Raw genomic sequence first — 56093 nt, forward strand, 5'->3', positions numbered from 1 at the left:
ATCGCTGGCAAGCCAGCTCCCACAAGGTTCTGTTGTGTAATCAAAATTTGTGTTCAACACAGATACCTGTGGGAGCTGGCTTGCCAGCGATGGCGGCCGACAAGACAACACCGAAACCGGCTCGTACAATGCCCGCTGCCCCGCAGGAGACTTCCATGACGCGACCCGCCCCCGTCCGCAAACCCCGTGCCCGTAGCCAGGCGCGCATCGACTCGATACTCGACGCCGCACGCACACTGCTGGCTGCCGAGGGTGTGGCCAGTCTGTCGATCTACAGCGTCGCCGAGCGCGCGCAGATTCCGCCCTCCTCCGTGTATCACTTCTTCGCCAGCGTCCCGGCGCTGCTCGAAGCACTGACAGCGGATGTGCACGCCGCATTTCGTGCTTGCCTGCAGGCACCGATCGATCACGAAGCGCTGCGCGACTGGCGTGATCTGTCGCGACTGGTCGAGCAGCGCATGTTGGAGATCTACGACGAAGACGCGGCGGCGCGTCAGTTGATCCTTGCTCAGCATGGTTTGACGGAAGTCACACAGGCTGACCGTCAGCACGACATCGAACTGGGTGACCTGATGCACAAGCTGTTCGATCATCACTTCGAGTTGCCGAGGCTGCCGGAGGATGTCGATGTGTTTGCCCTGGCGATGGAGTTGGGTGACCGGGTATATGCGCGCTCGGTGCAGCAGCACGGGCAGATCACTCCGCGCATGGCCGAGGAAGGGATGCGCGTGTTTGATGCCTATATCGGCCTGTATCTGCCACCTTACCTGCCCAAAAGAATTCTCTAGCGTCTTTACCGGCCTCTTCGCGAGCAGGCTCGCTCCCACATTTGGAATGCGATCCCATGTGGGAGCGAGCTTGCTCGCGAAGGCCGCACCGCAGTTCTCAGATCAGACACAAAAAACCCCGCAGGGCTCACGCCCTCCGGGGTTGTTTTTTACTCACTGGCTTACAACTTGGCGATCGACACCTCGGTGGATTTCACAAAGGCGATCACTTCGCTGCCCACGACCAGTTCCAGCTCCTTGACCGAGCGGGTGGTGATCACCGAAGTGACGATGCCCGAAGCGGTCTGCACGTCGATTTCCGACAGCACGTCGCCGAGGACGATTTCCTTGATCGAGCCTTTGAACTGGTTACGGACGTTGATGGCTTTGATAGTCATGATATTTCTCCTGAGGTCGAAATAAGCGGCAAGTGGCAAGCTTCAAGCGGCAAGCAAAAGCACAGCGCTTCTACTTGTAGCTTGTAGCCTGAAGCTCGCAGCTGCTTCATTGCGCCCAACGCAGTTGCGTAGGCAATGGTGAAACAGGTTCCGGCTCTGGCGGTTCGCCAGGCAGGGACAAAACACGGTTGAGCACTTCGGTTTCCAGCGCTGCCAGCCGATGCGAACCACGTACCCGAGGGCGCGGCAATTCCAAATGCAGATCGAGGCCGACTTCGCCGTCCTCGATCAGAATCACCCGGTCGGCAATCGCCACCGCTTCGCTGACGTCGTGGGTCACCAGCAGCACCGTGAAACCGTGCTGCTGCCAGAGACGTTCGATCAATTGCTGCATTTCAATGCGGGTCAGCGCGTCCAGTGCGCCGAGCGGTTCGTCGAGCAACAGCAGACGCGGTTGGTGGATCAGCGCGCGGGCTAGTGCAACCCGCTGCTTCTGCCCACCGGACAACGCCGCCGGCCACTCATTGGCACGATCCGCCAGACCCACCGCGTCCAGTGCTTCGAGAGCCTTCGGACGCCAGTTGCCTTTAAGGCCGAGGCCGACGTTGTCGATGATCTTTTTCCACGGCAGCAGACGCGCTTCCTGGAACATCAGTCGGGTGTCTTCCCGCGCATCGCTGAGCGGCGCAGAACCGGCGAGCAAGTCGCCGCGAGTCGGTTGATCGAGGCCGGCGAGCAGGCGCAACAAAGTACTTTTGCCGCAACCGCTGCGCCCGACCACAGCGACGAATTGCCCTGCCGGAATGTGCAAATCGATGTCACGCAGCACCTGCCGCGCGCCGAAGGTTTTCTGCAGATTGCGCACTGCCAGCGGAATCCCGCGCAGCAGGCGTGGAGGTTGTTGAGCGGTCATGCTGCACCTCCTTTGGCAACCTGATAGGCCGGGTGCCAACGCAACCACACACGTTCAAGTCCACGGGCCGCGAGGTCGGCGAGCTTGCCGAGCACCGCGTAAAGCAGGATCGCCAGTACCACCACGTCGGTCTGCAAAAACTCGCGGGCGTTCATCGCCAGATAACCTATGCCGGAGCTGGCGGAAATGGTTTCCGCCACAATCAGCGTCAGCCACATAAAGCCCAGGGCGAAACGCACACCGACCAGAATCGAAGGCAGCGCTCCCGGCAGAATCACCTGCCAGAACAGGCTGAAACCGGAGAGGCCATAACTGCGCGCCATCTCCACCAGCGCCGGGTCGACGTTGCGGATGCCGTGATAAGTGTTGAGGTAGATCGGGAACAACGTGCCCAACGCCACCAGAAAAATCTTCGCCGACTCGTCGATGCCAAACCACAGGATCACCAGCGGAATCAGCGCCAGGTGCGGCACGTTGCGGATCATCTGCACCGAGCTATCGAGCAGGCGTTCGCCCCATTTCGACAGACCGGTGATAAAACCCAGGACCAGACCGATGCTGCCGCCAATGGTGAAACCGAGTGCCGCGCGCCAGCCACTGATCGCCAGATGCGTCCAGATTTCGCCGCTGCGCACCAGGCTCACGCCGGCCTCGATCACCGCCACCGGTGCCGGCAGAATCCGTGTCGACAACCAACCCGCCGACACCGACAACTGCCACACCGCCAGCAACAACACCGGCAACGCCCAGGGCGCGAGGCTGTGGATGATTTTCTTCATGGCGCGCCTCAGCTCTGCGACGCGGCTTTGGGAAGAATGTCGTTGGCGACCATCTCGCCGAACGGGCTGACATAACCGGCGCTTTTCGGCAGTTCCGGACGTTCGATGTCGAGGTGCGGGAACAGCAGTTCGGCGACGCGATACGACTCTTCGAGGTGTGGATAACCGGAGAAGATAAAGGTGTCGATGCCCAGATCCGCGTATTCCTTCACCCGTGCCGCGACAGTCGGGCCATCACCGACCAGCGCCGTACCGGCACCGCCGCGTACCAGACCGACGCCGGCCCAAAGGTTCGGGCTGACTTCGAGGTTGTCGCGACTGCCGCCGTGCAGCGCGGCCATGCGTTGTTGGCCAACCGAATCGAAACGCGCCAGCGAAGCCTGAGCGCGAGCGATGGTGTCGTCGTCCAGGTGCGAGATCAGCCGATCCGCCGCTTGCCAGGCTTCAGCGTTGGTTTCACGGACGATCACGTGCAGACGAATGCCGAAGCGTACGGTGCGGCCGAGCTTGGCCGCTTTCGCGCGGACTTGTGCAATCTTCTCCGCCACTGCTGCTGGCGGCTCGCCCCAGGTCAGGACCATTTCCACTTGTTCGGCGGCCAGATCCTGCGCGGCTTCCGAAGAGCCACCGAAGTACAACGGCGGACGCGGTTGCTGAATCGGCGGATAGAGCAATTTCGCACCCTTCACGCTGATGTGCTGACCGTCGTAATCGACGGTTTCACCTTCCAGTACACGACGCCAGATGCGGGTGAATTCCACCGAAGCCTGATAGCGCTCTTCGTGGCTGAGGAACAGACCATCGCCAGCCAATTCTTCCGGGTCACCACCGGTCACCAGATTGAACAGCGCACGGCCGCCGGACAGACGATCCAGCGTGGCGGCCTGCCGCGCCGCGACCGTCGGGGAAATGATCCCGGGGCGCAGAGCCACGAGGAACTTCAGACGCTGGGTCACCGGGATCAGCGACGCCGCCACCAGCCACGAGTCTTCGCAGGAGCGGCCGGTAGGAATCAACACGCCGCCGAAACCCAGACGATCCGCCGCTTGCGCGACCTGTTGCAGATAACCGTGGTCAACGGCGCGAGCGCCTTCGGCGGTGCCAAGGTAATGGCCGTCGCCGTGGGTGGGCAGGAACCAGAAGATATTGAGGCTCATGGAGTGGTCTCCTTGGGGATTCGAATTACTGCGCTTTAGCCACAGCGGCCGGTGGTGTCCAGATCACATCCTTGATGCTCAGCGGCTTGGGAATCAGCTTGAGCTGGAAGAACGTGTCAGCGATTTTCTGCTGCGCGGCGACCACTTCCGGGGTCAGGAACAGCGCGCCGTAGCCTTGGCGTTTCACCGAGGTCAGGGTGATGTCCGCCGGCAGGCCGAGCAGTGGCGCGACTTGTTGGGTCACGTCTTCGGGGTTGGCCTTCGACCATTCACCGACCGCGCGCACTTCCTCAACGAGGGTTTTGATCACCTGAGGATTTTTCTCGGCGTAAGGCTTGGTCGCGAGGTAGAACTGGTGGTTGTCGACGATGCCTTTGCCGTCGCGCAGGGTGTGCGCTTGCAGTTGTTTCTCGGCGGCAGCCTGGTACGGATCCCAGATGACCCAGGCGTCGACGCTGCCACGTTCGAACGCGGCGCGGGCATCGGCTGGCGGCAGGAATACGGTTTGAATGTCGGTGTATTTGAGACCGGCGTCTTCCAGTGCGCGCACCAGCAGGTAGTGGACGTTGGAGCCTTTGTTCAGCGCGACTTTCTTGCCCTTGAGATCGGCCACCGATTTGATCGGCGAGTCTTTCGGCACAAGGATCGCTTCGCTGTTCGGCGCTGGTGGTTCGTAGGCAACGTAGAGCAGATCAGCGCCAGCAGCCTGAGCGAACACTGGTGGAGTTTCGCCAGTGACGCCGAAGTCGATCGAGCCGACGTTCAGGCCTTCAAGCAATTGCGGGCCACCGGGGAATTCAGTCCATTGCACGTCGACGCCTTGGGTGGCCAGACGCTTCTCCAAAGTCCCTTTGGCTTTGAGCAGCACCAGCGTGCCGTACTTCTGATAACCGATCCGAAGGGTCTCGGCTTGAGCTTGAGTGATGGCGCCGAAGGTGACAGCCGCAGCAAACAGAGCGACCAGACCACGACGCAAAAATACAGTGCGCATAGCGCTCTCCTTTTTTGCTGTTGGGTTTTGGCTGCACCTGCTTGGCCGTTGGCGGCTGAGTAAGGTGAAGTACATCAAATGCGGGTGTGGCTTAAATGCTCCAGCGAGCACTCAACAAACGTTCGTTCAACAGGCCCGGTTCCAGCGGTTTCGGCCGGCGGGCCATAGCGCCGACAAACTGATCCAGCGCTTCATGCAGACGCTGCTCCAGCGCTGGAGCCAGTTGCGCCGCAGCACTGCCTTCGCCGTAAGCGATCTGGCTGTCCTCGGCGAAAATCCCCTGGAGCATTTCCTGGGCTTTCAGCGCCGACAAAACGGGCTTGAGCGCGTAGTCGACCACCAGCATGTGGGCGATGCTGCCGCCGGTGGCCATCGGCAAGACAATCTTGTGGTTCAAGGCGCGCTCCGGGAGCAGGTCCAACAGAGTTTTCAGAGCGCCGGAGAACGACGCTTTGTAAACCGGTGTGGCGATCAGCAGGCCGTCGGCGTTTTCAATCTGTTGTAGCAAGTCGAGCACCTTCGGGCTGTCGAAGCGGGCGTGAAGCAGGTCTTCGGCCGGGAAATCCCGCACCTGATAACTCACCACTTCCACCCCTTGCTGCTGCAACCAGCGTTGCGAGCGCTCCAGCAGCACCCCGGAACGGGAGCGCAGGCTGGGACTGCCACCGAGTGAGACGACCAGCATTGAGACAATTCCTTAAGCGTTACTGGCGATTCGCGGGTTGCGATCTCGCTTCGATGGAGTGACCTTACCAGCTGATTTATATATCCATAAATCATATTTATTCATTTGGTTATGCGTTTTGGAGATATGCATTTCAACAAACTGCGGGCGAAAAAAAAGGCCGTCGAAACGGCCTGAAATCCCCTGCTCAGTAGCTACCACTGATCGTTCCCACGCTCTGCGTGGGAATGAATCCATGGACGCTCCGCGTCCACTGTGGCGCGGAGCGTCACGGGCGGCATTCCCACGCAGAGCGTGGGAACGATCTGCCCAAGAAGATCACTTGTTCGGCTGTGGCGTCAGGCGCAGGTACGGTTTCACCGCGCGATAGCCTTTCGGAAAGCGCTTTTTGATTTCGTCTTCATCCTTGAGCGAAGGCACGATCACCACTTCTTCACCGTCCTGCCAGTTGGCCGGGGTGGCTACCTTGTAGTTGTCGGTGAGCTGCAGCGAATCGATCACCCGCAGAATCTCGTGGAAGTTGCGCCCGGTGCTCGCTGGATAGGTGATGGTCAAACGAACCTTCTTGTTCGGATCGATCACGAACAGCGAGCGCACGGTCAGCGTGTCGTTGGCGTTCGGGTGGATCAGATCATAGAGATCGGAGACCTTGCGATCGGCATCGGCCAGGATCGGAAAGTTGACGACAGTGTTCTGGGTTTCGTTGATGTCTTCGATCCACTTGTGGTGCGAATCCACCGGGTCGACCGACAGCGCGATGGCTTTGACGCCGCGTTTGCTGAACTCATCCTTGAGCTTGGCGGTGAAGCCCAGCTCAGTGGTGCACACCGGGGTGAAGTCCGCCGGGTGGGAGAACAGCACGCCCCAGCTATCGCCCAGCCATTCGTGGAAACGAATCTTGCCGGCGCTGGAATCCTGTTCGAAATCGGGGGCGATGTCGCCGAGTCTGAGGCTCATGATGCTGCTCCTGATGAGTTGTTCGAGACCTCAACTGTAGCCCGGGATTTGCCATCGTGAAAAAGAATAAATAATGAGATATCTAGATCATAAATGAATATTAAACATCTGTTCACTGGACGCTCGGCGGCATCCCGACGAACATCAGCCGCAAGGTTCGAGAAGGCCTTGAGTTGCTGTAAAGAGGGGAATTTCGAGGCAGGCTTACGGGGGTGAGCCTGACTCGAAAATGCAAAAGCCCCGTCCGGCGCGATGCCGGACGGGGCTTTTTTTACATCAACGAATCGAGACGCGCTATTACAGCAGCGGGATCGAGTAGCTGACGATCAGGCGGTTTTCATCCTGGTCACGCTGACCTGGGATGTCGTTGCGCCAGGTAGCGTTTTTCCACATCAGGCCCAGGTTTTTCAGCGGGCCCTCTGGTACGACGTAACCGACGGTCAGGTCGCGTTCCCACTCGGAACGGCCATTGCCGTTTTCACGACCGTTGGTGCCCACGGTGTCGATGTTGTCGCCACGCAGGTAAACCATACCGGCAGTCAGACCAGGTACACCGATTTTGGCGAAGTCATACGAGTAGCGTGCTTGCCAGGTTTTCTCGCCGGCACGACCGAATTTCTGGATCTGCATGTCGGTGATGGTGTAGTTCGACGAGCCGTCGCCCTGGTTCAGCCAAGGGAAGTCGCTGCTGCCGTTGGAAACCTGGTAACCGCCACCGAAGGTGTGACCTTCAACGGTGTAGAGGAACAGGCCGCTGTACAGGTTGTTGTCGACTTCGCCACGACCGTTACGGAAACCGGTGTAGTTACCCGAGCTGTAGTAAGCCGAATCGTTGCCGTTCTTGCCGTCGTTGGAGCTGTTGAAGTAACGGAAGTCGGACTTCAAAACGCCCGGGCCGATTGCCCAGTTGTGAACCAGACCCAGGAAGTGCTGCTTGTAGAAGTCTTCCAGGTTGCCGTAGTAGTACTGGGCAGTCAGGTCTTTGGTGATCTTGTAGTCACCACCGGCGTAGATGAACTTGTTGCTGTCACGGAATGCAGTGCCACGGGAGTTGGCGCCACCAATCGAAAGGTTTTCGTTGTTGCTGGAGTTACGCCCCTTCACGGCTTCGATCTGACCACCGACCAGGGTCAGGTCCTTGATGTCGCCGGAAGTGATCTGGCCACCCTGCCAGGTTTGTGGCAGCAGACGACCGTCGTTGGTCACGATGACCGGGTTCTTCGGCTGCAGAGTACCCAGCTTCAACTCAGTCTGGGAGATCTTGGCTTTGGCGGTCAGGCCCAGGCTCGAGAAGTTATCAACCGCTTCGCCGTTGGACTTGCTCGGGAACACAGTGCCGCCGTAAGAGGAAGCAGTGGCGCCGTTGGTGCCGCCGCCCGAATCCAGACGCACGCCCAGCAGGCCGATGGCGTCGATACCGAAGCCGACGGTGCCCTGGGTGTAACCGGAAATGAAGCGCAGGTCGAAGCCTTGGCCCCACTCTTCCTGCTTGTTCTGAGCGCCAGCAGCTTTGGTGCCCGAATCGCGGTTATCGGTGTTGATGTAGAAGTTACGCAGCCCCAAAGTAGCTTTGCTGTCTTCGATGAAACCGGCGGCGCCTGCCTGCTGCGCCATAACCCCTACGGCCACAGCCAGGGCCAAGGTGGACTTGTTCATGTAAAGCTCCTCTCGTTTCTAATTCTTGTGTTCCTGGCCCTGGGTCTGATGCCCCGGGTCCTAAGATGCGCGATTAGCGCCAGACCGTGACTGACAAGTCAATCGTAACCTTGTATGTCTACGACCAAGGTCTAATCGCAGTGATTTGGTCCGTGCAGAGTAAAGATTTCCTGATAAACCCAAAAAGAATTTATTCATTCTTTTTCATATCATTTCGGAATATGGCCAGTATCTTGCCACCTCCGCCGGGAAACAGCGTATCGGCGACTAAGCTCATTCCTAAATGGTATTTGTTAGCCTTTTTTTATATCGATTAGCTTTGGCGCAACCGCAATTCGTCAAACCCTATCGAAAAGGCGACGCCATGATGGCCAAACGCGCACTATCTAGTCAATTTGTTACAGTTTGTGTGTCAGCACTGATTTCTTTTTCTGCCCATGCCGCCAACCTCACGGTCGGCTATCAAACCGGTATCGACCCGAGCAAAGTCCCCCAGGCCGACGGTGTTTACGAGAAAACCATCGGCGAGAAAATCGACTGGCGCCGCTTCAACAGTGGCCCGGAAGTTGTGACAGCCATTGCTTCGGGTGACGTGCAGATCGGCAACCTCGGCTCCAGCCCGTTGGCGGCCGCCGCTTCGCGCAATCTGCCGATTGTGGCATTCATCGTTTCAGCGCAGATCAATGCCGCCGAAGCCTTTGTGGTGCGCAATGGCAGCGGTATCAACACACCCCAGGACCTGATTGGCAAAACCATCGCCACACCCTTCGTTTCCACCTCCCACTACAGCCTGCTCGGCGCACTCAAGCACTGGGGCCTGGACGCCTCGAAAGTCAAAGTGGTGAACCTGCAACCCGCAGAGATCGCCGCCGCGTGGAAGCGCGGAGATATTGATGGTGCGTTTGTCTGGTCGCCAGCGCTGGGTGAAATCCGCAAGACCGGCAAGACCCTCACCGATGCTGCCCAAGTCGGTCAGTGGGGCGCGCCAACCTTCGAAGTCTGGGTCGCCCGTAAAGACTTCGCCGAAAAGCATCCTGAGGTCGTGGCCAAATTTGCCAAAGTCACTCTAGACGCGTTTGCCGATTACGCCAGCCATAAAGACAGCTGGACGGCTGAGTCCGAACCTGTGCAAAAAATCGCCAAATTGACCGGTGCCAACGCCGCCGATGTGCCGGAATTGCTTGCGGGTTCGGCGTTCCCGGATGCCAAGGCACAGCAAACCACCGCGCTGCTGGATGGCGGCACGGCGAAAGCGATTGGCGAGACGGCGAAGTTTTTGAAGGAACAGGGCAAGGTTGAAACGGTGCTGCCGGATTATTCGGCGTATGTCAGCGCGAAATTCATCACCGAGTAATTGATCGTTCCCACACAGCGCGTGGGAACCATCGGGCGCAGTCAGAGGGGCTTTTCGAAGATTTTCGAATTGCGCTGGAAGTTGTACAGCGAAGCCCGTGCTGCTGGCAGGCGTTCAACGCTGCTCGGTTCGAATCCACGCTCACGGAACCAGTGCGCGGTGCGGGTGGTGAGGACAAATAGCGTCTTCAAACCCTGCGCCCGCGCGCGGGTCTCAATGCGCTCCAGCAGTTCATCACCGCGGCCGCCATGGCGATACTCCGGGTTCACTGCCAGACACGCCAGTTCACCGGCGTCGGAATCGGCAATCTGATACAGCGCCGCGCAGGCGATGATCATGCCTTCACGCTCGACCACGCTGAACTGCTCGATCTCACGCTCCAGCACTTCGCGCGAACGACGTACAAGAATCCCCTGCTCTTCCAGCGGACTGATCAAGTCGAGCAAGCCGCCGACGTCTTCAATCGCCGCCTCGCGGACCAGTTCGAATTGTTCCTGCGCGACCAGCGTACCGCCACCGTCACGGGTAAACAGCTCGGTCAGCAGTGCGCCGTCTTCGGCGTAACTGACAATATGGCTGCGCGCGACACCGCCACGGCAAGCCTCGGCGGCAGCATCGAGCAGTTCTGCCTGATAGTTGCTGCCCAGACGCTGCAAATGCGCCGGCACTTGCTGTGGACGCAGCTCGCGCACCAGTTTGCCGTTCTCGTCGATCAGACCGAGGTCAGCACCGAACAGCAGCAGTTTGTCGGCGCCCAGGTCGATGGCGGCGCGGGTGGCGACGTCTTCGCAGGCGAGGTTGAAAATTTCACCGGTTGGCGAGTAACCCAACGGTGACAGCAGCACAATCGAGCGCTCATCGAGCAGACGATTGATGCCCTTGCGGTCAACCCGGCGCACTTCGCCGGTGTGGTGATAGTCGACACCTTCGAGCACGCCGATCGGCCGCGCGGTAACGAGGTTGCCGCTGGCCACGCGCAGACGCGAGCCTTGCATCGGCGACGACGCCATGTCCATCGACAGGCGCGCTTCGATGGCGATGCGCAGCTGTCCGACCGCATCGATCACGCACTCCAGCGTCGCTGCATCGGTGATGCGCATGCCGTGGTGATAATGCGGGGTCAGGCCGCGCGCGGCGAGGCGGGTTTCAATCTGCGGGCGCGAACCGTGCACCAGCACCAGGCGCACGCCGAGGCTGTGCAGCAGGACGATGTCGTGGACGATGTTGCCGAAATTCGGATGCTCCACGCCGTCGCCAGGCAGCATGACGACGAAGGTGCAGTCGCGGTGGGCATTGATGTAAGGGGACGCGTGACGAAGCCAATTAACGTATTCGGGCATGAACCTGGGCCTGTAATAAATAGCAGCCGAAAAAGGGGCGAAACGGAAAACGCACAGCGGGCTGATGGTTATCGTCGGAACAGGCTTGGCGACACGCGCGCTCTCCTCATGAAAACGGGTTGGATTCCCACTAATTTACCGACCTCCCCTGTAGGAGCTGCCGCAGGCTGCGATTTTTTGATCTTCTGAAACAAAAGCAAAAGATCGCAGCCTGCGGCAGCTCCTACAAGGGAGCCGTTCAATTCTTCAGGCAGTAATGTTCAATCAGTTGCCGTAATAGATGCACGGTAGGCTGCAAACGTGACATTTCAAGGTACTCGCCGGGCTGATGCGCACAGGCAATGTCGCCGGGGCCGAGCACGATGGTTTCGCAGCCAAGGCGCTGAAGATAAGGCGCTTCGGTACCAAACGCTACTGCTTCGGCGCTATGACCGGTGAGCTTTTCGGCGATGCGCACCAGTTCGGCGTCTTCATCCTGCTCGAACGGCGGCACTTCCGGGAACAACGGTTTGTAATCGATCTTGACCTGATGCCGCTCAGCCACCGGGTTGAGCTTGCGCAGAATCTCCGCACGCAGGACTTTCGGGTCCATGCCCGGCAATGGCCGCAGGTCGAATTCCAGCGAACACTGGCCGCAGATACGGTTGGGATTATCGCCGCCATGGATACAGCCGAAGTTCATCGTCGGTTGCGGCACGCTGAACTGCGGATTGTTGAATTCGCGCTGCCACAGCAGGCGCAGGCCGCGCAGTTCGCCGATGGCATCGTGCATCGCTTCGAGGGCGCTGTGGCCCAGACGCGGATCCGACGAATGGCCGCTCTGCCCGAGAATGTCGATGCGCTCCATCATGATGCCCTTGTGCATGCGGATCGGCTTGAGCCCGGTCGGCTCGCCGATTACCGCCGCACGACCCAGCGGACGCCCGGCCTCGGCGAGTGCGCGGGCGCCGGACATCGAGCTTTCTTCATCGCAGGTAGCAAGGATCAGCAACGGTTGCTTGAACGGTTGATCAAGCAGCGGCTGCACGGCTTCGATGATCAGGGCGAAAAAACCCTTCATGTCGCAACTGCCCAACCCGACCCAGCGGCCATCGACTTCGGTGAGCTTCAGTGGATCGGTCTGCCACAACGCATCGTCGTACGGCACCGTGTCGCTGTGGCCGGCCAGCACCAGCCCGCCGGGGCCGCTGCCGAAACTGGCGAGCAGGTTGAATTTGCCCGGGCTAACCTGCTGAATGTCGCAGCTGAAACCCAGATCCCCCAGCCAGCCGGCGAGCAGATCGATCACCGCCCGATTGGATTGATCGAGGTTCGGTTGGGTACAGCTGACCGATGGCGCGGCGATCAGCGCAGCGAACTGGTCTTGCATGGACGGCAAAGGCATCGCTGACTCCAACTCCCGATTTGAAGTCCATCATAGAACCATCCGGCGTCAGGAATAAACCGCCGCAGGGCGTAGGACGAATCAGTCCTGTACACTGCACGGCCTTGGCAGCCACATATTCCCCGGCTGCGCTCCCGATCCTGGATTTTCCGGCCATGCAGAAAGAAACCGAAATCAAACTCCGCGTCAGCCGCGAAACCCTCGCTGCACTGCGCGAGCACCCGTTACTGAAAAAACGCAACAAAAGTGGCTGGGAACGCCGTGAGTTGATGAACCAGTACTTCGACACCCCCGAGCGCGATCTGGCTCAGGCCAAAGTCGCCCTGCGCCTGCGCAAGGACGGTGACGAAGTGATTCAGACCCTCAAGACCCGTGGCCAGAGCGTCGCCGGTCTGTCCGAGCGTAATGAATACGACTGGAAGTTGCCGAAAGCCAAGCTCGACGTGAAGAAACTCGACGGCGAATGCTGGCCCGAGTCGCTGGCCGAACTGGACAAGAAGACCCTCAAGCCGATCTTCACCACCGATTTCGTCCGCGAACGCGCCGAAATCGCTTGGGGCCGTGGCAAATCCAAAGTGGTTATCGAAGCCGCGCTGGACCTCGGTCACGTTGTGGTCGGCAAGCAGAAGGAAGAAATCTGCGAGCTGGAGCTGGAATTGCGCGAAGGCGAGCCTGCCGCGCTGCTGGAACTGGCTGCCGAACTGGCCGAAACCCTGGCGCTGATGCCGTGCGACATCAGCAAGGCTGAGCGCGGCTACCGTTTGTACGACGCCAACAGCTACTCGCTGAGCCTGCCGGCGCCGGAACTGACCCCGGAAACCCAACTCGACGACGCCTTTGCCGCACTGAGCTGGCATTTGCTCGGCAGCAGCCAGCGTCTGGCTGAACAGTATCGCTTCAACGGCCACTGGCGCCTGTTGCTCGACTGGGTTGAAAACCTCGCCGAAATGCGTGCTCTGCTCAGCAGCCTCGGCCAGGCCGCACCGCGTCAGTCGACCCACGATTTGCGTGTGGCGCTGGATGCATTGCTGGAAGACTGGCGCCCACTGGTGCAGGCCGGTATCGAAGACGAAGACGTGCGCAAAGCCGCGCCGGAGCAGTTCCTCGAAGAACTCGAAGATCCGCGCTGGGGCCTGTTCTCGCTGACCACGTCGCGCTGGTTGCTGGCTCGCACCTGGACCGCCGAGCGCAACGTGCGTGGTAACCGTCAGGGTGGCGCGCAGTTGCACAGCTGGTTGCCGCGCCTGTTGGGCGAAGAAGCCACGGCCCTGCAATTGCAGCGTTATCAGCAGCAGCCGCAAGATCTGGCTGAACAGCTGCCGCGTATCGAGCGTATTCAGGTCTGGCTGCACCACGCCCGTAACGTGCTGGAGATCCCGGAAATGGATCGCTTGTACGGCGAGCTGAACAAGCTGGCGCAACTGGCCAACGAGCCGACGATCACTGACGAACTGCTCGATGCGCGCAAGCAGCAGGCGATTGCGGTTTACCAGAATCGCGCGTGGAAAATGCTCCTGCGTATGTAACACCGCTAAAAGATCGCAGCCTTCGGCAGCTCCTACCTTTGGAATGCATTTCCCCTGTAGGAGCTGCCGAAGGCTGCGATCTTTTGCTTTATCGCAAGACAGGCAAACTGGTTGTGGACTTGATCTCCGACAACGCCACGATCGAATTCACTTCCTGAATCCCCGGCACCAGCGACAGCTTCTCGAAAAAAAACCGCTCATACGCCTCAATATCGGCCGCGACGATGCGCAACAGAAAATCCACCGCGCCCATCAGCACATAACACTCCAGCACCTCCGGAAAGCCGCGAATCGCCTCGGTGAACTCGGTGAAGTTCGAACGCCCGTGGGCGTTGAGTTTGATCTCGGCAAAGATCTGCGTATTCAGGCCAATCTTCTTGCGGTCGAGCAAGGTCACCTGGCCGCGAATGATCCCCTCCTCCTTCATCCGCTGAATCCGCCGCCAGCACGGCGATTGCGACAGGCCGACCTGTTCGGCGATCTGCGCGCTCGACAGCGAAGCGTCCTCTTGCAGCAAGGCGAGAATCTTTCGGTCGTAGCTGTCCAGTTCACTATGCATAAAAAAACCTCAAAGGCTTGTTTCCGAGAATTGATCATTTCGATCAATCGCCAATAACGCCGATCATAGCCAAGAAATACCCCGCGTCGAATGTAAAAATTCCTCCAGAGATTTTGGAGACTCGTCATGCCTCACCTTGAAGCCGTCACCACCCCGCCAACCCACGCCGATGTCTGGAACGTCAGCAACAGCCATTGCCTGGCGCAGTATCAGATCCTCGCCGAGGCCGAGCCGGATTTGCTGGTGCGGGTGCTCAACCTGTTCGCGCTACAGTTCCTCACGCCCGAGCAGGTCAACGTGCAGCGCATGGACGATCTGCTGTCGATCGACCTGGTTATGGGCGGGTTGAGCTGGCACCGTGCGCAAGTGATCGCGGAAAAACTTCGTAACCTGATCAGCGTCTGTTCGGTCAATCTGCAAAACGCCGACAGCGCTTGGGATTCCCCCGCGCAAGCCGCTGGCTGACAAATCCGGCAACGCCTTCGTCGGGTAGTGGCCCAACGGTCTGCGGGGCCGCGACTATTCTTTTGCGCACTGTCGCTCAAAAGGAAGCCCGCATGTCCGTTCAACTCGCCACTCAGGACCGCTGGCTGGAACTCAATGATGTACTGCGTGAACTGGTCGCCCAAGGCTTTATCGGCCAGGACGCGGCGGAGCAGGCGCTGAACGCCCGTCGCCGTCACGCCGCCCACGGCCAGATGCATCCACTGGAGTTCATCGCCAGTCAGCAACTCGACGACCTTAGCCGTCCAGGCAAACACCTCGACCTGGAAAGCCTGACCCTGTGGCTGGCGCAACAGGCCGGTCAGCCGTATCTGCGTATCGACCCGCTGAAAATCAACGTCGCCGCGATCACACCGTTGATGTCCTACGCCTTCGCACAACGGCACAAGATTCTCGCCGTGGCGGTCGACCGCGACTCGGTCACCGTTGCCAGCGCCCAGCCATATGTCATCGGCTGGGAGGCCGATCTCACCCACGTATTGAAGCTGCCGATCAAACGGGTGGTGGCCAACCCGGCAGATATCCAGCGCTTCAGCGTCGAGTTCTTCCGCCTGGCCAAATCGGTCAGCGGCGCCAGCAATGCCGATCAGCAGAGCGGCAATCTCGGCAACTTCGAACAACTGCTCAACCTCGGCGCCAGCGATCAGGAGCCGGACGCCAACGACGCGCACATCGTCAACATCGTCGACTGGCTGTTCCAGTACGCCTTCCAGCAGCGCGCCAGTGATATCCATATCGAACCGCGCCGCGAGCAAGGCACCGTGCGTTTTCGCATCGACGGCGTGCTGCACAACGTCTACCAATTTCCGCCGCAGGTGACCATGGCGATTGTCAGTCGCCTGAAAAGCCTCGGACGGATGAACGTCGCCGAAAAGCGCAAACCCCAGGACGGCCGGGTCAAGACCAAGACCCCGGACGGCGGCGAAGTGGAGCTGCGGCTTTCGACCCTGCCTACAGCGTTCGGCGAAAAAATGGTCATGCGGATTTTCGACCCGGAAGTGCTGCTCAAGGATTTCGACCAGTTGGGTTTCAGCGCCGACGACCTGCGCCGCTGGCAGGACATGACCCGTCAGCCCAACGGCATCATTCTGGTCACCGGGCCGACCGGTTCAGGCAAGACCACTACGCTCTACACCACGCTGAAAAAACTGGCGACGCCGGAGGTCAACCTCTGCACCATCGAAGACCCGATCGAAATGGTCGAGCCGGCGTTCAACCAGATGCAGGTGCAGCACAACATCGACCTGAGCTTCGCCGCCGGGGTGCGCGCACTGATGCGGCAGGACCCGGACATCATCATGATCGGCGAGATCCGCGACCTCGAAACCGCCGAAATGGCGATTCAGGCGGCGCTCACCGGGCACTTGGTGTTGTCGACACTGCACACCAACGACGCCCCCAGCGCGATCAGCCGTTTGCTCGAACTCGGCGTGCCGCACTACCTGATCAAAGCCACCGTGCTCGGGGTCATGGCCCAGCGTTTGGTGCGCACCTTGTGCCCGCATTGCAAGGCGCCGCTGACGCTCGAAGACGAAGACTGGCAAACCCTGACCCGCCCGTGGCAAGCGCCGTTGCCGAGCAACGCGCAACGCGCCATCGGTTGCGTGGAATGCCGCGACACCGGCTATCGCGGCCGCGCCGGGGTCTACGAGATCATGCAACTGAGCGACAGCCTCAAGGCGTTCATCACCCCGGACACCGACCTCACGGCTATCCGTCGCCAGGCGTTCAAGGAAGGCATGCGCAGTTTGCGATTGTCCGGCGCGCAGAAAGTTGCGGCGGGGCTGACGACGGTGGAAGAAGTGCTGCGCGTGACGCCGCAAAGCGAGCAGAAATGAGCCGCCACGGAACCGGATCGGGGAAATGGCGATCCAAGGCCCTAGTTAACCCCCAGGAGTCACCTCATCATGCGTCTCAAACTTGCTGTTGCCACACTGGCCTTGCTGTCCCTTCCCGTTGGTTCGGCCATGGCGGACAGCTTTTGGCGTAACGTCATCTCGTCCGGTGCCACCACCGGTTCGACCTATCTGACCTTCAAGGATCACAAACTGATCATCGCCGCGCAGGACGATGCCGGCAGCTTCGTTGCCAGTGACGGTGGCATTCGCGGGCCGTATCTGGAAGCCGCGATGCAGAAAGTCCGCGCCGACAATCCGGGCCTGCAGGCGTCGGACATGGAACTGGCGAACGCGATTCTGGCGAAGAACGCGGTGGCTTCCGAGTAGCTCAAAAGCAAAAGATCGCAGCCTGCGGCAGCTCCTACATGTGAATGCGTTCCCATGTAGGAGCTGCCGCAGGCTGCGATCTTTTGATCTTCAGCGGTAATCGTCCACCGGGACGCACGCGCAGAACAGGTTACGGTCGCCGTAGACGTTATCCACCCGATTCACCGCCGGCCAATACTTGTGCGCTTTGGTGTGCGCATCCGGGGTGATGCCCTGCTCGAGGCTGTACGGCCGCTCCCAAACCCCGGTGACATCCGCCAAGGTATGCGGCGCCCGTTTCAGTGGATTGTCTTCCGCCGGCCAGTTGCCGTTCTGCACTTCGGTGATTTCTGCGCGAATACTCAGCATCGCGCCGATAAAGCGATCCAGTTCAGCTTTGGATTCACTCTCGGTCGGCTCGACCATCAAGGTTCCCGGCACCGGGAACGACATGGTCGGCGCATGGAAGCCGTAATCCATCAGGCGCTTGGCGACGTCCTCTTCGCTGATCCCGGTCTGTGCCTTCAACGGTCGAAGATCGAGAATGCATTCGTGAGCCACGCGACCGTTGCGCCCGGTGTACAGCACCGGGAACGCGCCGGACAAATGCTGCGCCAGGTAATTCGCCGCCAGAATCGCCACCTCGCTGGCGTCCGCCAGTTGCGGGCCCATCATGGCGATGTACATCCAGCTGATCGGCAAAATGCTCGCACTGCCCCAAGGCGCCGCGCTGACCGCGCCGTTCTGCGCCAGCGGCCCTTCAATTGGCACCACCGGGTGATTGGCGACAAACGCCGCCAGATGCGCGCGAATACCGATCGGCCCCATGCCCGGCCCACCGCCGCCATGGGGAATGCAGAAAGTCTTGTGCAGGTTCATGTGCGACACGTCGGCACCAATGTCCGCCGGCCGCGCCAGCCCGACCTGCGCATTGAGGTTGGCGCCGTCCATGTACACCTGACCGCCGTGCTTGTGGATAACTTCACAGATCTCGCTGATGCCCTCCTCGTACACACCATGGGTCGACGGATAGGTCGCCATCAGGCACGACAACTTATCCCCAGCCTCGGCGGCTTTCGCTTTCAAATCCTCCAGATCGACGTTGCCCGCCTCATCGCACTCGACGATGACCACGCGCATGCCGGCCATCTGCGCCGACGCCGGGTTGGTGCCATGGGCCGAAGACGGAATCAGGCAGATATCCCGCGCGCCCTGCTGCCGGCTCTCGTGATATTTGCGGATCGCCAGTAGCCCTGCGTATTCGCCCTGCGCGCCGGAGTTGGGCTGCATGCAGATTGCGTCGAACCCGGTGATCGCGCACAACCAGCGCTGCAGTTCTTCGATCATCAAGGTGTAACCGACCGCCTGCTCCCTCGGTACAAAGGGATGCAGGTTGGCAAACTGCGGCCAGGTGATCGGGATCATTTCGCTGGTGGCGTTGAGTTTCATCGTGCACGAGCCCAGCGGGATCATCGACTGGTTGAGCGCCAGATCCTTGTTCTCCAGTTGTTTGAGGTAACGCAGCATCTCGGTTTCGCTGTGATGGGCGTTGAACACCGGGTGGCGCAGGTAAGGTGTGTTGCGCTGGAGGTTGTCGGGGATGCCCGAACTCAGGGGTTCCGCATCAAGTTCATCGACGTTCAACCCATGATCGGCGCCGAGCAGGACATCGAAAAGCTTGGCCACGGTGCTCTCATCGCAGGTCTCATCGAGGCTCAGCCCCACTCGACCGCGCCCGAGTATTCTCAGATTGATCTGTGCGGCTCGAGCGCTTTCGATGATCGCCGTCTGCGCACCGCCGACATCCAGCGTCAGGGTGTCGAAGAACTGCGCATTGACCCGACTGATTCCTTTGCGCTCAAGCCCCGCCGCCAGAATGCAGGTCAGCCGATGCACGCGCTGAGCGATGCGTTTCAGCCCTTCCGGTCCGTGATACACCGCGTAGAAACTGGCGATGTTGGCCAACAACACCTGCGCCGTGCAGATGTTCGAGTTGGCTTTCTCGCGGCGGATATGTTGCTCGCGGGTTTGCAACGCCATGCGCAGCGCCACGTTGCCCCGGGCATCTTTCGACACACCGATGATCCGCCCCGGAATCGCCCGTTTGTATTCCTCGCGGCTGGCAAAGAACGCCGCATGGGGGCCGCCATAACCCATCGGTACGCCAAAGCGCTGGGACGAACCGAGCACCACATCAGCGCCCAGTTCACCCGGCGGCGTCAGCAATAACAAACTCAGCAAATCCGTGGCGACGCAGGCCAGCGCCTGTTGTGCATGCAAGTGGTCGATCAATGGCCGCAGATCGCGCACCTCACCGTGGGTGTCCGGGTATTGCAGCAGCGCACCGAAGACCTGGTGCTGTTTCAAGTTATCCACAGTGTCGATGATCAGTTCGAGGCCGAAACCTTCGGCGCGGGTCTGCACCACGGAAATGGTCTGTAGATGGCAGTTCTCGTCGACGAAAAACAGATTGCTCTTCGACTTCGCCACGCGCTTGGCCAGGGCCATGGCTTCGGCAGCCGCCGTGGCCTCATCGAGCAGAGACGCGTTGGCCAGTTCCAGACCTGTCAGGTCGATGGTCAGTTGCTGGAAATTCAACAGTGCTTCGAGCCGGCCCTGCGCGATCTCCGGTTGATACGGCGTGTACGCGGTGTACCAACCGGGATTTTCCAGCACATTGCGCAGGATGACGGTCGGCGTCAGTGTGCCGTTGTAGCCCATGCCGATCAGGCTGGTCCAGACCTGGTTCTGTTCGGCATAACCACGCAGTTTGGCCAGCGCCGCTTGTTCATCCAGTGCCGGTGGCAGGTCGAGCGCGCGGTTGAAGCGAATGCCCGGCGGCACGGTCTGTTCGATCAGCTCGACGCGGCTGCCGAGGCCGAGACTGTCGAGCATCGCCTGTTGTTCGGCAGCATCGGGGCCGAGGTGACGGCGCAGGAAGGCATCGGGATCGCGTAACTGGCTCAGGGACGGCAACTGGGACATGACGGGCTCTCTCTTGGCTGGCGCTCGGCGTCAATGCAACACGGTCAAACCAGCATAGCAGTCGATATCGTCGCGCACGGCTTGGCGGCCGAGGGTGTTCCGGGCCATGCTGTGGCGCCTGCCTCAGGCGTCCGACCTCTGGATGATCAAAGCCTCATGAGCCAATTGCCGTTCCTGCCATTTTCCAAACCTGTCATCGATGAAGCCACCATTGCCGCCGTCGGCGAGGTCTTGCGCTCTGGCTGGATCACCAGCGGGCCGAAGGTTCAGGCCTTTGAAGCGCAGCTGTCGGAATATTTCGGTGGCCGCCCGGTGCGTACCTTCAATTCCGGTACCTGCACCATGGAAATCGCCTTGCGCATTGCCGGGATCGGTCCGGGTGACGAAGTGATCACCACGCCGATTTCCTGGGTGGCCACGGCCAACGTGATCCTTGAGGTCGGCGCCACACCGGTGTTTGCCGACATCGACCCGGTGACCCGCAATATCGATCTCGATCAACTGGAAGCGGCGATTACCCCGCGCACCAAAGCCGTGATTCCGGTGTACCTCGCCGGGCTGCCGGTGGACATGGCGCGCCTGTACGCCATCGCACGCAAACACAATCTGCGCATTGTCGAAGACGCCGCTCAGGCGCTGGGCTCGAGCTGGAACGGCCAGCGCATCGGCGCCACCGGTGACTTCGTGTCGTTCAGTTTTCAGGCGAACAAGAACGTCACCTGCGCCGAGGGGGGTTGTCTGGTGCTGAACACGCCTGAGGAAGCGCGGCTAGCGGAGAAGTACCGCTTGCAGGGCGTAACCCGCAACGGTTTCGATGGTCTGGACGTAGATGTGCTGGGCGGTAAGTTCAACATGACCGATGTCGCTGCCACGATCGGTCTGGGCCAGTTTGCTCATATCGAAGCGCTGACGGCGCATCGGCGTGAACTGGCGCGGCATTATTTCCAGTGCTTTGGCGCTGACTTTGAAGCGACCTATGGCGCCCAACTGTCGCCGGCGGATTTCACCAACAGCAACTGGCACCTGTTCCAACTGGTACTGCCGGAGCGCAAGGACGGCTTGCCTGCGCGGGCGACGTTCATGGAGCAGATGCAGGCGCATGGTATCGGGATCGGCTATCACTACCCGCCGATTCATTTGCTCAGTCTGTACCGCGAGCGCGGTTTCAAGGAGGGGATGTTGCCGGTGGCCGAGCGTGTCGGCCGGCTGATTGTATCGCTGCCGATGTTCACTGCGATGAACAAGGATGATGTCGAGCGCTCGGTAGCGGCCGTAAAAGCAGTCCTGCAGCCATAACCGTCCTGTAGGAGCTGCCGAAGGCTGCGATCTTTTGATTTTGTCTTTGAAGATCAAAAGATCTCAGCCTTCGGCAGCTCCTGCACGCAAGCGTTATTCGCCGATGGCGGCCTTGTAGGCAGCAGCGTCGAGCAGCTTGTCCAGCTCGGCCTTGTCGCTTGGCTTGAGCTTGAAGATCCACGCACCGTACGGGTCGGAGTTCAGCAGTTCCGGCGAACCGCCCAGCTCTTCGTTGATCGCGATGACTTCACCGCTGATCGGCGAGTAGATGTCCGACGCCGCTTTCACCGACTCGACCACACCGGCCTGATCTTCGGCAGCGAAAACCTTGCCCACTTCAGTCAGCTCAACGAACACCACATCGCCCAGCGCTTCCTGCGCGTGATCGCTGATGCCCACGGTGACGGTGCCGTCGGCTTCCAGACGGGCCCATTCATGACTTTCGGCAAAACGCAGTTCAGCGGGGATATTGCTCATCTTCGGTGTCCTCGGGAATTGGGTCAGCGGTCATGCCCGCCGGAAAAAAGGTTAGATCAAAGTTTTGCCATGGCGCACGAAGGTCGGTTTGACCACTCGCACCGGGTACCACTTGCCACGGATTTCCACTTCGGCGCGGTCGGCGGTTGCCATCGGCACACGCGCCAGGGCAATCGATTTGCTTAGCGTAGGAGAGAAACTACCACTGGTGATCTCCCCTTCGCCAACATCGGCGATACGAACCACCTGATGAGCGCGCAAAACGCCGCGTTCTTCCAGCACCAGACCGACCAGTTTGTGCGCAACGCCGGCGGCTTTTTCCGCTTCCAGCGCAGCACGGCCGATGAACTGGCGCGTGGCCGGTTCCCAGGCAATGCTCCAGGCCATGTTCGAGGCCAGTGGCGAAACGTCCTGATGAATGTCCTGACCGTAGAGGTTCATCCCGGCTTCAACCCGCAGGGTATCGCGGGCACCAAGGCCGATCGGGGAAATGCCGGCGCCAACCAGATCGTTGAAGAACCCCGGCGCCTGACTGGCCGGCAGACAGATTTCCAGACCATCTTCACCGGTGTAACCGGTACGGGCGATGAACCAGTCACCGTCGGTATAACCTTCGAAGGGTTTGAGGTGCTGGATCAACGTGGCGCGCGACTGGGTGACCAGTTCGGCAATCTTGTGCCGGGCCTGTGGCCCCTGAATAGCGAGCATCGCCAGTTCGGTGCGTTCGTGCAGTTGCACGTCGTAATCGCCGCGCTGCGCGTTCATCCAGGCCAGATCCTGATCGCGGGTCGACGCGTTGAACACCAGGCGATAAGCGTCTTCGAGGCGGTAGACGATCATGTCGTCGACGATGCCGCCGCGCTCGTTGAGCATGGTGCTGTACAACGCACGGCCGGGGCGGTGCAGACGATCGACGTCATTGGCCAGCAAATGCTGCAGCCAGGCTTTGGCCTGAGTGCCGGTGACATCGATCACGGTCATGTGGGATACATCGAACACCCCGCAATCGCGGCGCACTTCGTGGTGCTCCTCGACCTGCGAGCCGTAATGCAGTGGCATGTCCCAACCGCCAAAATCGACCATCTTCGCGCCAAGGGCGAGATGCAGGTCATACAGAGGCGTACGCTCTCCCATGGGTTTCTCCTTCCGGGCGTGGCGAAGGTGCGGACAGTCGCTGCACAGCGTGAAAGCCTTGTAATAGAAGGCTTTCAGCCAATCTCAGCGAAAAGATCTGTCAGACGAACCGCACCGAATGCCGCGCATTGTAGCCGCATGATTCAGGACTCACTACTAAGTGTTTCGATGGGCGGAGCGGCGAATCAGGCCGATAACCGGTAACAATCCAACCAGAACCAGGCTCAGCGCCGGCAAAGACGCCCGTGCCCATTCGCCTTCGCTGGTCATTTCAAAGATCCGCACGGCCAGCGTGTCCCAGCCAAACGGGCGCATCAGCAGGGTCGCGGGCATTTCCTTGAGCACATCGACGAACACCAGCAACGCCGCGCTCAGCGTGCCGGGCAGCAACAGCGGCAGATACACTTTGAAAAACAGTCGCGGCCCACTGACACCCAGGCTACGTGCCGCTTCGGGCAAAGAGGGCCGTATACGCGCCAGGCTGTTTTCCAGCGGGCCGTACGCGACTGCCACAAAACGCACCAGATACGCCATCAACAGTGCCGCCAGGCTGCCAAGCAATAACGGTTTGCCTGCGCCACCGAGCCAGGTGGAGAGCGGAATCACCAGTTCGCGGTCGAGATAACTGAAGGCGAGCATGATCGACACCGCCAGCACCGAACCCGGCAAGGCGTAGCCAAGGTTGGCCAGACCAACGCCGGAATTGATCGCCTGCGTCGGCGCCAGCCGCCGAGCGAACGCCAGCAGTAGGGCAACACTGACCGTAATCAGCGCCGCCATACCGCCCAGATACAGGGTGTGCAGGATCAGCCCGGCGTAACGCTCATCCAGATCGAAACGTCCGCGCTGCCAGAACCAGACGATCAATTGCAGCACCGGAATGACGAAAGCGCAGGCGAACACCAGGCCGCACCAGCTCATCGCGGCGAAAGCCGTGAATCCGCGCAGGTGGTACAGCGCTTTTACTCGTGGTCGCTCGTTGCTCGCCCGGTTGGCGCCACGCGCGCGACGTTCGCCGTAGAGCACCAGCATGACCACCAGCAGCAACAGACTGGCCAGTTGCGCCGCACTCGACAGGCTGAAGAAGCCGTACCAGGTTTTGTAGATAGCAGTGGTGAAGGTGTCGAAGTTGAACACCGACACCGCACCGAAATCCGCCAGGGTTTCCATCAGCGCCAGTGCCACGCCGGCACCAATGGCCGGACGTGCCATCGGTAACGCCACGCGCCAAAAGGCTTGCCACGGCGACTGGCCAAGCACTCGCGCCGCTTCCATCAAGCCCTTGCCCTGGGCGAGGAACGCGGTGCGCGCCAGCAGGTAAACGTAGGGATAAAAGACCAGCACCAGCACGATAATCACCCCGCCGGTGGAGCGCACCCGGGGCAGGCGCAATCCTGTGCCGAACCATTCGCGCAGCAGGGTTTGCACAGGGCCGGCGAAGTCGAGCAGGCCGACGAAGACAAACGCCAACACGTACGCGGGGATGGCGAACGGCAGCATTAGCGCCCAGTCGAGCCAGCGCCGCCCGGGGAATTCGCAGAGGCTGGTGAGCCAGGCGAGGCTGACGCCGAGCAGCGTTACGCCTATACCGACACCGACTACCAACGTCAGGGTGTTGCCGAGCAGGCGCGGCATCTGGGTTTCCCACAGGTGCGACCAGATTTGCTGATCGATGGTCTGCCATGAGAGCAGCAGAACGCTCAGGGGCAACAGCACCAACGCGGCGATGGCGAAGACGATGGGGTACCAGCGGCGTTGGGCGGGGTGGGCCACTTTTGGGTCTCTGGGGGGATTGGGGTGTTCTTGGTTTGGGTGTTTCAGGTTGAGATTGTTGCCCTCACCCTAGCCCTCTCCCAGAGGGAGAGGGCTAGGGTGAGGTGCTTATGCAAGCTACATAGACCTGAAACATCGAGTCGAACTCAGGATTTGAATCCAACTCAGATCGGCTCCCTTTCCCCCCTCTCCCTTGGGGAGAGGGCTGGGGTGAGGGGCTGGATCTTGAAGCAGACAAATTTATCGAAAAAGCCTCAATTCCAACCCGCCCGATCCATCATCCGGATCGCCTCAGCCTGACGCTTGCCCGCCACTTCCACCGGCAAGGTATCCGCGACAAACTTGCCCCACGCTGCCACTTCTTCCGAAGGCGCCACTGCCGGGTTGGCCGGGAACTCCTGGTTCACGTCAGCAAAAATCTTCTGCGCTTCAGGCGTGGTCATCCACTCGACCAAAGCCTTGGCCGCTTCCGGGTGCGGCGCATGCTTGGTCAGGCCAATGCCCGACAGGTTCACGTGCACGCCACGATCGGCCTGATTCGGCCAGAACAGCTTCACCGGCAGTTCTGGCTTCTGCTTGTGCAGGCGACCGTAGTAGTACGTGTTGACGATGCCAACGTCGCACTGCCCGGCATTGATCGCTTCGAGCACTGCAACGTCATCGGAGAACACATCGGTGGACAGGTTGTTGACCCAGCCCTTGAGGATCTTCTCGGTCTTTTCGGCGCCATGAACTTCGATCATGGTGGCGGTCAGCGACTGGTTGTAGACCTTCTTCGCCGTGCGCAGGCACAGGCGCCCTTCCCAGTTCTTGTCGGCCAGTGCTTCGTAGGTGGTCAGCTCGCCCGGTTTCACCCGTTCGGTGGAGTAAGCGATGGTGCGCGCGCGCAGGCTCAGGCCAGTCCAGGCATGAGTGGACGAGCGATATTGCAGAGGAATGTTGGCGTCGATGGTTTTCGAGGTGAACGGCTGCAGGATGCCCATCTGCTCGGCTTGCCAGAGGTTGCCGGCGTCGACGGTAAGCAGCAGGTCGGCGGTGGCGTTTTCACCTTCGGCCTTGATGCGTTGCATCAGCGGCGCTTCCTTGTCGGTTATGAACTTGATCTTCACCCCGGTCTTGGCGGTGTAGGCATCGAAGACCGGTTTGATCAGTTCATCGATGCGCGACGAGTAAACCACCACCTCATCAGCGGCCTGGGCCGTGGTGCTACCGATCAGGGTCAGGGCCAGTGCAGTCAGAAGACGCTTGGGTGCCAACATGGGAGTGGTCTCTCGGTCGGAAAATGTGGGCCAAATGATAAGGACTCACATTTACCACCTCAATCGAACTCTTTTTGAAGGAGTTACCAGATGTTGCACAGCCTGAAATTTGTGGTGGCTGTTCTGGCGCCTTCGCGAGCAAGCTCGCTCCCACAGGATTTGAGGTGTTCACAAAATTGATGCTTCACACCGGCCACTGTGGGAGCGAGCCTGCTCGCGAAGAGGCCATCAGCCTTAATGAAGATGTCAGGCTTTGGCGAGGGCCGGAAGATCCCCGGTCAACCCGAGGGCTTCCCGCACAAACAGCGCCTTCGCCTCCGGCATCTGCTCTACCAGCTTCAACCCGGCATTCCTTAACCAGCGCACCGGCAACGGATCCGCCTGAAACAACCGCTCAAACCCTTCCATCGCCGCCATCAGCGCCAGGTTGTGCGGCATGCGCCGGCGCTCGTAACGGCTCAGCACTTTCACATCCGCCAAACGCTCACCGCGCTCCGCCGCCTGCAACAGCACTTCGGCCAACACCGCCGCATCGAGGAAACCCAGGTTCACACCCTGCCCCGCCAACGGGTGAATGGTGTGCGCCGCATCGCCGATCAAAGCCAGCCCTTCGGCCACGTAACGCTTGGCATGACGCTGACGCAGCGGCACGCACAGTCGCGGGTCGGCACTGATGACGTTGCCGAGACGACCTTCAAAGGCGCGCTCCAGCTCACGGCAGAAATCCGCTTCATCCAGCGCCATCAAACGCTCGGCCTCACTCGGCGTGGTCGACCAGACGATCGAGCACCAATCCTGCTGCCCGTCGCGTTCCAGCGGCAGAAACGCCAGCGGCCCGTGATCGGTAAAACGCTGCCACGCGGTCATCTGGTGCGGTTTACTGCTGCGCACACTGGTGACGATGGCGTGATGCAGATAATCCCACTCGCGAGTAGCCACCCCGGTCAGACGGCGAACCGCCGAGTTCGCACCGTCAGCGGCAATCACCAGCGGTGCGCGCAACTGACGACCATCGGCCAGCGTCAGCAACCAGTCATCGCCCGAGCGGCGCATCTGTTCCAGTCGTGCATTGGCGAGCATGCCCAGATCACAATCGTGCAAACGATCGAGCAAGGCATCTTGCACCACGCGGTTTTCGACAATGTGGCCCAGCACCTCGGCGTGCACACTGCTCGCCGAGAAATGGATCTGCCCGGTGCCGCTGCCGTCCCAGACATGCATGTCGGTGTACGGGCTGCTGCGACGTTTGGCGATGCCTTCCCACACGCCGAGGCGCTCAAGAATCCGCTGGCTCGCCGCTGACAAAGCGCTCACCCGCGGTTCAAACGCAGCTTCGGCGTCGAAGGGTTTGACGCTCAGCGGGCTGCCGTCGAGCAGCAGCACTTCCATCCCGCTGTCCTGCAACGCCAGCGCCAGGGCGCTGCCGACCATTCCGGCTCCGACAATCAGCAGATCTGCGCGCATTTCCATGCTTTAAGCCTGTCTCGCTTGCGGCTTGAGCCGCACGTAAAGGGTTTTACCGACCCGCGCCACCAGATTGCCGGCGCCGTCATGAATGTCGACCTGCAACTGCGGCAGGTATTTCTCACCATTGGCGGTCTGCCGGCGAATCTCGGCGAGCAAGGTCTCGTCGATAGTGAAGCGGGCGAACACCGGGCCTTTGCCCGGTGCAATGAAATCGATGTCGGCAGCTTTGTCCCAGACGATGTACTTCGAGCCAAGGTTTTCCATGAGCATCAGCATGAAGAACGGGTCGACCATCGAATACAGACTGCCGCCGAACTGGGTGCCGACGTAGTTGCGGTTGTACCAGCCAAGGCCCATCGACACCTGAACGTCGCGGAAGTCATCGCTGATGTGCCGAACCCGCACGCCAGCGCCGAGGTACGGCGGGTAGAACGTCATGACCCAGCGCATCAACCGCGCCTTGCCGAATCTTCCGGTTAACCACTTAAGCATCCGGTCGTGTTCCCAAACCCATGGCCTGACGGGCAAACCAACGCTTGGCCGGCGGCAACAGATCGAGGCCGAGCAGGCCGATATTACGCCCCAGCGAAACCAGCGGTTGCGTGCTGCCGAACAGGCGCGTGACCTGATCGGAGAAGCCGACGGTGAGGTCCTGATCCAGACGCTGGCGCTCGCGATACGCCTGCAACGTCGCGAAGTCGCCGAGCGGTTTGTCGCTGGTCAACAGCGCAGCCGCCAAAGCATCGGCATCTCGCAGCGACAGATTGAAACCCTGGCCGGCAATCGGATGCAGGCTGTGCGCCGCGTTGCCGAGCACGGCCAGATGCGAACGTACTTGTTCTTCGGCTTCGACCAACGTCAGCGGATAAAGATGTCGTGCGCCAACCTGTTTCAACGTGCCGAGGCGGTAACCGAACACGCCCTGCAATTCGCTGAGGAAGTCTCGTTCGCTCAAATCAGCCAGACGCTGCGCGTCCATGCCCAAACGGGTCCAGACCAAAGCGCAGCGGTTTTCCGGCAGCGGTAGCAGCGCCATCGGCCCTTCGTCGGTGAAGCGCTCGAAGGCCATGCCGTTGTGCGCTTCGCTCGGGGTGATGTTGGCGATCAGCGCGCTCTGGTTGTACGGACGCTTACGCACATTGATGCCTAGCTGTTCACGCAACCCCGAACGACCGCCATCGGCGAGTACCGCGAGGTCGCATTCAAGGGTGGTTTCATCGTTGAGGGTCAGGCGATAGCCATCGGGCAACGGCTCCATGCGCGCGACTTCCGCCGGGCAGCGCCAGCTGATCACGTCTTTGTCGATGTGTTGCCACAGGCACTGGCCGAGCCAGGCGTTTTCCACTACATAACCGAGCGCCGGCACGCCCTCTTCCATCGCTGACAAACGCGCGGTAGAGAAGCGGCCACGGTCAGACACGTGAATCTGTTTGATCGGCTCGGCACGGCGGGAGATTTCCTGCCACACGCCCAAGCGTTGATAAATCTGCCGCGAACCGAAGGACAACGCCGACGAACGTGCGTCGTAGCTCGGCTGCCAGCTGTCGCCCGGTGCAAACGGTTCGATCAGCACGATCTTCCAGCCACGCGCCTTGGCCCCGGCCTGCAAGGCCAACGCCAGACTGGCGCCGACCAGACCGCCACCGATGATTGCCAGATTGACTCGACTCATGCCGCGTGTGTCCTTGCTTGCGCCATCAGCGCTTCGATTTCAGCGACGGTTTTCGGCACGCCGCTGGTGAGGATTTCACAACCGGTTTTGGTCACGACCACGTCGTCCTCGATGCGCACGCCAATGCCGCGCCATTTCTTCGCGACGCTCTGATTGTCCGGGGCGATGTAGATGCCCGGCTCCACGGTCAGCGCCATGCCGACTTCCAGCACGCGCCATTCGCCGCCGACCTTGTACTCGCCAACGTCATGCACATCCATGCCCAGCCAGTGACCGGCGCGGTGCATGTAAAAGGCTTTATAGGCTTCGCTGGCGATCAACTCGTCGACCTCGCCCTGCAGCAATCCAAGCTTCACCAGCCCCGTGGTAATCACTCGAACCGTGGCTTCGTGCGCCTGATTCCAGTGCTTGTTCGGGGCGATTTCGGCGAATGCGGCTTCCTGCGAGGCTAGCACCAACTCGTAGATCGCTTTCTGCTCGGGTGAAAACTTGCCGTTGACCGGCCAGGTGCGGGTAATGTCGCTGGCATAGCAGTCGATCTCGCAACCGGCGTCGATCAACACCAGATCACCGTCCTTGAGCAGCGCGTCATTCTGCTGGTAATGCAGTATGCAGCTGTTGCGCCCGGCGGCGACGATCGACCCGTAGGCCGGCATCTTCGCCCCGCCCTTGCGGAACTCGTAGTCGAGTTCGGCTTCGAGGCTGTACTCGTGGAGCCCGGCCCGACTGGCCTGCATCGCGCGGATATGGGCTTGCGCCGAGATCCGTGCGGCTTCGCGCATCACCTTCACTTCTGCCGCCGATTTATACAGACGCATGTCGTGGAGAAGATGATCCAGGGCAACGAATTCGTTCGGTGGCTGGGCGCCGAGGTGCGCCTTGGAGCGGATCACGTTGATCCAGTCCATCAGGTGACGGTCGAATTCGGGGTTGCTGCCCATCGCCGAATAGACCCGGTCGCGGCCTTCGATCAGGCCCGGGAGAATGTCGTCGATGTCGGTAATCGGGAAGGCGTCGTCGGCACCGAAGTCGCGGATCGCGCCTTCCTGGCCTGCGCGCAAGCCGTCCCACAATTCGCGTTCGGCGTTGCGTTCACGGCAGAACAGCACGTACTCGCCATGCTCACGGCCGGGCATCAGGACGATGACAGCCTGCGGCTCGGGAAACCCGCTGAGGTACTGGAAGTCGCTGTCCTGACGATAAACGTGCTCGACGTCGCGGTTGCGAATGGCCACCGCGGCGGCGGGCAGAATCGCGATGCTGTTGGGTTCCATCTGCGCCATCAGGGCCTTGCGGCGACGGCTGTATTCCGCTTTCGGGATATGGGTCATGGGCAGATGGCTTTCCCTGGCACGCGATTAATGCAGCGACGGCTTGGCGGCTGGCGGCACGTCGGCTTTCTTGGTTTCCGAGAACAGCAGCAGCGGCGCGACGCGCAGATACTCCATGACTTCCATGTAGTCGCTTTCGCCGTCATCGGATTCTTCCAGGGCGTCTTGCACCTGGGAGATCGCTGCCAGATCCTGCAGCACTTCGGTGGCTTCAGTGCTGAGCATGCTGCTGTCGCGGCAGTTCAGGCCGAAACCGCTGAGGAAGCCCTGGCACCACTCGCCCAGTGCAGCGGCGCGTTCGGCCAGCGGCGCGTCGTCGGTTGGCAGCAGCAGAACGACAGTGACGTCGTCGCCGGTCAGTTCGCCTTTGACCATCTCTTGCAGGCCGATCAGGGCGTTACGGACGTTGTCCTGGAAATCGCCTTCGAGCAGTTCGGCGGCGTCGATCAACCAGCCTTCGTTATCGAAGCCGGCCCCGGCGCAACTGCGCCCGAGCAGCACGCCGTGCAGTTCGGCAGGCGAAACGTTGTGGCCGCTGGAGGTCAGCAGGGTGGCAAAGGCTTGGTACGGGGAATTCGCAATGGTCATGGGCAGCTAGGCGCCAGACGGCGCTATGTCTAGAATGAAGGCCTTGTATCCTACATCGACAGACTCGCCAAGACTATTAAAGGCTGTCCGCCAGCTATCCCATCAGACAGACTCCGACCCAGTGGACACAATGGAAGACACCGACCTGCAAGCGCTGATGGCCAGACTCGAACTGCTGATTGGCCGAGTCGAGCAACTAAAGAGTCAAAACGCACTCTTACTAGCTCAGGAAAAAACCTGGCGCGAGGAACGCGCTCACCTCATTGAAAAAAACGAAATCGCCCGGCGTAAGGTCGAATCGATGATTTCGCGCCTCAAGGCCCTGGAGCAAGACTCATGAGTTCAAGCAATAGCGTCACCGTGCAGATCCTCGATAAAGAGTATTCGATCATTTGCCCGCAGGAAGAACGCAGCAATCTGGTCAGCGCCGCTCGCTATCTGGATGGCAAGATGCGCGAAATCCGCAGCAGCGGCAAAGTCATCGGCGCCGACCGCATTGCCGTGATGGCCGCGCTGAACATCACCCATGACCTCTTGCACAAAGAAGAGCGCCCGGATATCCAGGCCAGCGGTTCGACCCGTGAACAGGTGCGTGACTTGCTCGATCGTGTCGATCTGGTCCTCGCCGACGATCAGAACACCACCAAGGGCTGATTCGACTGGCCGCTTGCGGTATACTCGCGGCACTCCCTGGGGTGCTTGCCAGTTGACGATGTCCCTGAGCCGATTCGCACTACCCTGGAAGTTGCACGTTGGGCTGGTGTGCATGTCCGCTAGACGGAAAGCCTTAAAGTCTACTGCATCTTCCACCTTGAACTTTCGGGTTCAAGGGCTAAGTTGACAGCGGTTCATCCGGGGAGCCTGATTCGAATCCGATGTCGGTGAAAACCGCCATCGGATTTTTTATGCGTACGTTTTCGTCCAACCTGCCGAAGCCGAACCATGACCGAACCCGCGCTGCTGCCCCGCCCGCAACTCCGCCGCCTGCTGCGCAAGGCGCGCCGCTCGCTGAGCAAAAGCGAACAACGTCAGGCCGCCAAAGGCCTGTACCGGCAACTGGCGCAAGACCCGCACTTTCGCCGGGCCAGACATATCTCTCTGTATCTGCCCACCGACGGCGAAATCGATCCGCGCCTGCTGCTGCGTGAAGCGCAGCGTCGCGGCAAAGCGACCTACTTGCCGGTGCTCAGCGCCTGGCCGCGGACCAAAATGGTTTTCCAGCGCATTCGCCCCGGCGAAAAACTCAAACCCAATCGCTTCCGCATTCTCGAACCGCAAGCCAATCTGGCTCGGCAACGCAAGGTCTGGGCGCTGGATCTGGTGTTATTGCCGTTGGTAGGGTTTGACGATGTCGGCGGACGACTGGGCATGGGCGGCGGATTTTACGATCGCAGCCTGGCGTATCTGGCTCGGCGAAAAAGCTGGCGCAAGCCGACGCTGCTGGGCCTGGCCCATGAGTGTCAGAAGGTCGAACGCTTGGCGCAGGCGAGTTGGGATGTGCCGTTACAAGGCACGGTCAGCGACAAGGCGTGGTATTTCGCGGGATAGGACGCCGCGCAGATCAGCGGCGTCGAAAAATCAGTTTCAGCGCTTGAACGCAGTCGACTGTTGAACCTGTTGCGCGACTTCGATCGGCGCATCGGCCTTGTTCGACCACAGGCTTTGCGCGTAACCGGTGGTCACGACACCCAAGCCAAACAAAATTACCAAAGTCCATAGTAAATCCGGTTTGCGTTTCATCGATTGCCCCCCTCAAGGCACATCATCACGATGACAGCAGCGGTTTCCGTTTGTAGGCCGTGCAGCAGCGTCAAGCTTTAAAGGCCGGCATTTTGCGACAACGTGAACCTGCGCGCAAACGCTGACGTCAACCGACTGTCGGTTTGTCATAAAATTGCCCGACAACCTGCCCAATGACCGTTTCAGGAGCAAAAAACCATGGCCTATTGGCTGATGAAGTCCGAGCCCGACGAACTCTCGATCAAAGGTCTGGAAAAACTCGGCACGGCACGCTGGGACGGGGTGCGCAACTATCAGGCGCGTAACTTTCTGCGCTCGATGGCGGTGGGTGATGAGTTCTTTTTCTACCATTCCAGCTGCCCGGAGCCGGGGATTGCCGGAATCGGCAAGATAATCGAGGCGGCGTACCCGGATCCCACCGCACTGGAGCCGGAAAGTCATTACTTCGACCCGAAGGCTACGCCAGAGAAAAATGCCTGGAGTGCGATTGACGTTGAACACGTCGAAACGTTTGCGCGGGTGTTGAAGCTGGATTATCTGAAGCAGCAGACGGCGCTGGCGGAGATGCCGTTGGTGCAGAAGGGTTCGCGGTTGTCGGTGATGCCGGTCACACCCGAGCAATGGGCGGCGGTCATAACGCTCAAACCCTGATTTATTTGGCGCCTGCCAAAATGCAATCGCTGGCAAGCCAGCTCCCACAGGATTTGCGATGGAACACAATATTTTGATCGCCGCAGAACCTTGTGGGAGCTGGCTTGCCAGCGATGAGGCCGGCCCGGACAACAGAAGATTTACTGAATGATCAGGTTGTTAAACAACAGATCCTCAACCACGGGTTTGCCGGTCTCGTCATTCATCACTTGCTGGGTCTGCTTCAACGCTTCCTGACGCAGCTTCTCTTTACCTTCAATGCTGCCCATCGCCTCGGTGGTCTGCTGAGTAAACAGCGCCACCAGTTGATTACGGATCAACGGTTCGTTGGCCTTGACCAGTTTCGCCGACTCCTCGCCCGTCACACGCAGCGCCACGTCTGCCTTGTAGACCTTGAGCTTCGGTGTGCCGTCCAGCCCGTAGTTACCCACAAACGGCGGGCTCAGGGTGATGTAGCTTACCTTCGGCGCCTCGCCTTCTTTGGCTTCTTCGGCCAGCGCTGCCACAGGCAGAGACAGGGCCAGCAACAACATGATCCACGCTTTCACAATTCGCTCCTTATCCGGTTTGCGGCCTAGCATAACGACCCGCCGCGCAAGCACAAGCTTATGGCTGACTATCAGGGCCGGGCATGCTCGTTGACCCGTTGACTGACACACCTACACTTATCGGCCATCACTCCCAAAGGAATAGCCCTGATGAAAGCCGTGCTGTGCAAAGCCTTCGGCCCTGCCGAATCGCTGGTGCTGGAAGACGTCGCCAGTCCCGCCCTGAAGAAGAACGAAATCCTGCTGGACGTGCACGCCGCCGGGGTCAACTTCCCGGACACGCTGATCATCGAGGGCAAGTACCAGTTCAAGCCGCCCTTCCCGTTCTCGCCGGGTGGCGAAGCAGCGGGCGTGGTCCGCGAAGTCGGGGAAAAGGTCAGCCACCTCAAGGTCGGTGACCGGGTCATGGCCCTGACCGGCTGGGGCAGCTTCGCCGAACAAGTCGCGGTGCCGGGCTACAACGTCCTGCCGATTCCGCCGTCGATGGACTTCAACATCGCCGCCGCCTTCAGCATGACCTACGGCACCTCGATGCATGCGCTCAAGCAGCGCGCCAACCTGCAACCGGGCGAAACCCTGCTGGTACTCGGTGCTTCCGGCGGGGTCGGCCTGGCTGCCGTGGAAATCGGTAAAGCCATGGGTGCCCGGGTGATTGCTGCCGCCAGCAGTGCCGAGAAACTCGCGGTGGCCAAAGCTGCCGGTGCCGATGAGCTTATCAATTACAGCGAAACCAGCCTCAAGGATGAAATCAAACGCCTCACCGACGGCCAGGGCGCTGACGTGATCTACGACCCGGTCGGTGGCGATCTGTTCGACCAGGCCATCCGCGCCATCGCCTGGAACGGCCGCCTGCTGGTGGTCGGCTTCGCCAGCGGTCGGATTCCGGAGCTGCCGGTCAACCTTGCCCTGCTCAAAGGCGCGGCAGTGCTCGGCGTGTTCTGGGGCTCCTTCGCCCAGCGCCAGCCGCAGGATAACGCGGCGAACTTCCAGCAATTGTTCGGCTGGTTCGCCGAGGGCAAGTTGAAGCCGTTGGTGTCACAGGTGTATCCGCTGAGCAACGCGGCGCAGGCGATCAATGATCTTGGCCAGCGCAAGGCGGTGGGCAAGGTGGTGGTGCAGGTGCGCTGAGCGACCTCTCGATAAAGGCCAGAATGCCCGGTTCGGTCGTTCTGGCCTTTGTTATCAGAGCAACTCACGAATCTCCGCCGGTAACAGGCTCATGAATCTGCGCGCCGGGCTCTCTCGACAAGCCCTGACAATCGTCTCAACCTGCCGATTCAACTTGGCAATCATCGCCAGACGCTGCGCGTCCGGCAGCTGAGTCTTGTGGAAGACGTTCGTAAGATAGGCGCGGGTTTGGGCGAACGCCGCCGAGTCGATCCATGAATACTCTGCAATATTGACCAGATTCTCGTTAACCGCACGGCATCGCAAGGCTTTCAGTTGCTGGTTGACGTGAATGGGTTGATCCAGATCGAGCCGAAAGACCATCGGCGCGACGACTTCCTGCTTTTCGGGTTTGTCCTCCTCAACGGCCCAAGGCTTGAAACGCCACTGCGCCAGCGCAACTCTGACCGCTTCAGCCAGATCGGGGTGGTCACTTTTCAGAATGCTGATTTCGCTGACCGAGCCGTCCGCCCTGACAACGAAACGGGCCTTCACCTCTCCCGTAACCCCAGCCCGGAACAATGCCAATGGATAAATGGGTCGTGGGTTGTCTTCGGGAATCAACAGCGCTCCCGCCGCTTGCACCACACCGCTGACCGACAACAAAAACAACGCCACAATCCACCGCATGCCCCACCCCCTAGCGCTCGAATGCCAATCCCGGCAACAGCACAAAGGTTACGGAGCAATGACGCTTAACGGAATGGCGCAACTTCTGCGTTGGGTGCAGGACATTTCCCAAGGCACGACGGTAAATCGGGCGATCGCGCCACGCGAATGCTCAAAGGTAACTTTTCTGACGGATCCTCTTACCGCTTCAGCCTGCAACATCGCCGGGCATCAGTTGTTCCTGAACCTTCTCGCTTCGCGACTGGATCAAATGCCCTTTGTCGTCGAAGCGCAAAACAATCAGCCAGTCGTAAACATCCACCGGCCATTTCGGCTGGCCGATCAGCATCGGGCCATCACCGCCGAAGGCGGCAATCAGTTTGTTGATATGGCTGTGGTGCCAGGCAATCAGCACGGTTTTCGCCTGATTGCTCTTGCGCAGAGAGCTGACCAGTTTGTCGACGTCGTTATTGGCAAACGGCTGTTCAATCGGCAGTTGCAGGCGCTGCGACAGCGGAATCAGCGTCTGTCGCGGGCGGATGCTTGCCGGGCTGTCGGCGGTAGCGATCAGACGGTGGGGTGTGAGTGCCTGGTCGTCCAGCTGCAACGAGGTGAAATAGTCCGCGTAGGCCGCGGCGCGCTGTTCGCCCCGGGCATTGAGTTCACGGCCCACCTCAGGCTTTTCCGCATGGCGAATGATCAGCACAGTGACATTGCGTAAACCTGGCGCCGCAGAGTCCTGCGCATAACTCAGCGCCAGCACTGAAACAGTGAGCGCTACCGCAACCAGCAATCTGGGCAGCAACATGCGAACTTTCACGGCCATCATTTTTCTCTGCGATCAATCGGGTTTATTGATCGCGAGTCTAAGCCACAACATTCCGCCTGCCACAAAAACGCCCTGTTCTTACAGCTGAGCGACAGGTTCGTAAAGGAACGCGCGACTTCCAACATTTTCCGCTATTTGCTCGATGCGAACCGGTGCTATTTTCGGTAACGAAACTGTAACATTCGCATCCGCAGTCAAAACAAGAAATCTGGAGCTCTTGAATGTTTGCTTTCTTTCGTCCTGCCGCACATCAGGCTCCATTGCCTGAAGAAAAAATAGACAGCACTTACCGACGCCTGCGCTGGCAGATCTTCGCCGGTATTTTCTTTGGCTACGCGGGTTATTACCTGCTGCGCAAAAACTTCTCGCTGGCCATGCCGTACCTGATCGACGAAGGCTACAGCCGTGGTGATCTGGGCCTGGCGATGTCGGCGATTGCCATCGCGTATGGCTTGTCGAAGTTCCTCATGGGCCTCGTGTCCGACCGTTCCAACCCGCGTTACTTCCTGCCGTTCGGCCTGCTGGTGTCGGCCGGGGTGATGTTCATTTTCGGTTTCGCACCTTGGGCAACGTCCAGCGTGACCATGATGTTCATTCTGTTGTTCATCAACGGCTGGGCCCAGGGCATGGGTTGGCCGCCAAGTGGCCGGACCATGGTGCACTGGTGGTCGCAGAAGGAACGCGGCGGCGTGGTGTCCGTGTGGAACGTGGCGCATAACGTCGGCGGCGGCCTGATCGGCCCGTTGTTCCTGCTCGGCATGGGTCTGTTCAACGACTGGCACGCAGCGTTTTACGTACCGGCAGCGGTAGCGCTGGGCGTGGCGGTATTTGCCTTCATCACCATGCGCGACACTCCGCAATCGGTCGGCCTGCCGCCAATCGAGAAGTACAAGAACGACTATCCGGAAGGCTACGACGCCAGCCACGAAGACGAATTCAGCGCGAAAGAGATCTTCGTCAAATACGTGCTGCGCAACAAAATGCTCTGGTACATCGCCATGGCCAACGTCTTCGTCTACCTGCTGCGTTATGGCGTGCTGGACTGGGCACCGACCTACCTGAAGGAAGCCAAGGGTTTCACCGTGGATAAAACCTCGTGGGCCTATTTCTTCTATGAGTGGGCGGGGATTCCAGGCACGCTGCTGTGCGGCTGGATGTCGGACAAGATCTTCCGTGGCAACCGTGGCCTGACCGGCATGGTGTTCATGGCACTGGTGACCGTTGCGACCCTGGTTTACTGGCTGAACCCGGCCGGCAACCCGACCGTCGACATGATCGCGCTGTTCTCGATCGGCTTCCTGATCTACGGTCCGGTAATGCTGATTGGCCTGCAGGCGCTGGAACTGGCGCCGAAGAAAGCCGCCGGCACCGCTGCGGGCTTCACTGGCTTGTTCGGTTATCTGGGTGGTTCGGTCGCGGCCAGTGCAGCGATGGGCTACACCGTTGACCATTTCGGCTGGGACGGTGGTTTTGTGCTGCTGGTGGGCGCTTGCCTGCTGTCTATGGCCTTCCTGGCCCCGACGTTGTGGCACAAACAAGTCGCCAGTCAGAGTCGTGAAGCGGTCGCTTGATCGGCCTGTGACTTACAGCGCTTGAGCCGCGCCTCCAGATTGCGGTCTGGCATGGCGTGGCTGCGCAGGGCGTGGGCGGTCTGCTCGACATAATCGCGAGTAGTGCCGTAACGCCCACTGGCGCTTTCGAACACCTGGCTCAGCACGTGATCCGGCAAGTTGCCGGCATAGCTGGGCAGGTGTCGCTCCAGAACAAATCCCAAGGCCTGCACCTGACTGCCATCTTCTAGCCGGCAGTTGAGCCAGTGTGGTCGATAGGACGGCACAGGCATTTCGCGCTTCCACAAGGCGTACAGCGCAGCGTCGAGATTGTCTTCCGGCAACCGATAGGCGAAGCCGCTGCACGAACCACCGCGATCCAGACCAAATACCAGACCCGGCATTTCCGGCGTACCGCGGTGCTCGTGAGACCACAGGTACAAGCCGCGATGGTAGCCATGCACGCGTCCGCGCACCCTCTCCACCGCCGAACATTCCGGCCGCCAGATCAGCGAACCGTAGGCGAACAGCCATACCGGCCCGCCCTTGTGGCGCGCCATGGTCGATTGCATGGAAGCGAGAAGTTGTTCGTGCGTCAGCTGCGGCCCAAGGTCGAGCCGCGGAGGGTAATTCAAATTCAGAAAAGCGTTTTCAATGGCGCTCATGGCGAATAGCGTTCAGCTCCCCGCGGGTGAAGAATTACTTAATAGAACGCACCGCTGTAACAATAAGGCACATATGTTTTAAGGCAATTTGAGTGCCATGGCACAGTTCTTAATTGATTGCCTGATTGATATATAACCTAGCGGTATTTATGCAATTACATAAATACCGATCGGCTATATAGAGAGTTATAACCGATTCAGGAGCGGGGAGCGTACGCGAACACATCGGCGCGCATTTGATGGGCGTCCATCCCGGCTTCGACCAGCGCGTCGAGCGTGCCGTAAACCATCGCCGGTGAGCCGCTGGCGTAGACGTGCAAAGGTTTCAGATCGGGGAAGTCTTCGCAGACCGCCTCGTGCAGCATGCCGCAGCGCCCTTCCCAACCGCATTGATCGCTGACGACCTTGTGCAGGAACAGGTTGGGCAATTTCAGCCATTCGTCCCAATGCTCGATCTCATAAAAATCTTCCGGACGGCGCACGCCCCAGTACAGATGCACGGGATGTTTGAAGCCGTTGGCGCGGCAATGCTCGATCAGCGCGTGAATCTGGCCCATGCCGGTACCGGCGGCGACCAGCACCAGCGGCCCGTCGGGCAGCTCGGCCAAATGCGTATCGCCGAACGGCAACTCGACCCGCACCATCGCGTTGCGTTGCAGCTGTTCGATCAGGCTCAATGCACTGGCTTCGCGCGCCAGCACATGGATTTCCAGGTCTCGCCCGCCGTGGGGTGCCGAGGCCATGGAGAATGCCGACTTCTCGCCGTTCTCACGTTCGATCATCAAGTACTGCCCGGCGTGATAGCGCGGTGGCTTGCCCGCCGGCGCACGCAGACGCACGCGCCAGGTGTCGCCACCGACGTCGCGGCATTCAATGACCTGACACGACAGGCTGCGCACCGGCAGTTCTCCCAGCGCGAGCACGCCATCCCACAGCAGGATGCAGTCTTCCAGCGGCTCGGCTATGCAAGTGTAGAACTCGCCATGGTCATGCACCTTGCCGTCCTGCGCAACGCTACCTTCAACCAGCAGCGCCGCACACACGTGACAATTGCCGTTGCGGCAGCTTTGCGGGCATTCGTAGCCCAGGCGCCGCGCGCCATCGAGAATCCGCTCACCGGGCTGTATCTCAAGCACTGCTCCGGAGGGCTGCAGGGTTACACGCATCAATCTATTCCTAACTGATTCCAGATGGCATCGATCCGTTGGGTGACGGCGTCGTCCTTGACGATCACGCGACCCCACTCGCGAGTGGTTTCGCCCGGCCACTTGTGGGTGGCATCGAGGCCCATTTTCGAGCCTAACCCTGAGATCGGCGAGGCGAAGTCGAGGTAGTCGATCGGCGTGTTATCGATCATCACCGTGTCGCGCTTGGGGTCCATGCGCGTGGTGATGGCCCAGATCACGTCGTTCCAGTCGCGGGCGTTGATATCGTCGTCGGTAACGATAACGAACTTGGTGTACATGAACTGTCGCAAAAACGACCAGACACCGAGCATCACGCGCTTGGCATGCCCTGGATACGACTTCTTCATGGTCACGATGGCCATGCGGTACGAGCAGCCTTCCGGCGGCAGGTAGAAGTCGGTGATCTCCGGGAATTGCTTCTGCAGGATCGGCACGAACACTTCATTCAGCGCCACACCGAGGATCGCCGGCTCATCCGGCGGACGACCGGTGTAGGTGCTGTGGTAGATCGGTTTGATCCGGTGGGTGATGCGCTCGACGGTGAACACCGGGAAGCTGTCGACTTCGTTGTAGTAACCGGTGTGGTCGCCGTACGGGCCTTCGTCAGCCATTTCGCCCGGGTGGATCACGCCTTCGAGGATGATCTCGGCGGTGGCCGGCACTTGCAGGTCATTGCCACGGCACTTGACCAGTTCGGTGCGGTTGCCGCGCAGCAGACCGGCAAAGGCGTATTCGGAGAGGCTGTCCGGCACAGGCGTGACCGCGCCGAGAATGGTCGCCGGGTCCGCACCAAGGGCCACCGACACCGGGAACGGCTGGCCCGGATGCTTCTCGCACCACTCGCGATAATCCAGCGCGCCGCCACGGTGGCTGAGCCAGCGCATGATCACCTTGTTGCGGCCGATCACTTGCTGACGGTAGATACCGAGGTTCTGGCGTTCTTTATTCGGGCCTTTGGTGACAGTCAGGCCCCAAGTGATCAGCGGACCGACGTCGCCGGGCCAGCAGGTCTGCACCGGCAGCATCGCCAGATCGACGTCGTCGCCTTCGATGACCACTTCCTGGCACACCGCGTCTTTGACGACTTTCGGCGCCATCGAGATGATCTTGCGGAAGATCGGCAGTTTCGACCACGCGTCCTTCAAGCCCTTCGGCGGCTCCGGCTCCTTGAGGAAGGCCAACAGCTTGCCGATTTCGCGCAGCTCGCTGACCGACTCGGCGCCCATGCCCATGGCCACCCGCTCTGGGGTGCCGAACAGGTTGCCGAGTACCGGGATGTCGTAGCCGGTCGGCTTTTCGAACAGCAGCGCCGGGCCCTTGGCCCGCAGCGTGCGGTCGCACACCTCGGTCATTTCCAGCACCGGCGAGACGGGAATCTGGATGCGTTTCAACTCTCCGCGCTGCTCAAGCTGCTGCACGAAATCCCGAAGATCCTTGAATTTCATTGACGATGGCACCCTCAAAATAGGCGTACATCCTACCTGCTCTGACGGGCAAACAGCAGCCCGTCAGAGCCTGGCATCAATCAATTGTCGCTGGTGCCCAGCATCAATGGCGCAAACAACGGGCTCAGTCTGGCGCTGCCAACGTCCGAAAGATGATCGGCATCCTTGTACTGCGAGTGGCCGTCGACATCGATGGCGCACAAACCGTCCTTGCACATCAACGGCGTCGGATCGATGACATGAATGCCGGAATCAGAGGCACTCATCGAGCCGAACAACGACGTGAAAAACTGCTGGCGAGCCAAGTGTTCGTTGAGCGGGCGACCGAGACCTTCTGCCGAACGGCCGATGCGCGCCAGACTGGTCAGACGGTCGATGAAGCTCTTGTGTTGCAGTGGCACTTCCTTGAACAGCCAGACTTGCACACCCGCTTCACGCAGCTCGGCCACTTGCGCCTTGAGGGCGGCGGCCATGCGCTGCTCTGCCTGGCGTGGGTTGTCCTTGCGATCAAGCAGGAACTGTAGATCGCCATCGCCGTCTTCACGACCATAAACGTAAAGGCTCCAGTTCGCCGCCAACACCACGTCCTTGATCCCCAGACTCGTGACGCGGTCCATGTTGCGCTGGTTGAAGTCTTTGCACTGAGGGCGCAGGTGGTCATCGATGATCGGCGGGCACCCGGTCAAACTGTACAGCCACACCGGCTGCACGTTGCGCCCGGCATTGCCTTCGATGGCCGGCAACAATGCAGCGGCGTGACTGTCGCCCCAGAACATTTTGGTCGCCGTAATATGTTGATCACCGCCCACAAGGCAGGATTTGGTCAGTGCCTTGTCCGTGCTCAAGTGCATGCAATTCGACTGCCCGGCGTTCCACTCGCGCGATTGCGCATATTCCAGCGCCTTGCCGGTCAGACGCTGCGGAACACCGTCTGCCGAGCGAATCACCGAGCCGGTGACCGCCAGAACGGTGATCGACACCAAACCGCCGACCAACACCGAATTACGACTGGCGAACACACGTTTCTCGCGAAACGGCAGCTCGATGTAGCGCAGGCTCAGCCAGGCCAGCGCCAATGCCAGGGCCATCCAGCCGAGCGCCTCCAGCGGCTGGATGCCGTCGATGGAGATCGCATTGGCATACACGTAAACCGGCCAATGCCACAGGTACAGCGAATAGGAGAGCAAGCCGATCCACACCAGAACCCGGACACTCAACAATCGGCCCGCCCACGTTGGGCCCTGTGCGCCCGACCAGATCAGCGCCGTCGTGCCCAATACCGGCAACAACGCCGCCCAGCCCGGGAACACTGTGGTTTTGTCGAAGGTAAACACGGCAAACAGCACCGCCGCCAGCCCGGCCAGGCCAACGGACTGACGCAGCCATGGCCGCGCGACATGTTTGGTCACGGGTATGACCGCCAGCATGGCCCCGCAGAGCAATTCCCAGGCCCGGGTCGGCAAGGCAAAAAAGGCAAACTCCGGCCGGCGCTCGATGTAGATGATGTTCAAGCCGAACGACACCAGCAGCACGGCAAACAACATCCAGCGCCAATGACGGACGTAGCGCATCAGCAACACCATCATCAACGGGAAGAAGATGTAGTACTGCTCCTCCACCGCCAGCGACCAGGTATGCAATAACGGTTTGAGTTCCGAGGCGGGCTGGAAGTAGCCGTCTTCGCGCATGAACAGAATGTTGGAAATGAACAGCGACTGGTAACGAATCGTCCGACCAAGCTCAGCCAGGTCTTTGGCCGTCAGCAACAGCCAGCCTAATGCCAGCGTCACCACCACAACCACAGTCAAGGCCGGCAGGATGCGCCGGGCGCGACGCCCCCAGAAATCCAGAAAACTGAAACGCTGTGCGCTGATTTCACGGAAAAGGATTGAGGTGATCAGAAAGCCGGAAATGACGAAGAACACATCGACGCCGACAAAGCCGCCGCTGAATGTGTTGAATCCGAAATGAAACAGCACGACGGGCAAAACCGCGAGTGCCCGTAATCCGTCGATATCACGGCGATTGCCAAACGTGTGCATTAAAACCTTACCTGTTCTGGATACAAAGTCCCTTGAAGGCGCGAAGTTATCAGCCGCGCAAACTTCAATCCAGATACAAATAATCCGAGGCAAAAAAAAGCGCCCTTTCGGACGCTTCTTTTCAAACGGCTTGCGTATTACTTGCGCTTCATCGACAAGAAGAACTCGTCGTTGGTCTTGGTCGTCTTCAGCTTGTCGACCAGGAACTCGATGGCAGCCACTTCGTCCATCGGGTGCAGCAGCTTGCGCAGGATCCACATACGCTGCAGTTCGTCGTCGGCCGTCAGCAACTCTTCGCGGCGGGTGCCGGAGCGGTTGATGTTGATTGCAGGGAACACACGCTTCTCGGCGATCTTGCGATCCAGAGGCAGTTCCATGTTGCCGGTACCCTTGAACTCTTCGTAGATCACTTCGTCCATCTTCGAGCCGGTTTCAACCAGCGCGGTGGCGATAATGGTCAGCGAGCCGCCTTCTTCGATGTTACGCGCAGCACCGAAGAAACGCTTTGGCTTCTCAAGGGCGTGGGCATCGACACCACCGGTCAATACCTTGCCGGAGCTCGGGATCACGGTGTTGTAGGCACGGGCCAGACGGGTGATGGAGTCAAGCAGGATCACCACGTCTTTCTTGTGTTCAACAAGGCGCTTGGCCTTCTCGATCACCATTTCGGCAACCTGCACGTGACGGGTCGGCGGCTCGTCGAAAGTCGACGCAACCACTTCGCCGCGCACGGTGCGCTGCATTTCGGTCACTTCTTCCGGACGTTCGTCGATCAGCAGCACGATCAGGTGAACTTCAGGGTTGTTACGGGCGATGTTCGCTGCAATGTTTTGCAGCATGATCGTTTTACCGGCTTTCGGCGGTGCGACGATCAGACCACGCTGGCCTTTGCCGATCGGGGCGCACAGGTCGATCACACGACCGGTCAAGTCTTCGGTGGAACCGTTGCCGGCTTCCATCTTCATGCGCACGGTCGGGAACAGCGGGGTCAGGTTCTCGAAGAGAATCTTGTTTTTCGCGTTCTCAGGACGATCGAAGTTGATCGTATCGACCTTGAGCAGGGCGAAATACCGCTCGCCTTCCTTTGGAGGGCGAATCTTGCCAACGATGGTGTCACCGGTGCGCAAGTTGAAACGGCGGATCTGGCTCGGCGAGACGTAAATGTCGTCTGGGCCGGCGAGATAGGAAGCGTCAGCGGAGCGCAGGAAGCCGAAGCCGTCCTGGAGAATCTCCAGCACGCCATCACCGGAGATTTCCTCGCCGCTTTTCGCGTGCTTTTTCAGCAGGGAGAAAATCACGTCCTGCTTGCGCGAACGGGCCATATTTTCTATGCCCATCTGTTCGGCCAATTCGAGCAGTTCGGTAATCGGCTTTTGCTTGAGTTCAGTCAGATTCATATAGGAATGACGTAATCATTTATGGAGGGGGGGAAATTAAGCTTTTGGCTTAATGAGGCCGCGCCGCGGAGAAGGCGACAGGATCGCGAACTAATTCGAAAAGGAGTGCGTCGGCGACGGCTAGCAGGGGGCAATGGAGAAACCAGTGCGGGGCCGAATGTACCACCTGAGTTTCGGAGCGTCTAGCCCTGAATACGCAAAAAGCCCCGCTAATTGCGGGGCTTTTTTTCAGGCACTTTACAGCGACGCTTAGATGTTGGCGTCGAGGAAAGCCGCCAGTTGCGACTTCGACAGGGCGCCGACTTTGGTCGCTTCTACGTTGCCGTTCTTGAACAGCATCAGGGTCGGGATACCACGCACGCCATGCTTGGCCGGGGTTTCCTGGTTCTCGTCGATGTTCAGTTTGGCAACGGTCAGCTTGCCTTTGTAAGTCTCGGCAATCTCGTCCAGAACCGGAGCGATCATTTTGCAAGGACCGCACCATTCAGCCCAGTAATCGACCAGGACAGCGCCTTCGGCCTTGAGTACGTCGGCTTCGAAGCTAGCGTCGCTAACGTGTTTGATAAGATCGCTGCTCATGGAATTCTCCAGGTTGTAAGCAAAAAAACGTGGCCCATCATAGCCGCCCTTCCCCTGTTCAGGAAGCCGCAGTTGATTGAGTCTTGCTATGGCACTCGATGAGTTTGGGTATAGCTCAAGTCACGCCGTGGCGGGGGCAATGAAGGAAATTCCGGTACGCAGGGCGGCGTTGCGCACGTGTTCCTGCATGGCTTTTTGCGCCGCACCCGACGCCCGGCGCGCAAGGGCCCGGAGGATCTTGCGGTGTTCATGCCAGGTTTCCATCGCACGTTCGGCGCGGATGAACGGTAGTTTCTGGCTCTCCAGGAACATCTCGGCGCTGGCGGTGAGGATGCTCAGCATCGCCTGATTGCCGCTGGCCAACAGGATTCGTCGGTGGAATTCGAAGTCGAGTTTCGCCGCCGCTTCAAAGTCGCCGACCTTCAATTGCTCGCGCATGGCCGCGACATTGTCTTCCAGCGCATCCAGATCGAAAGTACTCAACGTCACCGCCGCCAGCCCGGCGGCAAACCCTTCGAGCGCATAGCGCAATTGAAAGATATCCAGCGGCGACGCTTGCGCCGCAAATGACCACCCCGGCGCGCTATCGCCGCGCGACAGCTCCACTGGCGACTGCACGAACACGCCTTTGCCCGGCTGAATACTGACCACGCCCAGCGCACTTAACGATGACAGTGCCTCGCGCAACGACGCCCGGCTGACGCCCAGTTGCAGCGCCAGATCCCGTTGCGACGGCAAGGCATCGCCCGCGCCGAAACCCTGTTCGGTGATCAGTTTGCGGATCGCTTGCAGCGCCACTTCGGGTACCGCACGGGAAATCGAGTTCATGGTTTTTCAGACGCGCCAGGCCAATGTGCGGCTAGTTGTAAAGCTATTCGCCGAGTCCGGCAAGTCGTGCCCCAGCGGGGTTCGGTGCTGCGGAGCGATGCGCGATAGCGGTGCGAAAAACAACCTGACTGTTCAGACCAGTAAGACCGAACAAAGTCGCTGAAACTGCGGTCTGCGGGGGCGAAAACCACGTATTGGCACGGCCCATGCTCTGTCAGATCGCAGAAATCACTTCTCGCCGATCCGGAGATTGTCCATGACCAAGCGTTACAGCGCCCTCCTCGCCGCTCTGTTTTCCTCTCTGTTGCTCAGTCAGATCCCGGCTCACGCCGACGGTCTCGACGATGTGGTCAAACGCGGCACACTGAAAGTCGCTGTACCTCAGGACTTCCCGCCGTTCGGCTCGGTCGGCCCGGACATGAAACCGCGCGGCCTCGATATCGACACGGCAAAACTGCTGGCTGATCAACTCAAGGTCAAACTCGAACTGACCCCGGTCAACAGCACCAACCGCATCCCCTTCCTGACCACCGGCAAAGTCGATCTGGTGATCTCCAGCCTCGGCAAAAACCCTGAGCGCGAGAAAGTCATTGATTTCTCCCGCGCCTACGCACCGTTCTACCTCGCCGTTTTCGGCCCGCCAGACGCCGCCATCGCCAGCCTCGATGACCTCAAGGGCAAGACCATCAGCGTCACCCGTGGCGCCATTGAAGACATCGAACTGAGCAAAGTTGCCCCCGAAGGCGTGACCATCAAGCGCTTCGAGGACAACAACTCGACCATCGCCGCCTACCTCGCCGGCCAGGTCGACCTGATCGCCAGCGGCAATGTGGTGATGGTCGCGATCAGCGAAAAGAACCCGAAACGCGTGCCGGCGTTGAAAGTGAAGCTCAAGGATTCGCCGGTCTACGTCGGCGTGAACAAGAACGAAGCGGCGCTGCTGGCCAAGGTCAACGACATCCTGACCACCGCCAAGGCTGACGGCGCACTGGAAAAGAACTCGCAGACCTGGCTGAAAGAGCCGCTGCCGGCCGATCTCTGATCGACTGCGCGGGAGACCTTCATGGCTTATCAGTTCGATTTCATGCCGGTGGTGCAAAACACCGACCTGTTGCTGCGCGGGGCGCTGTTCACCCTTGAGCTGACAGCCATCGGTGCATTGCTCGGGGTCGGCGTCGGGATTGTCGGGGCGCTGGTGCGGGCGTGGAACATCCGCCCGTTCTCGGCGATCTTCGGCGTCTACGTCGAGTTGATCCGCAACACGCCGTTTCTGGTGCAGTTGTTCTTCATCTTCTTCGGCCTGCCGTCGCTGGGCGTGCAGATTTCCGAATGGCAAGCGGCGGTGCTGGCGATGGTGATCAACCTCGGCGCCTATTCGACGGAGATCATCCGTGCGGGCATTCAAGCGATCCCGCGCGGGCAACTGGAAGCCGCCGCGGCGCTGGCGCTGACCCGCTTCGAGGCGTTCCGCCACGTGGTGCTGTTGCCGGCGTTGGGCAAGGTCTGGCCGGCGCTGAGCAGCCAGATCATCATCGTCATGCTTGGCTCGGCGGTGTGTTCGCAAATCGCCACCGAAGAATTGAGCTTCGCTGCCAACTTCATTCAGTCGCGCAACTTCCGCGCCTTTGAAACCTACGCGCTGACCACGCTGATCTACCTGTGCATGGCGTTGCTGATTCGCCAGTTACTCAATTGGATCGGCCGGCGCTACATCAGCAGGAGCCGCGCATGAGCGATTTCACCTTCTGGGACATCCTGCGCAACCTGCTCGTCGGCCTGCAATGGACGCTGGCGTTGTCGCTGGTTGCGTTTATTGGCGGCGGCCTCGTCGGGTTGCTGATCCTGATCATGCGCATCTCGAAAAACTCTGTGTCGAGCAGCATCGCCCGTACCTGGATCGAACTGTTCCAGGGCACGCCGCTGTTGATGCAGTTGTTTCTGGTGTTCTTTGGCGTGGCCTTGGCCGGGATCGAAATCTCGCCGTGGATGGCCGCGGCGATTGCCCTGACCTTGTTTACCAGTGCCTATCTGGCGGAGATCTGGCGCGGTTGCGTCGAATCGATCTCCAATGGCCAGTGGGAAGCGTCGGCGAGTCTGGCGCTCAATCCGCTGGAGCAACTGCGCTACGTGATCCTGCCACAGGCTTTGCGCATTGCCGTAGCGCCGACCGTGGGCTTTTCGGTGCAGGTGGTCAAAGGCACCGCGGTGACCTCGATCATTGGCTTCACCGAGCTGACCAAGACCGGCGGCATGCTCGCCAACGCCACCTTCGAACCGTTCATGGTCTACGGCCTCGTCGCCCTCGGCTACTTCCTGCTCTGCTACCCCTTGTCCCTTAGTGCGCGTTACCTGGAAAGGAGACTGCATGCCTCTGCTTAGAATTTCCGCCCTGCATAAATACTACGGCGATCACCACGTGCTCAAAGGCATCGACCTCAGCGTCGAGGAAGGCCAGGTCGTGGCAATCATCGGCCGCAGCGGCTCAGGCAAATCCACCCTGCTGCGCACCCTCAATGGCCTGGAGTCGATCAACGACGGCGTGATCGAAGTCGACGGCGAATACCTCGACGCCGCCCGCGCCGACCTGCGCAGTCTGCGGCAGAAAGTCGGCATGGTGTTTCAGCAGTTCAATCTGTTCCCGCATCTGACCGTGGGCGAAAACGTCATGCTCGCGCCGCAAGTGGTGCAGAAAGTGCCGAAAGCCAAAGCGGTGGAGCTGGCGCGCGAGATGCTGGAACGTGTAGGCCTTGGCGAAAAGTTCGATGCGTTCCCGGATCGGTTGTCCGGCGGTCAGCAACAGCGCGTGGCAATCGCTCGGGCGCTGGCAATGTCGCCGAAGGTTTTGCTGTGCGACGAGATCACCTCGGCGCTCGACCCGGAACTGGTCAATGAAGTGCTCAGCGTCGTGCGGCAACTGGCCAAGGAAGGAATGACGCTGATCATGGTCACCCACGAAATGCGCTTCGCCCGCGAGGTCGGGGATAAATTGGTGTTCATGCACCATGGCAAGGTGCATGAGGTGGGGGATCCGAAGGTGTTGTTTGCCAATCCGCAGACGGTGGAGCTGGCGAATTTCATTGGCACGGTGGAAGCGACAGCCTGAAATATCTCCTGAGGCAGTGATGACCTCTTCGCGAGCAAGCTCGCTTCCACATGGGAATGCGGTCACCTGTGGGAGCGAGCTTGCTCGCGAATGGCCGCGCCGCGATCTCCAGACTTTCTGAGCTGAATCAACGGTTTGAACCATGCGCGTTGGCGCCAGCGTTTGATCGTGGCACGATGTCGAGGTTATCGACCGAGACCCCCTGACCATGCCGCAATCCCAAGCCAAGAATCTGTCCCTGATCGCCGCAATCGACCTGGGCTCGAACAGCTTTCACATGGTCGTGGCCAAGGCCCAGAACGGCGAAATCCGCATTCTCGAGCGACTCGGCGAGAAGGTTCAACTGGCTGCCGGCATCGACGATGAGCGCAAGCTCAACGAAGAATCGATGCAGCGTGGCCTCGATTGCCTCAAGCGTTTTGCCCAACTGATCAACGGTATGCCGCTGGGCGCCGTGCGCATCGTCGGCACCAACGCCCTGCGTGAAGCGCGCAACCGCCTCGAATTCATCCACCGCGCCGAAGAAATCCTCGGCCACCCGGTGGAAGTCATCTCCGGCCGTGAAGAAGCCCGACTGATTTATCTGGGCGTGTCGCACACCCTCGCCGACACCCCGGGCAAACGTCTGGTCGCCGACATCGGCGGCGGCAGTACCGAATTCATCATCGGCCAGCGCTTCGAGCCGCTGTTGCGCGAAAGCCTGCAAATGGGCTGCGTCAGCTTCACCCAGCGCTACTTCAAGGACGGCAAGATCACCCCGGCCCGCTACGCCCAGGCGTACACGGCGGCGCGGCTGGAGATCATGAGCATCGAACACGCCCTGCATCGCCTGACCTGGGATGAAGCCATCGGCTCCTCGGGCACCATCCGCGCCATCGGCCTGGCGCTGAAGGCCGGCGGCCATGGCACTGGCGAAGTGAATGCCGAAGGCCTGGCCTGGCTCAAGCGGCGCCTGTTCAAGCTTGGCGACGTCGACAAGATCGATTTTGAAGGCATCAAGCCGGATCGCCGGACCATTTTCCCGGCGGGCCTGGCGATTCTCGAAGCGATTTTCGACGCCCTCGAACTGCAACGCATGGACCACTGCGACGGCGCGCTGCGTGAAGGCGTGCTCTATGACTTGCTCGGTCGCCATCATCACGAAGACGTGCGCGAACGCACGCTGACCTCGCTGATGGAGCGTTATCACGTCGATCTGGAACAGGCCGCCCGAGTCGAGCGCAAAGCCTTGCACGCGTTTGACCAAGTCGCGGTGGACTGGGAACTGGATGACGGCATCTGGCGCGAACTACTCGGCTGGGCAGCGAAAGTGCACGAAGTCGGCCTTGATATCGCGCACTATCACTACCACAAACACGGTGCCTACCTGATCGAACACTCGGACCTCGCCGGGTTCTCCCGCGAAGACCAACAGATGCTCGCGCTATTGGTGCGCGGCCATCGCCGCAACATTCCCAAGGACAAGTTTGCCGATTTCGGCGATGACGGTGACAAGCTGATCCGCCTGTGCGTGCTGCTGCGCTTTGCGATCCTGTTCCATCACATTCGTGGCACGCAGACGATGCCGCAGGTGGTGTTGCACGCGAAGGGCAACACCCTGGATGTGGAATTCCCGGAGAACTGGCTGGATGAGAATCAACTGACTCAGGCGGATTTCGGGCTTGAGGCGGATTGGCTGACGCGGGTGGGGATTGTGCTTAACGTTCACTGAGTCTCGATTGGACATAAAAAAGGCGATCCTTCTGGATCGCCTTTTTTATTGGGTGTTCGGCTGGGATTTAGTGGTGTGCGTGAGATCGATGCCCCTCACCCCAGCCCTCTCCCGAGGGAGAGGGGGCCGATCTTCGTGCTTTTCAAATCTGAGTTCGACTCGATAGTTCAGGTCGGCGTAGCTCGAAAATTCACCTCGGTCAGTCCCCTCTCCCTCGGGGAGAGGGTTAGGGTGAGGGGCTTTTGACCTTCAAGGCCTTAGCTGCTCACCGGCAAAATCGGGCTACCCAACCGCTCCAGCAACGTCGCCTGCGCACTCCTCGGGTTCTGGTTACCGGTCGGCGTGTTGCGAATGTAACGGCCATCCGACTGCAAACTCCAGCTATGGGTATTGTCAGTCAAATACAGCTCCAGCTCTTTCTTCACCCGGGTCAGCAGCTTCTTGCCTTCCACCGGGAAGCAAGTCTCTACGCGCTTGTCGAGGTTGCGCTCCATCCAGTCGGCGCTGGAGAGGAACATCTGCTCGTCACCGCCATTGAGGAAGTAGAACACTCGCGTGTGCTCAAGGAAGCGGCCGATGATCGAACGCACATGGATATTGTGCGAAACCCCGGCAATCCCCGGACGCAGGCAGCACATGCCGCGCACCACCAGATCGATGCGCACGCCTGACTGGCTGGCCTTGTACAGCGCGCGGATGATCTTCGGATCGGTCAGCGAGTTGAACTTGGCGATGATGTGCGCCGGTTTGCCGTCGAGCGCAAACTGCGTCTCGCGGGTGATCATGTCGAGCATGCCTTTCTTCAGCGTGAACGGCGCATGCAGCAGCTTCTTCATGCGCAGGGTTTTACCCATGCCGATCAATTGACTGAACAGTTTGCCGACGTCTTCGCACAAGGCGTCGTCGGAAGTCAGCAGGCTGTAGTCGGTGTACAGCTTGGCGTTACCGGCGTGGTAGTTACCGGTGCCGAGGTGCGCGTAACGGACGATCTCGCCGGCTTCGCGACGCAGGATCAGCATCATCTTGGCGTGGGTCTTGAAGCCAACCACACCGTAAATCACTACCGCACCGGCCGCTTGCAGACGGCTGGCCAGTTGCAGGTTGGATTCTTCGTCGAACCGCGCACGTAGCTCAATGACCGCCGTCACTTCCTTGCCGTTACGCGCGGCATCCACCAGCGCATCGACGATCTCGGAGTTGGCGCCGGAACGGTACAGGGTCTGGCGCACCGCGAGAACGTGCGGGTCTTTTGCCGCCTGACGCAGCAGGTCGACCACCGGGGTGAACGACTCGAACGGGTGCAGCAGCAGGATGTCCTGCTTGCTGACCACACTGAAAATGTTTTCGCTGTTCTGCAGCAGTTTCGGGATCTGCGGGGTGAACGGCGTGTATTGCAGCTCCGGATGGCTGTCCAGACCGGTGATACTGAACAGCCGCGTCAGGTTGACCGGGCCATTGACCTGATACAGCTCGCTCTCGCTCAGGTTGAACTGCTTGAGCAGGTAGTCCGAGAGATGTTTCGGGCAGGTGTCAGCGACTTCCAGACGCACCGCATCGCCGTAACGACGCGAGAACAACTCGCCACGCAGGGCGCGAGCCAGGTCTTCGACGTCTTCGGAGTCGAGCGCCAGGTCGGCGTTTCGGGTCAGGCGGAACTGGTAGCAGCCTTTAACCTTCATGCCCTGGAACAGGTCATCGGCGTGGGCGTGGATCATCGACGACAGGAACACATAGTTGTCGCCCGGGCCACCGACTTCTTCCGGCACCTTGATGATCCGTGGCAACAGACGCGGTGCCGGGATGATCGCCAGACCGGAGTCGCGACCGAAGGCGTCGATGCCTTCCAGCTCGACGATGAAGTTCAGGCTCTTGTTCACCAGCAACGGGAACGGGTGAGTCGGATCGAGGCCGATCGGGGTGATGATCGGTGCGATCTCGTCGCGGAAGTAGCGGCGCACCCAGGTTTTGATCTTGACCGTCCAGTGGCGGCGACGGATGAAGCGCACCTGATGCTTTTCCAGCTCCGGCAACAGAATGTCGTTGAGGATCGCGTACTGACGATCAACATGACCGTGCACCAGCTCGCTGATCCGCGCCAGCGCTTGATGCGGCTGCAAGCCGTCAGCACCGGCCTGTTCACGGGCGAAGGTGATCTGCTTCTTCAGACCGGCGACGCGGATCTCGAAAAATTCATCGAGGTTGCTGGAGAAGATCAGCAGGAACTTCAAGCGCTCCAGCAGCGGATAGGACTCGTCCAGCGCCTGTTCCAGCACGCGGATATTGAATTGCAGTTGCGAAAGCTCACGGTGGATGTACAGGCTGCTGTCATCCAGGCCCGGTATCGCAATCACTGGCGCCGCCGCGACAGGTTCGGTGACCGGCGCGGGTGGCGCAGGCTCCAGCTCCGGCGGGGTTTCGGTGATTTGCTCGACCACCGGTTGAGCTTCTTTTACTGCAACTTCCGTGAGTCCTTCGGTATTCATTGAATGTTCCTGGGAGGGCTATTTCTGCTCTCGTAACAATTGAGCGGCGCGGACAGCAAAGTAAGTCAGGATGCCATCAGCGCCGGCACGTTTAAAGGCGGTCAGTGATTCAAGAATCACCGCCTCGCTCAACCAGCCATTCTGGATCGCCGCCATGTGCATGGCGTATTCGCCGCTAACCTGATAGACGAAGGTCGGCACTTTGAAGGCATCTTTTACCCGGAAAAGAATGTCCAGATAGGGCATGCCCGGCTTGACCATGACCATGTCCGCGCCTTCAGACAAGTCCGCACCGACTTCGTGCAGCGCTTCGTCGCTGTTGGCCGGGTCCATCTGATAAGAGGCTTTGTTGGCCTTGCCGAGGTTCGAGGCTGAACCCACGGCATCGCGGAACGGGCCGTAATAGGCGCTGGCGTACTTGGCCGAGTAGGCCATGATCCGCACATTGACGTGACCGGCGATTTCCAGCGCTTCGCGAATCGCTTGAATGCGACCGTCCATCATGTCCGATGGCGCGACGACCTGAGCGCCGGCTTCGGCATGGGACAGGGCTTGGCGCACCAGTGCGTCGACGGTGATGTCGTTCTGTACGTAGCCTTCTTCGTCGAGAATGCCGTCCTGACCGTGAGTGGTGAACGGATCAAGCGCCACATCGGTGATCACGCCGAGTTCCGGGAAGCGCTCACGCAAGGCGCGAGTGGCGCGCTGGGCGATGCCTTGAGGATTCCAGGCTTCGGCGGCGTCGAGGGATTTCAATTCGGCTGGAGTGACCGGGAACAGCGCCAGCGCCGGAATCCCCAGTTCGACCCACTTGGCCGCTTCTTCCAGCAGCAGATCGATTGTCAACCGCTCTACCCCGGGCATCGAGGCCACGGCTTCGCGGCGGTTTTCACCGTCAAGCACGAACACCGGCAGGATCAGGTCATCGACCGTCAGCACATTTTCCCGCACCAGCCGACGCGAAAAATCATCACGGCGATTGCGGCGCAGGCGCGTGGCGGGGAACAAACGGTTGGCTGAGGTAAAGCTCACGGCGGACTCCTGAGCCCGCGCAAACGGGCGAGCGTGACAGTTATAGACGGCCATTATGACCAACAGATGACAGTTGTGTGAGACCTGTGACGCGTAGCCGCATTCCATTCTCAGTGTAGGAATTGTTCACGTCGAGACACATTTGGACACTTTCATGAATGTGTCCGAAGGGTTAGGCTGCGCGTTCATTTCGCCAGCACCCAGACAATGCTCCAACAATTTCTGCATGACTTTGGCTACTTTGCCTTGTTCCTCGGCACGTTTTTCGAAGGCGAAACCATTCTGGTGCTCGCGGGCTTCCTCGCGTTTCGTGGATACATGGACATCAACCTGGTGGTGGTCGTGGCGTTCTTCGGCAGCTATGCCGGCGATCAGCTGTGGTACTTCCTCGGCCGCAAGCACGGGCGAAAATTGCTCGCGCGCAAACCGCGCTGGCAGCTGATGGGCGACCGCGCGCTGGAGCATATTCGCAAGCATCCGGACATCTGGGTGCTGAGTTTCCGTTTCGTTTACGGTCTGCGCACGGTGATGCCGGTGGCGATCGGCCTGTCGGGGTATCCGCCGGGACGTTATCTGCTGCTCAACGGCATCGGTGCGGCGATCTGGGCGACCGCGCTGGCCGCCGCTGCTTACCACTTCGGTGCAGTGCTGGAAGGCATGCTTGGCAGCATCAAGAAATACGAACTGTGGGTGCTCGGTGCGCTGCTGATTCTTGGCGTTGGCCTGTGGCTGCGCCGCCGCTTCAAGAATGCGCGGCTGGCCAAACAGGTCTACGCCGACGAGCAAGCCGCGAAAGCTGCACTGCTGAATCAGGCCGAAGCGGCCAAGCCTGCCGAACCGAAGACGCCAGCCGAGTAACTCGCTGGCGACTGGCGTACAGCCCTGCGCACAGCGCGGGCTGGCCCGTCTTTCAGTCATTTTTCCCCTCTGCGCTAGCGGACTCCCGTTCGTCAGTGGCGTTCTCACACCAAAAATCACCCTCTCGTCACGCGACAGACATCCCAAATAATGAACACCCCGCCGTTGTTGCGATCCATGTAGAAAGCGCTCCACGCAGGTGCAGCCGCCACTTGGGCCTATGGCAACGCGCGACAATTTAGTGGACATTTAGCGCCATGAATCTGGAGAGAAACCCATGAGCAAAAAAGTTGCAGTGATCCTGTCCGGCAGTGGCGTATACGACGGCGCCGAAATCCACGAAAGCGTCATCACCCTGCTGCGCCTCGATCAACGTGGTGCGCAGGTGCAGTGCTTCGCGCCGAACATCGCGCAATTGCACGTGATCAATCACCTGACCGGCGAAGAAATGCCCGAGTCACGCAACGTCCTGGTGGAGTCGGCGCGGATTGCACGTGGCAACATCAAGGACAT

At 60.0% G+C, this 56093-nt stretch carries 54 protein-coding genes and 1 other RNA gene (1 of these 55 only partly in view); 21 read left to right on the forward strand and 34 right to left on the reverse strand.

Features of this window, described 5'->3' with window-relative positions:
* Window positions 1-155 precede the first annotated feature (155 nt).
* Complete coding sequence (locus RMV17_RS28205) at window positions 156-788, forward strand: TetR/AcrR family transcriptional regulator (protein WP_311884157.1); 633 nt, start codon at window positions 156-158, stop codon at window positions 786-788.
* A gap of 161 nt (window positions 789-949) precedes the next feature.
* Here RMV17_RS28205 and RMV17_RS28210 read toward each other — a convergent pair whose 3' ends face one another.
* The 8 genes from RMV17_RS28210 to RMV17_RS28245 form a co-directional block, all read right to left on the reverse strand.
* Window positions 950-1165, reverse strand: a complete 216-nt coding sequence (locus RMV17_RS28210) for a molybdopterin-binding protein (RefSeq protein WP_003229256.1) — start codon at window positions 1163-1165, stop codon at window positions 950-952.
* Between the two features lie 106 nt (window positions 1166-1271).
* On the reverse strand, window positions 1272-2078 hold the full coding sequence (ssuB, locus tag RMV17_RS28215; protein ID WP_311884160.1) for an aliphatic sulfonates ABC transporter ATP-binding protein: 807 nt from the start codon (window positions 2076-2078) through the stop codon (window positions 1272-1274).
* Window positions 2075-2857, reverse strand: a complete 783-nt coding sequence (gene ssuC, locus RMV17_RS28220; protein ID WP_003229260.1) for an aliphatic sulfonate ABC transporter permease SsuC — start codon at window positions 2855-2857, stop codon at window positions 2075-2077. The genes ssuB and ssuC overlap by 4 nt, the downstream gene beginning before the upstream one ends.
* A gap of 8 nt (window positions 2858-2865) precedes the next feature.
* Complete coding sequence (ssuD, locus tag RMV17_RS28225; RefSeq protein WP_018928626.1) at window positions 2866-4014, reverse strand: FMNH2-dependent alkanesulfonate monooxygenase; 1149 nt, start codon at window positions 4012-4014, stop codon at window positions 2866-2868.
* 25 nt (window positions 4015-4039) lie between these two features.
* Window positions 4040-5005 carry a sulfonate ABC transporter substrate-binding protein gene (locus RMV17_RS28230; RefSeq protein ID WP_311884163.1) on the reverse strand — a complete coding sequence of 322 codons (966 nt, stop codon included), beginning with the start codon at window positions 5003-5005 and terminating at the stop codon, window positions 4040-4042.
* 91 nt (window positions 5006-5096) lie between these two features.
* Window positions 5097-5690: an NADPH-dependent FMN reductase gene (gene ssuE / locus RMV17_RS28235; protein WP_034151973.1), complete on the reverse strand. Its 594-nt coding sequence runs from the start codon at window positions 5688-5690 to the stop codon at window positions 5097-5099.
* A gap of 318 nt (window positions 5691-6008) precedes the next feature.
* Window positions 6009-6647 carry a peroxiredoxin gene (locus RMV17_RS28240; RefSeq protein WP_311884166.1) on the reverse strand — a complete coding sequence of 213 codons (639 nt, stop codon included), beginning with the start codon at window positions 6645-6647 and terminating at the stop codon, window positions 6009-6011.
* Between the two features lie 297 nt (window positions 6648-6944).
* Window positions 6945-8303 (reverse strand): OprD family porin, encoded by a 1359-nt coding sequence (locus tag RMV17_RS28245; RefSeq protein ID WP_034151975.1) that lies wholly within the window; start codon window positions 8301-8303, stop codon window positions 6945-6947.
* Between the two features lie 364 nt (window positions 8304-8667).
* On the opposite strand from RMV17_RS28245, the gene tauA reads away from it, so the two are divergent.
* A complete protein-coding gene (gene tauA, locus RMV17_RS28250) occupies window positions 8668-9657 on the forward strand; it encodes a taurine ABC transporter substrate-binding protein (protein ID WP_409373107.1) in 990 nt (329 codons plus the stop codon).
* A gap of 41 nt (window positions 9658-9698) precedes the next feature.
* Here tauA and argA read toward each other — a convergent pair whose 3' ends face one another.
* Window positions 9699-10997 carry an amino-acid N-acetyltransferase gene (argA, locus tag RMV17_RS28255; protein ID WP_034151976.1) on the reverse strand — a complete coding sequence of 433 codons (1299 nt, stop codon included), beginning with the start codon at window positions 10995-10997 and terminating at the stop codon, window positions 9699-9701.
* Between the two features lie 238 nt (window positions 10998-11235).
* Entirely contained in the window at window positions 11236-12381 is a 1146-nt protein-coding gene (argE, locus tag RMV17_RS28260) for an acetylornithine deacetylase (protein WP_158961080.1), read from the reverse strand.
* 155 nt (window positions 12382-12536) lie between these two features.
* Between argE and RMV17_RS28265 the strand changes: the two genes are divergently transcribed.
* Window positions 12537-13907, forward strand: a complete 1371-nt coding sequence (locus RMV17_RS28265; protein ID WP_311884170.1) for a CYTH domain-containing protein — start codon at window positions 12537-12539, stop codon at window positions 13905-13907.
* An 88-nt stretch (window positions 13908-13995) separates the two neighbouring features.
* On the opposite strand, the gene RMV17_RS28270 is transcribed toward RMV17_RS28265, so the two are convergent.
* Complete coding sequence (locus RMV17_RS28270; protein WP_007913818.1) at window positions 13996-14466, reverse strand: Lrp/AsnC family transcriptional regulator; 471 nt, start codon at window positions 14464-14466, stop codon at window positions 13996-13998.
* Window positions 14467-14592: 126 nt separating this feature from the next.
* Between RMV17_RS28270 and RMV17_RS28275 the strand changes: the two genes are divergently transcribed.
* The 3 genes from RMV17_RS28275 to RMV17_RS28285 all read left to right on the forward strand — a co-directional run bounded on the left by RMV17_RS28275 (window position 14593) and on the right by RMV17_RS28285 (window position 17195).
* Window positions 14593-14931 carry a hypothetical protein gene (locus tag RMV17_RS28275; RefSeq protein WP_311884175.1) on the forward strand — a complete coding sequence of 113 codons (339 nt, stop codon included), beginning with the start codon at window positions 14593-14595 and terminating at the stop codon, window positions 14929-14931.
* A gap of 92 nt (window positions 14932-15023) precedes the next feature.
* Entirely contained in the window at window positions 15024-16808 is a 1785-nt protein-coding gene (locus RMV17_RS28280; RefSeq protein WP_034151980.1) for a GspE/PulE family protein, read from the forward strand.
* 66 nt (window positions 16809-16874) lie between these two features.
* On the forward strand, window positions 16875-17195 hold the full coding sequence (locus tag RMV17_RS28285; RefSeq protein WP_174245147.1) for a DUF2388 domain-containing protein: 321 nt from the start codon (window positions 16875-16877) through the stop codon (window positions 17193-17195).
* 90 nt (window positions 17196-17285) lie between these two features.
* Here the strand turns inward: RMV17_RS28285 and gcvP are convergent, their stop codons facing one another.
* Window positions 17286-20159: an aminomethyl-transferring glycine dehydrogenase gene (gcvP, locus tag RMV17_RS28290; protein ID WP_311884178.1), complete on the reverse strand. Its 2874-nt coding sequence runs from the start codon at window positions 20157-20159 to the stop codon at window positions 17286-17288.
* Between the two features lie 156 nt (window positions 20160-20315).
* Between gcvP and RMV17_RS28295 the strand changes: the two genes are divergently transcribed.
* Entirely contained in the window at window positions 20316-21455 is a 1140-nt protein-coding gene (locus tag RMV17_RS28295) for a DegT/DnrJ/EryC1/StrS aminotransferase family protein (RefSeq protein WP_311884180.1), read from the forward strand.
* 93 nt (window positions 21456-21548) lie between these two features.
* Here RMV17_RS28295 and gcvH read toward each other — a convergent pair whose 3' ends face one another.
* The 9 genes from gcvH to RMV17_RS28340 all read right to left on the reverse strand — a co-directional run bounded on the left by gcvH (window position 21549) and on the right by RMV17_RS28340 (window position 31156).
* Window positions 21549-21932 (reverse strand): glycine cleavage system protein GcvH, encoded by a 384-nt coding sequence (gcvH, locus tag RMV17_RS28300; protein ID WP_122596654.1) that lies wholly within the window; start codon window positions 21930-21932, stop codon window positions 21549-21551.
* A 51-nt stretch (window positions 21933-21983) separates the two neighbouring features.
* Entirely contained in the window at window positions 21984-23066 is a 1083-nt protein-coding gene (gcvT, locus tag RMV17_RS28305; protein ID WP_311884185.1) for a glycine cleavage system aminomethyltransferase GcvT, read from the reverse strand.
* 156 nt (window positions 23067-23222) lie between these two features.
* A complete protein-coding gene (locus RMV17_RS28310) occupies window positions 23223-24839 on the reverse strand; it encodes an ABC transporter permease (RefSeq protein ID WP_034151984.1) in 1617 nt (538 codons plus the stop codon).
* A 254-nt stretch (window positions 24840-25093) separates the two neighbouring features.
* Window positions 25094-26098 carry an extracellular solute-binding protein gene (locus RMV17_RS28315; protein ID WP_024014737.1) on the reverse strand — a complete coding sequence of 335 codons (1005 nt, stop codon included), beginning with the start codon at window positions 26096-26098 and terminating at the stop codon, window positions 25094-25096.
* A gap of 246 nt (window positions 26099-26344) precedes the next feature.
* The gene (locus tag RMV17_RS28320) at window positions 26345-27562 is read right to left on the reverse strand and encodes a 2-octaprenyl-3-methyl-6-methoxy-1,4-benzoquinol hydroxylase (protein ID WP_311887095.1); all 1218 of its coding nucleotides are present in this window, start codon (window positions 27560-27562) and stop codon (window positions 26345-26347) included.
* 9 nt (window positions 27563-27571) lie between these two features.
* Window positions 27572-28057 (reverse strand): DUF4442 domain-containing protein, encoded by a 486-nt coding sequence (locus RMV17_RS28325; RefSeq protein ID WP_311884189.1) that lies wholly within the window; start codon window positions 28055-28057, stop codon window positions 27572-27574.
* The gene (gene ubiH / locus RMV17_RS28330) at window positions 28050-29237 is read right to left on the reverse strand and encodes a 2-octaprenyl-6-methoxyphenyl hydroxylase (RefSeq protein WP_311884191.1); all 1188 of its coding nucleotides are present in this window, start codon (window positions 29235-29237) and stop codon (window positions 28050-28052) included. Before ubiH ends, RMV17_RS28325 begins: the two co-directional genes overlap by 8 nt.
* Window positions 29234-30568: a Xaa-Pro aminopeptidase gene (gene pepP, locus RMV17_RS28335; RefSeq protein ID WP_108225031.1), complete on the reverse strand. Its 1335-nt coding sequence runs from the start codon at window positions 30566-30568 to the stop codon at window positions 29234-29236. Before pepP ends, ubiH begins: the two co-directional genes overlap by 4 nt.
* 27 nt (window positions 30569-30595) lie before the next feature.
* Window positions 30596-31156 carry a YecA family protein gene (locus tag RMV17_RS28340; protein WP_311884194.1) on the reverse strand — a complete coding sequence of 187 codons (561 nt, stop codon included), beginning with the start codon at window positions 31154-31156 and terminating at the stop codon, window positions 30596-30598.
* A 130-nt stretch (window positions 31157-31286) separates the two neighbouring features.
* Between RMV17_RS28340 and RMV17_RS28345 the strand changes: the two genes are divergently transcribed.
* The 4 genes from RMV17_RS28345 to RMV17_RS28360 all read left to right on the forward strand — a co-directional run bounded on the left by RMV17_RS28345 (window position 31287) and on the right by RMV17_RS28360 (window position 32704).
* Window positions 31287-31496, forward strand: coding sequence for a TIGR02449 family protein (locus tag RMV17_RS28345; protein WP_007911197.1), 210 nt, complete (start codon window positions 31287-31289; stop codon window positions 31494-31496).
* Entirely contained in the window at window positions 31493-31810 is a 318-nt protein-coding gene (locus RMV17_RS28350; RefSeq protein WP_034151990.1) for a cell division protein ZapA, read from the forward strand. The genes RMV17_RS28345 and RMV17_RS28350 overlap by 4 nt, the downstream gene beginning before the upstream one ends.
* Before the next feature lie 30 nt (window positions 31811-31840).
* A non-coding RNA gene (ssrS, locus tag RMV17_RS28355) (6S RNA) lies at window positions 31841-32019 on the forward strand.
* A 79-nt stretch (window positions 32020-32098) separates the two neighbouring features.
* Window positions 32099-32704, forward strand: coding sequence for a 5-formyltetrahydrofolate cyclo-ligase (locus RMV17_RS28360; RefSeq protein WP_409373108.1), 606 nt, complete (start codon window positions 32099-32101; stop codon window positions 32702-32704).
* A gap of 36 nt (window positions 32705-32740) precedes the next feature.
* Here the strand turns inward: RMV17_RS28360 and RMV17_RS28365 are convergent, their stop codons facing one another.
* Complete coding sequence (locus RMV17_RS28365; protein ID WP_016985917.1) at window positions 32741-32896, reverse strand: hypothetical protein; 156 nt, start codon at window positions 32894-32896, stop codon at window positions 32741-32743.
* Window positions 32897-33094: 198 nt separating this feature from the next.
* Between RMV17_RS28365 and RMV17_RS28370 the strand changes: the two genes are divergently transcribed.
* Window positions 33095-33547 carry an EVE domain-containing protein gene (locus RMV17_RS28370; protein ID WP_311884199.1) on the forward strand — a complete coding sequence of 151 codons (453 nt, stop codon included), beginning with the start codon at window positions 33095-33097 and terminating at the stop codon, window positions 33545-33547.
* Between the two features lie 140 nt (window positions 33548-33687).
* Here the strand turns inward: RMV17_RS28370 and RMV17_RS28375 are convergent, their stop codons facing one another.
* Window positions 33688-34095: a flagellar basal body-associated protein FliL gene (locus tag RMV17_RS28375; protein ID WP_034151993.1), complete on the reverse strand. Its 408-nt coding sequence runs from the start codon at window positions 34093-34095 to the stop codon at window positions 33688-33690.
* Window positions 34096-34245: 150 nt separating this feature from the next.
* Between RMV17_RS28375 and RMV17_RS28380 the strand changes: the two genes are divergently transcribed.
* Window positions 34246-35223, forward strand: coding sequence for an NADPH:quinone oxidoreductase family protein (locus tag RMV17_RS28380; protein WP_007911184.1), 978 nt, complete (start codon window positions 34246-34248; stop codon window positions 35221-35223).
* Window positions 35224-35277: 54 nt separating this feature from the next.
* Here RMV17_RS28380 and RMV17_RS28385 read toward each other — a convergent pair whose 3' ends face one another.
* Window positions 35278-35892: an energy transducer TonB gene (locus tag RMV17_RS28385; protein WP_311884204.1), complete on the reverse strand. Its 615-nt coding sequence runs from the start codon at window positions 35890-35892 to the stop codon at window positions 35278-35280.
* 187 nt (window positions 35893-36079) lie between these two features.
* Window positions 36080-36697: a flagellar basal body-associated protein FliL gene (locus RMV17_RS28390; protein ID WP_311884206.1), complete on the reverse strand. Its 618-nt coding sequence runs from the start codon at window positions 36695-36697 to the stop codon at window positions 36080-36082.
* A 224-nt stretch (window positions 36698-36921) separates the two neighbouring features.
* On the opposite strand from RMV17_RS28390, the gene glpT reads away from it, so the two are divergent.
* Window positions 36922-38271: a glycerol-3-phosphate transporter gene (gene glpT / locus RMV17_RS28395; protein ID WP_007911178.1), complete on the forward strand. Its 1350-nt coding sequence runs from the start codon at window positions 36922-36924 to the stop codon at window positions 38269-38271.
* Here glpT and RMV17_RS28400 read toward each other — a convergent pair.
* The 7 genes from RMV17_RS28400 to RMV17_RS28430 all read right to left on the reverse strand — a co-directional run bounded on the left by RMV17_RS28400 (window position 38247) and on the right by RMV17_RS28430 (window position 46393).
* Complete coding sequence (locus RMV17_RS28400; RefSeq protein WP_034151996.1) at window positions 38247-38915, reverse strand: gamma-glutamylcyclotransferase; 669 nt, start codon at window positions 38913-38915, stop codon at window positions 38247-38249. The genes glpT and RMV17_RS28400 overlap by 25 nt on opposite strands.
* Window positions 38916-39112: 197 nt before the next feature.
* Entirely contained in the window at window positions 39113-40081 is a 969-nt protein-coding gene (locus RMV17_RS28405; RefSeq protein ID WP_034151997.1) for a CDP-6-deoxy-delta-3,4-glucoseen reductase, read from the reverse strand.
* Window positions 40081-41547: a 4-hydroxy-3-polyprenylbenzoate decarboxylase gene (gene ubiD / locus RMV17_RS28410; RefSeq protein WP_034151998.1), complete on the reverse strand. Its 1467-nt coding sequence runs from the start codon at window positions 41545-41547 to the stop codon at window positions 40081-40083. The genes RMV17_RS28405 and ubiD overlap by 1 nt, the downstream gene beginning before the upstream one ends.
* A gap of 80 nt (window positions 41548-41627) precedes the next feature.
* Window positions 41628-43589, reverse strand: coding sequence for an acyltransferase family protein (locus RMV17_RS28415; RefSeq protein ID WP_311884211.1), 1962 nt, complete (start codon window positions 43587-43589; stop codon window positions 41628-41630).
* 137 nt (window positions 43590-43726) lie between these two features.
* Window positions 43727-44986, reverse strand: coding sequence for a transcription termination factor Rho (gene rho, locus RMV17_RS28420; RefSeq protein WP_003229334.1), 1260 nt, complete (start codon window positions 44984-44986; stop codon window positions 43727-43729).
* A gap of 249 nt (window positions 44987-45235) precedes the next feature.
* Complete coding sequence (gene trxA, locus RMV17_RS28425; RefSeq protein WP_003206727.1) at window positions 45236-45565, reverse strand: thioredoxin TrxA; 330 nt, start codon at window positions 45563-45565, stop codon at window positions 45236-45238.
* Between the two features lie 120 nt (window positions 45566-45685).
* Entirely contained in the window at window positions 45686-46393 is a 708-nt protein-coding gene (locus RMV17_RS28430) for a FadR/GntR family transcriptional regulator (RefSeq protein ID WP_108225014.1), read from the reverse strand.
* A gap of 256 nt (window positions 46394-46649) precedes the next feature.
* Here RMV17_RS28430 and RMV17_RS28435 point away from each other — a divergent pair, with 256 nt between their 5' ends.
* From RMV17_RS28435 to ppx, 5 genes are all read left to right on the forward strand, one after another.
* The gene (locus tag RMV17_RS28435) at window positions 46650-47435 is read left to right on the forward strand and encodes a transporter substrate-binding domain-containing protein (RefSeq protein WP_034152001.1); all 786 of its coding nucleotides are present in this window, start codon (window positions 46650-46652) and stop codon (window positions 47433-47435) included.
* Between the two features lie 21 nt (window positions 47436-47456).
* On the forward strand, window positions 47457-48125 hold the full coding sequence (locus tag RMV17_RS28440; RefSeq protein ID WP_034152002.1) for an amino acid ABC transporter permease: 669 nt from the start codon (window positions 47457-47459) through the stop codon (window positions 48123-48125).
* Complete coding sequence (locus RMV17_RS28445) at window positions 48122-48772, forward strand: amino acid ABC transporter permease (protein ID WP_034152003.1); 651 nt, start codon at window positions 48122-48124, stop codon at window positions 48770-48772. Before RMV17_RS28440 ends, RMV17_RS28445 begins: the two co-directional genes overlap by 4 nt.
* The gene (locus RMV17_RS28450) at window positions 48759-49496 is read left to right on the forward strand and encodes an amino acid ABC transporter ATP-binding protein (protein ID WP_108225011.1); all 738 of its coding nucleotides are present in this window, start codon (window positions 48759-48761) and stop codon (window positions 49494-49496) included. The genes RMV17_RS28445 and RMV17_RS28450 overlap by 14 nt, the downstream gene beginning before the upstream one ends.
* A gap of 208 nt (window positions 49497-49704) precedes the next feature.
* Window positions 49705-51207 (forward strand): exopolyphosphatase, encoded by a 1503-nt coding sequence (gene ppx / locus RMV17_RS28455; protein ID WP_064116367.1) that lies wholly within the window; start codon window positions 49705-49707, stop codon window positions 51205-51207.
* Window positions 51208-51464: 257 nt separating this feature from the next.
* On the opposite strand, the gene ppk1 is transcribed toward ppx, so the two are convergent.
* A complete protein-coding gene (gene ppk1 / locus RMV17_RS28460) occupies window positions 51465-53690 on the reverse strand; it encodes a polyphosphate kinase 1 (RefSeq protein WP_034152005.1) in 2226 nt (741 codons plus the stop codon).
* 18 nt (window positions 53691-53708) lie between these two features.
* Window positions 53709-54722 carry a porphobilinogen synthase gene (hemB, locus tag RMV17_RS28465; RefSeq protein ID WP_034152006.1) on the reverse strand — a complete coding sequence of 338 codons (1014 nt, stop codon included), beginning with the start codon at window positions 54720-54722 and terminating at the stop codon, window positions 53709-53711.
* Between the two features lie 207 nt (window positions 54723-54929).
* Between hemB and RMV17_RS28470 the strand changes: the two genes are divergently transcribed.
* Entirely contained in the window at window positions 54930-55580 is a 651-nt protein-coding gene (locus RMV17_RS28470; protein WP_016985901.1) for a VTT domain-containing protein, read from the forward strand.
* Window positions 55581-55857: 277 nt separating this feature from the next.
* Window positions 55858-56093: the beginning of an isoprenoid biosynthesis glyoxalase ElbB gene (gene elbB / locus RMV17_RS28475; RefSeq protein ID WP_034152008.1), read on the forward strand. The gene runs 433 nt beyond the window's last position; the window shows 236 of its 669 coding nt (coding positions 1-236); it begins with the start codon at window positions 55858-55860; the stop codon falls past the right edge of the window.

The sequence above is a fragment of the Pseudomonas sp. VD-NE ins genome, assembly GCF_031882575.1.
Classification (GTDB): domain Bacteria; phylum Pseudomonadota; class Gammaproteobacteria; order Pseudomonadales; family Pseudomonadaceae; genus Aquipseudomonas; species Aquipseudomonas fluorescens_BZ.

Bases quoted from the DNA above. Each gene is read 5' to 3' on its own strand.
- RMV17_RS28400 (WP_034151996.1), bottom strand. From the start codon at position 38,915: ATGAGCGCCATTGAAAACGCTTTTCTGAATTTGAATTACCCTCCGCGG.
- argA (WP_034151976.1), bottom strand. From the start codon at position 10,997: ATGCCCGAATACGTTAATTGGCTTCGTCACGCGTCCCCTTACATCAAT.
- RMV17_RS28275 (WP_311884175.1), top strand. From the start codon at position 14,593: ATGCCTCACCTTGAAGCCGTCACCACCCCGCCAACCCACGCCGATGTC.
- RMV17_RS28440 (WP_034152002.1), top strand. From the start codon at position 47,457: ATGGCTTATCAGTTCGATTTCATGCCGGTGGTGCAAAACACCGACCTG.
- ubiH (WP_311884191.1), bottom strand. From the start codon at position 29,237: ATGAGTCGAGTCAATCTGGCAATCATCGGTGGCGGTCTGGTCGGCGCC.
- ppx (WP_064116367.1), top strand. From the start codon at position 49,705: ATGCCGCAATCCCAAGCCAAGAATCTGTCCCTGATCGCCGCAATCGAC.
- RMV17_RS28205 (WP_311884157.1), top strand. From the start codon at position 156: ATGACGCGACCCGCCCCCGTCCGCAAACCCCGTGCCCGTAGCCAGGCG.
- RMV17_RS28450 (WP_108225011.1), top strand. From the start codon at position 48,759: ATGCCTCTGCTTAGAATTTCCGCCCTGCATAAATACTACGGCGATCAC.
- RMV17_RS28340 (WP_311884194.1), bottom strand. From the start codon at position 31,156: ATGACCATTGCGAATTCCCCGTACCAAGCCTTTGCCACCCTGCTGACC.
- ppk1 (WP_034152005.1), bottom strand. From the start codon at position 53,690: ATGAATACCGAAGGACTCACGGAAGTTGCAGTAAAAGAAGCTCAACCG.
- RMV17_RS28370 (WP_311884199.1), top strand. From the start codon at position 33,095: ATGGCCTATTGGCTGATGAAGTCCGAGCCCGACGAACTCTCGATCAAA.
- rho (WP_003229334.1), bottom strand. From the start codon at position 44,986: ATGAATCTGACTGAACTCAAGCAAAAGCCGATTACCGAACTGCTCGAA.
- ssuD (WP_018928626.1), bottom strand. From the start codon at position 4,014: ATGAGCCTCAATATCTTCTGGTTCCTGCCCACCCACGGCGACGGCCAT.
- RMV17_RS28360 (WP_409373108.1), top strand. From the start codon at position 32,099: ATGACCGAACCCGCGCTGCTGCCCCGCCCGCAACTCCGCCGCCTGCTG.
- RMV17_RS28230 (WP_311884163.1), bottom strand. From the start codon at position 5,005: ATGCGCACTGTATTTTTGCGTCGTGGTCTGGTCGCTCTGTTTGCTGCG.
- ssuB (WP_311884160.1), bottom strand. From the start codon at position 2,078: ATGACCGCTCAACAACCTCCACGCCTGCTGCGCGGGATTCCGCTGGCA.
- RMV17_RS28380 (WP_007911184.1), top strand. From the start codon at position 34,246: ATGAAAGCCGTGCTGTGCAAAGCCTTCGGCCCTGCCGAATCGCTGGTG.
- RMV17_RS28320 (WP_311887095.1), bottom strand. From the start codon at position 27,562: ATGCGCGCAGATCTGCTGATTGTCGGAGCCGGAATGGTCGGCAGCGCC.
- RMV17_RS28390 (WP_311884206.1), bottom strand. From the start codon at position 36,697: ATGGCCGTGAAAGTTCGCATGTTGCTGCCCAGATTGCTGGTTGCGGTA.
- RMV17_RS28435 (WP_034152001.1), top strand. From the start codon at position 46,650: ATGACCAAGCGTTACAGCGCCCTCCTCGCCGCTCTGTTTTCCTCTCTG.
- RMV17_RS28265 (WP_311884170.1), top strand. From the start codon at position 12,537: ATGCAGAAAGAAACCGAAATCAAACTCCGCGTCAGCCGCGAAACCCTC.
- RMV17_RS28240 (WP_311884166.1), bottom strand. From the start codon at position 6,647: ATGAGCCTCAGACTCGGCGACATCGCCCCCGATTTCGAACAGGATTCC.
- argE (WP_158961080.1), bottom strand. From the start codon at position 12,381: ATGCCTTTGCCGTCCATGCAAGACCAGTTCGCTGCGCTGATCGCCGCG.
- tauA (WP_409373107.1), top strand. From the start codon at position 8,668: ATGATGGCCAAACGCGCACTATCTAGTCAATTTGTTACAGTTTGTGTG.
- gcvP (WP_311884178.1), bottom strand. From the start codon at position 20,159: ATGTCCCAGTTGCCGTCCCTGAGCCAGTTACGCGATCCCGATGCCTTC.
- ssuC (WP_003229260.1), bottom strand. From the start codon at position 2,857: ATGAAGAAAATCATCCACAGCCTCGCGCCCTGGGCGTTGCCGGTGTTG.
- ubiD (WP_034151998.1), bottom strand. From the start codon at position 41,547: ATGAAATTCAAGGATCTTCGGGATTTCGTGCAGCAGCTTGAGCAGCGC.
- RMV17_RS28280 (WP_034151980.1), top strand. From the start codon at position 15,024: ATGTCCGTTCAACTCGCCACTCAGGACCGCTGGCTGGAACTCAATGAT.
- RMV17_RS28210 (WP_003229256.1), bottom strand. From the start codon at position 1,165: ATGACTATCAAAGCCATCAACGTCCGTAACCAGTTCAAAGGCTCGATC.
- RMV17_RS28405 (WP_034151997.1), bottom strand. From the start codon at position 40,081: ATGCGTGTAACCCTGCAGCCCTCCGGAGCAGTGCTTGAGATACAGCCC.
- pepP (WP_108225031.1), bottom strand. From the start codon at position 30,568: ATGACCCATATCCCGAAAGCGGAATACAGCCGTCGCCGCAAGGCCCTG.
- ssuE (WP_034151973.1), bottom strand. From the start codon at position 5,690: ATGCTGGTCGTCTCACTCGGTGGCAGTCCCAGCCTGCGCTCCCGTTCC.
- RMV17_RS28470 (WP_016985901.1), top strand. From the start codon at position 54,930: ATGCTCCAACAATTTCTGCATGACTTTGGCTACTTTGCCTTGTTCCTC.
- RMV17_RS28245 (WP_034151975.1), bottom strand. From the start codon at position 8,303: ATGAACAAGTCCACCTTGGCCCTGGCTGTGGCCGTAGGGGTTATGGCG.
- RMV17_RS28315 (WP_024014737.1), bottom strand. From the start codon at position 26,098: ATGTTGGCACCCAAGCGTCTTCTGACTGCACTGGCCCTGACCCTGATC.
- gcvT (WP_311884185.1), bottom strand. From the start codon at position 23,066: ATGGGAGAGCGTACGCCTCTGTATGACCTGCATCTCGCCCTTGGCGCG.
- RMV17_RS28350 (WP_034151990.1), top strand. From the start codon at position 31,493: ATGAGTTCAAGCAATAGCGTCACCGTGCAGATCCTCGATAAAGAGTAT.
- RMV17_RS28295 (WP_311884180.1), top strand. From the start codon at position 20,316: ATGAGCCAATTGCCGTTCCTGCCATTTTCCAAACCTGTCATCGATGAA.
- RMV17_RS28430 (WP_108225014.1), bottom strand. From the start codon at position 46,393: ATGAACTCGATTTCCCGTGCGGTACCCGAAGTGGCGCTGCAAGCGATC.
- RMV17_RS28445 (WP_034152003.1), top strand. From the start codon at position 48,122: ATGAGCGATTTCACCTTCTGGGACATCCTGCGCAACCTGCTCGTCGGC.
- RMV17_RS28345 (WP_007911197.1), top strand. From the start codon at position 31,287: ATGGAAGACACCGACCTGCAAGCGCTGATGGCCAGACTCGAACTGCTG.
- trxA (WP_003206727.1), bottom strand. From the start codon at position 45,565: ATGAGCAGCGATCTTATCAAACACGTTAGCGACGCTAGCTTCGAAGCC.
- RMV17_RS28385 (WP_311884204.1), bottom strand. From the start codon at position 35,892: ATGCGGTGGATTGTGGCGTTGTTTTTGTTGTCGGTCAGCGGTGTGGTG.
- gcvH (WP_122596654.1), bottom strand. From the start codon at position 21,932: ATGAGCAATATCCCCGCTGAACTGCGTTTTGCCGAAAGTCATGAATGG.
- RMV17_RS28270 (WP_007913818.1), bottom strand. From the start codon at position 14,466: ATGCATAGTGAACTGGACAGCTACGACCGAAAGATTCTCGCCTTGCTG.
- RMV17_RS28325 (WP_311884189.1), bottom strand. From the start codon at position 28,057: ATGCTTAAGTGGTTAACCGGAAGATTCGGCAAGGCGCGGTTGATGCGC.
- RMV17_RS28365 (WP_016985917.1), bottom strand. From the start codon at position 32,896: ATGAAACGCAAACCGGATTTACTATGGACTTTGGTAATTTTGTTTGGC.
- glpT (WP_007911178.1), top strand. From the start codon at position 36,922: ATGTTTGCTTTCTTTCGTCCTGCCGCACATCAGGCTCCATTGCCTGAA.
- RMV17_RS28415 (WP_311884211.1), bottom strand. From the start codon at position 43,589: ATGCACACGTTTGGCAATCGCCGTGATATCGACGGATTACGGGCACTC.